The 57671-nt window shown below is 38.2% G+C and carries 49 protein-coding genes, 2 rRNA genes and 8 pseudogenes (2 of these 59 running past the window's edge); 31 read left to right on the forward strand and 28 right to left on the reverse strand.

From position 1 onward, the window contains the following. From QAP06_RS00530 to QAP06_RS00575, 10 genes and pseudogenes are all read right to left on the reverse strand, one after another. A pseudogene (locus tag QAP06_RS00530) lies at positions 1 to 638 on the reverse strand (VirB4 family type IV secretion/conjugal transfer ATPase) (it extends 1941 nt beyond the left edge of the window). Then, positions 638 to 874, reverse strand: a complete 237-nt coding sequence (locus QAP06_RS00535) for a hypothetical protein (RefSeq protein WP_001183709.1) — start codon at positions 872 to 874, stop codon at positions 638 to 640. The pseudogene QAP06_RS00530 and the gene QAP06_RS00535 overlap by 1 nt, the downstream one beginning before the upstream one ends. Before the next feature lie 10 nt (positions 875 to 884). Continuing rightward, positions 885 to 1148 carry a competence protein ComB gene (locus QAP06_RS00540; protein ID WP_286465791.1) on the reverse strand — a complete coding sequence of 88 codons (264 nt, stop codon included), beginning with the start codon at positions 1146 to 1148 and terminating at the stop codon, positions 885 to 887. Between the two features lie 10 nt (positions 1149 to 1158). Then, a complete protein-coding gene (locus tag QAP06_RS00545) occupies positions 1159 to 1443 on the reverse strand; it encodes a TrbC/VirB2 family protein (protein ID WP_000736478.1) in 285 nt (94 codons plus the stop codon). Beyond that, positions 1440 to 1919, reverse strand: a complete 480-nt coding sequence (locus QAP06_RS00550; protein ID WP_286465794.1) for a hypothetical protein — start codon at positions 1917 to 1919, stop codon at positions 1440 to 1442. The genes QAP06_RS00545 and QAP06_RS00550 overlap by 4 nt, the downstream gene beginning before the upstream one ends. A 103-nt stretch (positions 1920 to 2022) precedes the next feature. Continuing rightward, the gene (locus QAP06_RS00555) at positions 2023 to 2811 is read right to left on the reverse strand and encodes an integrase (RefSeq protein ID WP_286465795.1); all 789 of its coding nucleotides are present in this window, start codon (positions 2809 to 2811) and stop codon (positions 2023 to 2025) included. A gap of 194 nt (positions 2812 to 3005) precedes the next feature. Then, a complete protein-coding gene (locus tag QAP06_RS00560; RefSeq protein WP_286465797.1) occupies positions 3006 to 3461 on the reverse strand; it encodes a hypothetical protein in 456 nt (151 codons plus the stop codon). A gap of 31 nt (positions 3462 to 3492) precedes the next feature. Beyond that, positions 3493 to 3912, reverse strand: a complete 420-nt coding sequence (locus tag QAP06_RS00565; protein WP_286465798.1) for a hypothetical protein — start codon at positions 3910 to 3912, stop codon at positions 3493 to 3495. 8 nt (positions 3913 to 3920) lie between these two features. Further along, positions 3921 to 4583 (reverse strand): annotated as a pseudogene (locus tag QAP06_RS00570) (toll/interleukin-1 receptor domain-containing protein). 209 nt (positions 4584 to 4792) lie between these two features. After that, positions 4793 to 5041 (reverse strand): hypothetical protein, encoded by a 249-nt coding sequence (locus QAP06_RS00575; RefSeq protein ID WP_286465799.1) that lies wholly within the window; start codon positions 5039 to 5041, stop codon positions 4793 to 4795. Between the two features lie 70 nt (positions 5042 to 5111). On the opposite strand from QAP06_RS00575, the gene sppA reads away from it, so the two are divergent. The 3 genes and pseudogenes from sppA to QAP06_RS00590 all read left to right on the forward strand — a co-directional run. Further along, the gene (gene sppA / locus QAP06_RS00580) at positions 5112 to 5990 is read left to right on the forward strand and encodes a signal peptide peptidase SppA (protein WP_286465800.1); all 879 of its coding nucleotides are present in this window, start codon (positions 5112 to 5114) and stop codon (positions 5988 to 5990) included. Positions 5991 to 5992: 2 nt separating this feature from the next. Continuing rightward, positions 5993 to 6874 (forward strand): formyltetrahydrofolate deformylase, encoded by an 882-nt coding sequence (gene purU, locus QAP06_RS00585; protein ID WP_286465801.1) that lies wholly within the window; start codon positions 5993 to 5995, stop codon positions 6872 to 6874. A 75-nt stretch (positions 6875 to 6949) separates the two neighbouring features. After that, a pseudogene (locus QAP06_RS00590) lies at positions 6950 to 7963 on the forward strand (restriction endonuclease subunit S); the annotation flags it as partial. A 100-nt stretch (positions 7964 to 8063) separates the two neighbouring features. Here QAP06_RS00590 and aapA3 read toward each other — a convergent pair. Next, positions 8064 to 8156, reverse strand: a complete 93-nt coding sequence (gene aapA3, locus QAP06_RS07810; RefSeq protein WP_000681134.1) for a type I toxin-antitoxin system toxin AapA3 — start codon at positions 8154 to 8156, stop codon at positions 8064 to 8066. 324 nt (positions 8157 to 8480) lie between these two features. After that, positions 8481 to 8717: a nickel-binding protein HpnL gene (gene hpnL, locus QAP06_RS00595; protein ID WP_350317268.1), complete on the reverse strand. Its 237-nt coding sequence runs from the start codon at positions 8715 to 8717 to the stop codon at positions 8481 to 8483. Between the two features lie 253 nt (positions 8718 to 8970). Between hpnL and rsmA the strand changes: the two genes are divergently transcribed. The 7 genes and pseudogenes from rsmA (at position 8971) to QAP06_RS00625 (ending at position 15483) form a co-directional block, all read left to right on the forward strand. Further along, a complete protein-coding gene (gene rsmA / locus QAP06_RS00600) occupies positions 8971 to 9786 on the forward strand; it encodes a 16S rRNA (adenine(1518)-N(6)/adenine(1519)-N(6))-dimethyltransferase RsmA (protein WP_286465804.1) in 816 nt (271 codons plus the stop codon). Between the two features lie 37 nt (positions 9787 to 9823). Continuing rightward, on the forward strand, positions 9824 to 11908 hold the full coding sequence (locus QAP06_RS00605; RefSeq protein ID WP_286465806.1) for a ribonuclease J: 2085 nt from the start codon (positions 9824 to 9826) through the stop codon (positions 11906 to 11908). Further along, positions 11892 to 12881 (forward strand): KpsF/GutQ family sugar-phosphate isomerase, encoded by a 990-nt coding sequence (locus tag QAP06_RS00610; protein ID WP_286465808.1) that lies wholly within the window; start codon positions 11892 to 11894, stop codon positions 12879 to 12881. The genes QAP06_RS00605 and QAP06_RS00610 overlap by 17 nt, the downstream gene beginning before the upstream one ends. Beyond that, positions 12878 to 13951: a dual-specificity RNA methyltransferase RlmN gene (gene rlmN / locus QAP06_RS00615; protein WP_286465809.1), complete on the forward strand. Its 1074-nt coding sequence runs from the start codon at positions 12878 to 12880 to the stop codon at positions 13949 to 13951. The genes QAP06_RS00610 and rlmN overlap by 4 nt, the downstream gene beginning before the upstream one ends. Before the next feature lie 177 nt (positions 13952 to 14128). Next, positions 14129 to 14248, forward strand: a pseudogene (locus QAP06_RS07730) (hypothetical protein); the annotation flags it as partial. Continuing rightward, positions 14199 to 14396: a hypothetical protein gene (locus QAP06_RS00620; protein WP_286465810.1), complete on the forward strand. Its 198-nt coding sequence runs from the start codon at positions 14199 to 14201 to the stop codon at positions 14394 to 14396. The pseudogene QAP06_RS07730 and the gene QAP06_RS00620, both read left to right, overlap by 50 nt. A 242-nt stretch (positions 14397 to 14638) precedes the next feature. Further along, a pseudogene (locus QAP06_RS00625) lies at positions 14639 to 15483 on the forward strand (outer membrane beta-barrel protein). Positions 15484 to 15613: 130 nt separating this feature from the next. On the opposite strand, the gene QAP06_RS00630 reads toward QAP06_RS00625, so the two are convergent. After that, a complete protein-coding gene (locus QAP06_RS00630) occupies positions 15614 to 16234 on the reverse strand; it encodes a hypothetical protein (RefSeq protein ID WP_286465812.1) in 621 nt (206 codons plus the stop codon). A gap of 101 nt (positions 16235 to 16335) precedes the next feature. Here QAP06_RS00630 and QAP06_RS00635 point away from each other — a divergent pair, with 101 nt between their 5' ends. The 8 genes from QAP06_RS00635 to QAP06_RS00670 all read left to right on the forward strand — a co-directional run bounded on the left by QAP06_RS00635 (position 16336) and on the right by QAP06_RS00670 (position 24577). Then, positions 16336 to 16593, forward strand: a complete 258-nt coding sequence (locus tag QAP06_RS00635) for an RNA-binding S4 domain-containing protein (RefSeq protein WP_038418138.1) — start codon at positions 16336 to 16338, stop codon at positions 16591 to 16593. 23 nt (positions 16594 to 16616) lie between these two features. Next, positions 16617 to 19379: an isoleucine--tRNA ligase gene (gene ileS / locus QAP06_RS00640; RefSeq protein WP_286465813.1), complete on the forward strand. Its 2763-nt coding sequence runs from the start codon at positions 16617 to 16619 to the stop codon at positions 19377 to 19379. Between the two features lie 16 nt (positions 19380 to 19395). Then, positions 19396 to 20310: a CpaF/VirB11 family protein gene (locus QAP06_RS00645; protein WP_286465815.1), complete on the forward strand. Its 915-nt coding sequence runs from the start codon at positions 19396 to 19398 to the stop codon at positions 20308 to 20310. Continuing rightward, positions 20311 to 21615 (forward strand): flagellar protein export ATPase FliI, encoded by a 1305-nt coding sequence (gene fliI, locus QAP06_RS00650; protein ID WP_001128750.1) that lies wholly within the window; start codon positions 20311 to 20313, stop codon positions 21613 to 21615. A 10-nt stretch (positions 21616 to 21625) separates the two neighbouring features. Then, entirely contained in the window at positions 21626 to 21892 is a 267-nt protein-coding gene (fliQ, locus tag QAP06_RS00655) for a flagellar biosynthesis protein FliQ (protein ID WP_000445741.1), read from the forward strand. Between the two features lie 3 nt (positions 21893 to 21895). Continuing rightward, the gene (locus tag QAP06_RS00660) at positions 21896 to 22675 is read left to right on the forward strand and encodes a UDP-N-acetylmuramate dehydrogenase (RefSeq protein WP_286465817.1); all 780 of its coding nucleotides are present in this window, start codon (positions 21896 to 21898) and stop codon (positions 22673 to 22675) included. 371 nt (positions 22676 to 23046) lie between these two features. Then, positions 23047 to 23982 (forward strand): DNA cytosine methyltransferase, encoded by a 936-nt coding sequence (locus QAP06_RS00665; protein WP_180667149.1) that lies wholly within the window; start codon positions 23047 to 23049, stop codon positions 23980 to 23982. Further along, on the forward strand, positions 23963 to 24577 hold the full coding sequence (locus tag QAP06_RS00670; protein WP_286465822.1) for a ThaI family type II restriction endonuclease: 615 nt from the start codon (positions 23963 to 23965) through the stop codon (positions 24575 to 24577). Before QAP06_RS00665 ends, QAP06_RS00670 begins: the two co-directional genes overlap by 20 nt. A gap of 319 nt (positions 24578 to 24896) precedes the next feature. Here QAP06_RS00670 and QAP06_RS00675 read toward each other — a convergent pair whose 3' ends face one another. Genes QAP06_RS00675 through rsfS form a run of 3 tightly spaced genes read right to left on the reverse strand, consistent with a single transcriptional unit; the run spans position 24897 to position 27246 of the window. Then, positions 24897 to 26000, reverse strand: coding sequence for a glycosyltransferase family 8 protein (locus QAP06_RS00675; protein WP_286465823.1), 1104 nt, complete (start codon positions 25998 to 26000; stop codon positions 24897 to 24899). Beyond that, positions 26001 to 26897: a tRNA (adenosine(37)-N6)-dimethylallyltransferase MiaA gene (gene miaA, locus QAP06_RS00680; RefSeq protein ID WP_286467300.1), complete on the reverse strand. Its 897-nt coding sequence runs from the start codon at positions 26895 to 26897 to the stop codon at positions 26001 to 26003. 7 nt (positions 26898 to 26904) lie between these two features. Beyond that, entirely contained in the window at positions 26905 to 27246 is a 342-nt protein-coding gene (gene rsfS, locus QAP06_RS00685) for a ribosome silencing factor (protein ID WP_286465824.1), read from the reverse strand. Positions 27247 to 27305: 59 nt separating this feature from the next. On the opposite strand from rsfS, the gene queF reads away from it, so the two are divergent. After that, a complete protein-coding gene (queF, locus tag QAP06_RS00690) occupies positions 27306 to 27752 on the forward strand; it encodes a preQ(1) synthase (RefSeq protein WP_286465825.1) in 447 nt (148 codons plus the stop codon). 128 nt (positions 27753 to 27880) lie between these two features. Here queF and QAP06_RS00695 read toward each other — a convergent pair whose 3' ends face one another. The 3 genes from QAP06_RS00695 to QAP06_RS00705 form a co-directional block, all read right to left on the reverse strand. Next, on the reverse strand, positions 27881 to 28774 hold the full coding sequence (locus QAP06_RS00695; RefSeq protein ID WP_286465827.1) for a hypothetical protein: 894 nt from the start codon (positions 28772 to 28774) through the stop codon (positions 27881 to 27883). 140 nt (positions 28775 to 28914) lie between these two features. Beyond that, positions 28915 to 30744, reverse strand: a complete 1830-nt coding sequence (locus tag QAP06_RS00700; RefSeq protein ID WP_286465829.1) for a DUF262 domain-containing protein — start codon at positions 30742 to 30744, stop codon at positions 28915 to 28917. 40 nt (positions 30745 to 30784) lie between these two features. Continuing rightward, the gene (locus QAP06_RS00705) at positions 30785 to 31225 is read right to left on the reverse strand and encodes a hypothetical protein (protein WP_286467306.1); all 441 of its coding nucleotides are present in this window, start codon (positions 31223 to 31225) and stop codon (positions 30785 to 30787) included. Between the two features lie 977 nt (positions 31226 to 32202). On the opposite strand from QAP06_RS00705, the gene QAP06_RS00710 reads away from it, so the two are divergent. The 3 genes and pseudogenes from QAP06_RS00710 (at position 32203) to QAP06_RS00720 (ending at position 36135) form a co-directional block, all read left to right on the forward strand. Next, a 23S ribosomal RNA gene (locus QAP06_RS00710) occupies positions 32203 to 35089 on the forward strand. Between the two features lie 230 nt (positions 35090 to 35319). Then, positions 35320 to 35437: ribosomal RNA gene (gene rrf / locus QAP06_RS00715) — 5S ribosomal RNA — on the forward strand. A 198-nt stretch (positions 35438 to 35635) separates the two neighbouring features. Continuing rightward, a pseudogene (locus QAP06_RS00720) lies at positions 35636 to 36135 on the forward strand (pyruvate kinase). A 989-nt stretch (positions 36136 to 37124) separates the two neighbouring features. Here QAP06_RS00720 and QAP06_RS00725 read toward each other — a convergent pair. Then, a complete protein-coding gene (locus tag QAP06_RS00725; protein ID WP_286465831.1) occupies positions 37125 to 38003 on the reverse strand; it encodes a YihY/virulence factor BrkB family protein in 879 nt (292 codons plus the stop codon). Continuing rightward, on the reverse strand, positions 38003 to 38851 hold the full coding sequence (locus QAP06_RS00730; protein WP_048946081.1) for a biotin synthase: 849 nt from the start codon (positions 38849 to 38851) through the stop codon (positions 38003 to 38005). Before QAP06_RS00730 ends, QAP06_RS00725 begins: the two co-directional genes overlap by 1 nt. A gap of 205 nt (positions 38852 to 39056) precedes the next feature. On the opposite strand from QAP06_RS00730, the gene QAP06_RS00735 reads away from it, so the two are divergent. The 3 genes from QAP06_RS00735 to QAP06_RS00745 all read left to right on the forward strand — a co-directional run bounded on the left by QAP06_RS00735 (position 39057) and on the right by QAP06_RS00745 (position 44470). Further along, entirely contained in the window at positions 39057 to 41609 is a 2553-nt protein-coding gene (locus tag QAP06_RS00735; RefSeq protein ID WP_286465838.1) for a DEAD/DEAH box helicase family protein, read from the forward strand. Continuing rightward, positions 41603 to 43327, forward strand: a complete 1725-nt coding sequence (locus QAP06_RS00740) for a site-specific DNA-methyltransferase (RefSeq protein WP_286465839.1) — start codon at positions 41603 to 41605, stop codon at positions 43325 to 43327. Before QAP06_RS00735 ends, QAP06_RS00740 begins: the two co-directional genes overlap by 7 nt. 279 nt (positions 43328 to 43606) lie before the next feature. Beyond that, positions 43607 to 44470: a DNA/RNA non-specific endonuclease gene (locus tag QAP06_RS00745; RefSeq protein ID WP_286465841.1), complete on the forward strand. Its 864-nt coding sequence runs from the start codon at positions 43607 to 43609 to the stop codon at positions 44468 to 44470. A 205-nt stretch (positions 44471 to 44675) separates the two neighbouring features. Here QAP06_RS00745 and QAP06_RS00750 read toward each other — a convergent pair whose 3' ends face one another. The 4 genes from QAP06_RS00750 to QAP06_RS00765 are packed head-to-tail and all read right to left on the reverse strand — an operon-like array spanning position 44676 to position 48882. Further along, positions 44676 to 45503, reverse strand: coding sequence for a prephenate dehydrogenase (locus tag QAP06_RS00750; RefSeq protein WP_286465843.1), 828 nt, complete (start codon positions 45501 to 45503; stop codon positions 44676 to 44678). 8 nt (positions 45504 to 45511) lie between these two features. Continuing rightward, complete coding sequence (lon, locus tag QAP06_RS00755; RefSeq protein WP_286465845.1) at positions 45512 to 47992, reverse strand: endopeptidase La; 2481 nt, start codon at positions 47990 to 47992, stop codon at positions 45512 to 45514. Positions 47993 to 48032: 40 nt separating this feature from the next. Continuing rightward, positions 48033 to 48695: an outer membrane protein assembly factor BamD gene (locus tag QAP06_RS00760; RefSeq protein ID WP_286465847.1), complete on the reverse strand. Its 663-nt coding sequence runs from the start codon at positions 48693 to 48695 to the stop codon at positions 48033 to 48035. Between the two features lie 40 nt (positions 48696 to 48735). Then, entirely contained in the window at positions 48736 to 48882 is a 147-nt protein-coding gene (locus QAP06_RS00765; RefSeq protein ID WP_198514213.1) for a hypothetical protein, read from the reverse strand. A 216-nt stretch (positions 48883 to 49098) separates the two neighbouring features. Between QAP06_RS00765 and fliW the strand changes: the two genes are divergently transcribed. After that, positions 49099 to 49488 carry a flagellar assembly protein FliW gene (fliW, locus tag QAP06_RS00770; RefSeq protein WP_140479243.1) on the forward strand — a complete coding sequence of 130 codons (390 nt, stop codon included), beginning with the start codon at positions 49099 to 49101 and terminating at the stop codon, positions 49486 to 49488. Here fliW and QAP06_RS07735 read toward each other — a convergent pair. Beyond that, positions 49449 to 49621, reverse strand: a pseudogene (locus tag QAP06_RS07735) (flavoprotein oxidoreductase). The gene fliW and the pseudogene QAP06_RS07735 sit on opposite strands and share 40 nt — an antisense overlap. A 47-nt stretch (positions 49622 to 49668) precedes the next feature. Between QAP06_RS07735 and fabZ the strand changes: the two are divergent. Genes fabZ through mreC form a run of 5 tightly spaced genes read left to right on the forward strand, consistent with a single transcriptional unit; the run spans position 49669 to position 54148 of the window. Further along, the gene (fabZ, locus tag QAP06_RS00775) at positions 49669 to 50148 is read left to right on the forward strand and encodes a 3-hydroxyacyl-ACP dehydratase FabZ (RefSeq protein ID WP_127986011.1); all 480 of its coding nucleotides are present in this window, start codon (positions 49669 to 49671) and stop codon (positions 50146 to 50148) included. Positions 50149 to 50151: 3 nt separating this feature from the next. Further along, complete coding sequence (lpxA, locus tag QAP06_RS00780) at positions 50152 to 50964, forward strand: acyl-ACP--UDP-N-acetylglucosamine O-acyltransferase (protein WP_286465854.1); 813 nt, start codon at positions 50152 to 50154, stop codon at positions 50962 to 50964. A 1-nt stretch (position 50965) separates the two neighbouring features. Continuing rightward, entirely contained in the window at positions 50966 to 52312 is a 1347-nt protein-coding gene (gene clpX, locus QAP06_RS00785; RefSeq protein ID WP_286465857.1) for an ATP-dependent protease ATP-binding subunit ClpX, read from the forward strand. A 42-nt stretch (positions 52313 to 52354) separates the two neighbouring features. Further along, positions 52355 to 53398 carry a rod shape-determining protein gene (locus QAP06_RS00790; protein ID WP_000577744.1) on the forward strand — a complete coding sequence of 348 codons (1044 nt, stop codon included), beginning with the start codon at positions 52355 to 52357 and terminating at the stop codon, positions 53396 to 53398. A 3-nt stretch (positions 53399 to 53401) separates the two neighbouring features. Beyond that, the gene (mreC, locus tag QAP06_RS00795) at positions 53402 to 54148 is read left to right on the forward strand and encodes a rod shape-determining protein MreC (protein WP_286465859.1); all 747 of its coding nucleotides are present in this window, start codon (positions 53402 to 53404) and stop codon (positions 54146 to 54148) included. A 30-nt stretch (positions 54149 to 54178) separates the two neighbouring features. Here mreC and QAP06_RS00800 read toward each other — a convergent pair. Both QAP06_RS00800 and QAP06_RS00805 read right to left on the reverse strand, forming a co-directional pair. Then, a pseudogene (locus tag QAP06_RS00800) lies at positions 54179 to 57104 on the reverse strand (DEAD/DEAH box helicase family protein). A 9-nt stretch (positions 57105 to 57113) separates the two neighbouring features. Further along, positions 57114 to 57671, reverse strand: the final stretch of a protein-coding gene (locus QAP06_RS00805; RefSeq protein WP_286465861.1) for a site-specific DNA-methyltransferase. Its footprint extends 1695 nt past the window's final position; 558 of the gene's 2253 nt are visible here — the last part of the coding sequence; its start codon lies off the right edge, out of view; the stop codon is at positions 57114 to 57116.

Here is a 57671-nt window from a genome sequence, read left to right on the forward strand (position 1 = left end):
TTTTTCACTCTTTCTATGGTTTGAATGAGTAAGGCTCTTTTACTTGTGGCACTAAAGGTTGTCTTTTTTTTGAACTTGTTTTTCTTGTCTTTTTTAGAGCTTGTATTTGAATGGGTCTCATTGGAGCTATTTCCATTCTCTTGTTTATTCTCTTTAGAGCTTTCTTCTAATTCTTCATTGATTGAAGTAGTCATTTCTAATTTCTTTTTCTCAAAGAAAGATTTGACATTAGAAGTAATGCTCTCAAACACTAAAAAATACTCTGTTTTGTAGATTTCCTTGCTCTCAAATTGCGTGATAATGGCTTTTGCGTATGGGTTATCAATATTTGGGCTTTGGTTGATAAATTCTTTACGCCTTTTAGCGACAATCCTTAATTGAATGTCTTTACTAATGGTGTTTAAAACATTTTGCCTTGTATCAAAATAGCCCTCCAAATCTTTTTGCATTAAGTTTGAATAACTTAGTCCTTGTAAAGACATAATAGCGACTAAATTTTCTTGTTTAGTGATGATGAAAGTATCATCATACAAACCTAAAATATTGCATTCCTCTGTCATAGAATAGGTTTTTGGAACAAAACCTGTTAAAAGGTCTATGGCTTTTTCTTTACAATATTTAAGAGCGTTTTCAAACATTAAGAAGACTTTCTTTTTCTTTTAGGGGGCTTAGAATTATTGCTTACATGCAAAGTTACATCTTTATGAAATTCATCTACAATGCTTTTGATACCACAAACAAGGGCATAAGCATCATTATATTGCTCGTTTTTCTCTAATAAATCCACACTCTCTTTCAATTTAGAGATAGTTTGCTCTAAGTTGTAAGCAATAGTTATTTTATTAGGTTCTTCTACTACGATTTCTTGTTGCATATCCTTTCCTTTAAGCATAAAATGAATTAGTTTTGGTTTTAATCTTAGAATGGGCGATTAAAATGTCGCTTATATCTTCATCAAAGAACTCCGCTATGCTAAAAACCAATAAAAAGCACACATACAGCATTAAAGAATTTAAAAAATCTAGCCAAGGTATCATTACAAAAGGAATAAATCCTGCGATTAAAAAGCTCTTAGCATTGAGCCAAAGAAACTTTTCTTTAGAACTGATTTCTTTGAGATTAGAAACTGAAATGCCGACTAATTTCATTCATTTTCCTTTAAAAAATACTCATAAACCAATTAGCTAAGGCTGGGGCTTTAAAAAAGATTGCAGCGCCTATGGCAATAGCAAGGACTGTCATTAAGATTTCTTTCCATCTGTCTAAATTTTTCCATATAAAAATAGCAAGCCCTAAAAAAATGACCATCAAAATACCCTTAGCGGTGGGGCTAGTGAGTTGTTGTTCAATACTATTAAAAAAGGTAGTCATATCCGCTTGTAGTAAAAGTGGTGAAAAACCTAAAAAGGCGATGAGCTTTCTAAAATGACTTAATTTTTTCATGCGATATTTCTTTCTTTTTTAATCACACAGAACTTGGCTAATATTTTGTAAGATTGTTGCGTGAGCGTGAAATCTAGGTGGTAGACAACAAGTTCTTCATCTTTTTCTAAATTTTCTTCATTGACAACTTGTGCTAAATGAATGATTTGATTTTTTAAGGCTTGTGTCATTTCATAGGTAATAACCTTTAAAACACCGATTTGTTTGATTTGAGCTAAATTCAAAGGCTCTTTGTCTTTTAGTAGGGCAAACTCGCTCTCAAAGGTAAAATGACCTAAATTATTTTCTAAAAGTTGCTCTAACAACAAGAAGTCTTTGTCCCACAAATAGCTACAAGAAATTTCTGTTTCATTCTCTAAAGTTTGAGCGATTGTCTCTTGTTCTTTGTTTGAGTAAAACTTTTCTAAATGCTTTTTAATATCTAGAAATTCTTCATCAATTTGTATGGACTTCTTGTCTAGGATTAGTTCAATCATTGTCTTCCTTTTGTTTTGTGTTTTCATATCTATTTGCGAAAAGTCAATTTGCAAAGTGTCTTTCCAATAAAGCAAAAATCTAAAATTTCATATGGCGTCATTCTTAAGCACTCTCTTGAAAGTAGTTTGAAGCTTTGGGTGAGCTATTAATGGGTTCGCCCACACACTCTATGTCTTTTAATGCTTTTAAGAGATTTTTCTTCACAATAGCTGTTTGATAGAAACACAAATTGCTTGGAATGTCTTTGTTGGTTAAGTCTTTGTAAATTAAAGTGTAAGTGGTGTTAGGATTAGAAATAGGCGTGAATTTTAAAACGACATTATTAGTTTTTTGCATAAACTCTTGGCTAGGAATGTGCATAATACATTCTTTTTTGTTGATTGTTACTCTCTTAATTTCTTTAGCAAACTTTTCTAAGAAACGCATAATCTGTAAGAAAAAAGGCGATGGGATATTGTTCTTTTGATTAGCTTCTACGTAGTTATAGCCCTCTAATTCTCTGTAATCTTTAAGATACACATACAAGTATCTTTGTTTTCCTTTAATGACTTCAATAAAACCTTGCTCTTCTAATATATTGACATTCTTTCTTAGAGTTCTTGCTACAACTTGCAAAAACATTTTGGCGTAATGTCTATCTAGAGCAATCTTATTAGACTTAGCATTAAATGCGAGTTTGTAGAGCATATCTAGTAATCGTTTAGCCCCTTGTCCGCCCACAAAACTGATAAAGCTTTGTTCATGCATAATGCTAGGATTAAATATTTTGTAGTCTAAATCTTTTTTAGTTTTAAAAAAATGTTCGTGCGTATTTTTAGTATAAGCAAGATTTGCCCTATAGAGTGTGTTTAACTCATCTTTATCTAAATTTGGTTTTAAAGTTTTTGCCATGTTTTCCAAGTCCCTTTCTATGAGACTTAGAGAAAAAAACTAACATTCTAGTAAGTATTGATGTTTAAAGCCTTATTTTTAGAGTTTTAAGTTTTATTTTATAGTGAAACTCATAAGGAAATAGGAGGTTATTTTGCGATACTCTAAATCCTAAAACGCTCTAAAAGTTATCGTTTGATTGAAGTCAAGTTATTTTATAGCCAACACTTCATTAAAACAGAATTAAAAGCAAAACCATAGCCCACCAAGCAAAGACCTAACGCCCAATAAGGGAAAAGGCTAAACGAAAGCATGGCGCATAAGTGTAGTGCACACCGGCAAGTTTGATGAGCAGGAAAGACTTCAAACAACCTCTCATCGGTTTTGAGTCTGTTTTCTATCAGCCATTGGTATTGTTTCCTAAGCAACCTTTCTTGCGTGAGATAATAAGCGTCCAAAAGATAAAAGCATATTAACAACACCCCCAAAACACACAGCCCATAAAGATGAGAGATCGCCTCTATTTTGAGGGATAAAACACCCACAGCGAGCGCGAGAGTCCATTTTTTGCACTCCAAAGAATTTTGCGCCATTTTGTTGATAACGCCCTGCAAAATTTTAAGCTCTTCTATAAGGATTTTTGCTCTGTCTTTTGGGGTGCTATTGTCCATATTTGCCTGATTATCTGTTAAAGTTGAAAGTCTAGGAGCCTTTGTTGGTCTGTATTTCTGCTTCTATAATATCGCACCCTTGAGAAATACCCTCTATTTTTTCCCCAAATTTAAGGGTTTGAGGTTCCATCATCACACCTTTTTGCTTTAATTGAGAAATTCTATTTTCAGTTTCTCCCACTGGCATGTCAAGCATTTCCATAAAGGATTCCTCATTTTTGAGATCCTCTATAGACATTGCTCCTCCTTTAAATCTGACAACACAATTACCTCTATTAAGCTTCACGCCTTGAATAGTAACGCTATCTACTTTGGAGCTGATTTGAAACGCACCTTCGCTATTTGCAGTCATTTCAACCGGCGATTCACCGCCACCGCCACCCCCACAGCCCACTAAATACAGCGCCAAACAGCTCGCACCCAGTAATTTTTGATAAGTTTTAAAAAGCATGCTTGTTCCTATGGATTGATTATGTGTGATAGTTCGCTAAGGGTTATAGTTTCTAGATGTTCTAAAAATGGCGATATATCATGACTAGCTTGAAAGCTCTCCATCATTATAGTTAAGCGACTCTTGCCGTGCTGAATGAGTGGTTTGTGATAGCCCTTGATTAAGAGAAACGCTGTTGTTGCTTTCTAGGAACACGAAATAAGGGCATTTTTTGATCATGTCTTCTAGAGATTCTCTGAGAATGAGCGTGAAAGCGTCCTTAATCTTACTTATATCATCGTATTCTGCCAATTCGTTTAAGACACCGTCTTTATAATCCCAAAAAAGCGAATCTACAAACACTCTGTGATTTGTTTCGCTCTCCAGATAGTTTTTAACCTTTAAAGCCTTATTTTTATCCGCATGCGAATGCGATAGGAACACTTGAGCGTTTTTTAGTTGCGGTTTGAACGGGCTAAAAAAGGCTTCTTTGATTTCATTGCGTTTTAAAACGATGTTGTCGTTAGAATATGGGGCGTTTTTAATGAGTTCGTGAATCTTTTCAGCCGCTTCATTAATTTGATGGGCTTGGTTGTTAAAAGAGCGTGCAATGGGTTTTAACATAATTTGATTTTCACTGCTATCTAAATCAACCTTAAAAGCTTTTATGTTTTTTTAATGTTTTCACTCATTCTAAACCTTTATAAATACAATTTAAGTTCCCTTTAAAATCCTTTGATTATAGTAGACTTAGACTTAGCTTAAGAGTGCTTGAATTTTGGGGTGTTTGGGGTTGTTAGAATAGCTAAAAACCACCGCTAAAAAAAGCCTTTTTGCAAACAAAAAAGCGAAAAACTTACAAGTAGCATGACCCTAAAAGCGCAAAAACAACAAAAACAATCTAAAAAACCTCTTCGCATGCCTTTTTGTCTTTATGGAGTAAGCATTCTTTTTGCAACTCTATAAAACGCCTTTTCCTTTCTTCTTCGGTCATATTGTCAGGCTTTTCAATAGAGTGCGAAAGCTTTGAAGTGGGTGTATTGAATTTTGGCGCATACCCTAGTTTATTGACTGCATAAAAGCCTAAAGCAGCGATTAAAATAAAAATCCAATCTGTTTTTCTAATCTTAGGGCAAAATTTACACGCCATGATTTAATCCTTAAAACATTTGAAGTATAATACACTCTTATGGTCAAATTTTTAAGTCTAGGAAAACCGCATGTGGAGTTTCATTCAAAAAATCTTTAAGGCTTTAATCATCGCGCCTTTAGATTTTATCACGAAGTATTTCAAATCGTTTGTGCTGTTACTCATTGTATTAGTCTTTTTTAGCGCTAAAGAAAGCGCACCAAGCGCCCCGCCCAATCTCGCTAAACTCTATTTAAATGGGGCGATTTTTAGCACGGAGGATTTTGACAAAGAAGTGGATAAAATCTTAAAAACCCCTAGCATTAAGGGCATTTTACTTTTGATTGATTCTCCTGGTGGGGCGGTGTCAGCGAGCGTGGAATTGAGCGAAAAAATCGCTGATTTGAAGCAAAAAATGCCCGTTTTAGCGTATGCTAGGGGGGTTATGGCGAGCGGGAGTTATTATGCGGGCATGCAAGCGAGCGAAGTTTATGCCTCTAAAGCGAGTTTGATAGGATCCATTGGGGTGATTTTTTCGGGCGCGAATGTGGAAAATTTGCTCAATAAAGTCGGCGTAGCCACTCAAGGCGTGCATGCGGGCGAATATAAAGAAATAGGCACTTTTACTAGAGCATGGAAACCCAACGAAAAAGATTTTTTGCAAAATTTAGTCAATGAGCAATACCAAATGTTTGTGAATGATGTCGCAAAAGCCAGGAAATTAGACGCTAAGGATTATAAGGATTTTGCTGAAGGGAAGGTCTTTAGCGCTCAAAAGGCTCTAAAATTAAAACTCATTGATAAAATCAGCACGATTAAGCAAGCCCAAAATCGTTTAATGGAATTGAGTAAGGTTAAAAAAGCTTATTGGCTGGAAAAAAGCCCTATGGAGCGCTTCATTGAAAAAGCCACGCAATCAGCCACAAATATCATCACGCAAGCGTTTGGCTATCAATTATTAATGAGATAAAGATGTTAGAATTTATTTTAAAAATTCAAGCTAGAGACTCTAAAGGTTTGGTGAGTGCAATAAGCACCACGATCGCTAACAAGGGCTATAACATCGTCAAAAATGATGAATTTGTTGATCCCTTAAAACAGCGCTTTTTCATGCGGCTAAAAATCCAAAAAGAAATCAAGCCCTTGAATGTTGAAATTAAAGAGCAAGAAGAGCGATCCTTAAAAACCGCTCTTTTTAAAGCCTTAGAAAACTTTAGCGAGCTATTGATTGAAGTCATTTTAACGCATAAAAAAAACATCATCCTGCTCGCTACTAAAGAGAGTCATTGCTTAGGGGATTTGCTTTTAAGGGTGTATGGAGGGGAATTAAACGCTCAAATTTTAGGCGTTATTTCCAACCACGAGATTTTACGCCCTTTAGTGGAAAAATTTGACATCCCTTATTTTTACGCGCCTTGCGTTGATCAAGTTTTGCATGAAAAAGAAGTTTTAGCAATCATTAAAAGCCTGGAATTAAAACACAAAGTGAGTGCAGACTTGCTCGTTTTAGCCAAATACATGCGCATTTTAAGCTATGATTTTACGAAGCGCTATGAAAACCAGATTCTCAATATCCATCATAGTTTCTTGCCCGCATTCATCGGGGCTAACCCTTACCAGCAAGCGTTTGAAAGGGGAGTGAAAGTCATCGGGGCCACGGCGCATTTTGTGAATGAAAGCCTTGATGCTGGGCCAATTATTATACAAGACACTCTGCCCATTAACCACAATTACAGCGTGGAAAAAATGCGCCTAGCGGGTAAGGATATAGAAAAACTGGTTTTAGCTAGGGCTTTAAAACTGGTTTTAGAAGATCGGGTGTTTGTGCATGAAAACAAAACGGTGGTGTTTTGAATGCTTTTATTAGCATGCTTTAGGATTATTTGGTAGAACGCATGGACGCATTAATGCTGCCCTTATTCAAATGCGATTGAAAAAAAAGGTTTATATGGATATTCATCTTTTTTTATTATTAAAAATAAGAGCATAACAATAACATCTAGAGGAACAATAGGTGTTGCTTTTTTTAGAGACTATCCTTATGTCCCTATCGGTAGACTTTTAGTCTTACAGCCAAAAATTAGTAATATTGATTGTAGGTTTTATACGGAATATATCAATTCAAAAGTAAAATTTAACACCGAGCAAACTACTATTCCACAATTAACAATTCCAAAAGTTGCACTATGTGAAATCCCCCTACCCCCTCTAAACGAACAAATCGCTATCGCTAACATTTTAAGCGATGTGGATCGTTATCTTTATAATTTAGACGCCCTCATTCTTAAAAAAGAGAGCGTTAAAAAAGCTTTAAGCTTTGAACTATTGAGCCAAAGAAAACGCTTGAAAGGCTTCAATCAAGCTTGGCAACGAGTGAGACTTGGGGATATATGTGAATTTGGCAACGGAGGAGCTTATGAAACCCTAATAGTAGAAAATGGAGATTTTAAACTAATAAGCTTAAATAGTGTTGATATTGATGGCAATTTAAAAAATACAATGAAACGAGTTAATTTTTATGATAATTCATTAAAACAAGGTGATATAGTCATGGTTTTAAGCGATGTTGCTCATGGGGATTTTTTAGGACTTTGTGCAGTTATTCCTAGTAATGATTATGTGTTAAATCAACGCATGGGAAGACTTAGAATAAGGAATGATTGCATCAACATTTTATTTTTAAGATTGTATATTAATGCAAATCAAAAATATTTCAAAATGCAAGGTCAAGGTAGTTCGCAATTGAATTTATCCAAAAAAGCCATTGAAGATTTTGAAATCCTTTTACCCCCTCTAAACGAACAAATCGCTATCGCTAACATTTTAAGCGGTTTGGATAATGAGATCACAAGCCTTAAAAACAAAAAACGCCAATTTGACAACATCAAAAAAGCTTTAAACCACGATTTAATGAGCGCTAAAATCAGGGTTTTAAAAAAATAAGTTTTATAACAAAATGACCAACGCCCCAAAAGTCAAGGACAAACCCGCTTATAAAGGAAACCCCTAAGCTTTTAAACTTAGGGGAACGCTCTTGAAAAAATCAGCGTTTCACAGAAACGATCACTTTAAGCCCCAAAAAAGCAAACTCAAAGTATAATGTTTTCCAAGAGCGTTTGCCACTTTTGTGTTTCATGGCATGCTCCTTTTGACATAGGATTTGCCCCATATCGCAACTATGGGGCGTGATGAAATCCTACAATAAACCCCCTTAAAACACCCCTAGATCGCACCAAATACGCATGGCAAAGTTTCACGCCCCATTATGACCACTCAATTAATAAAGCTTATCTTTATTGGATAGAAACAGAGCCATTTGTCAAGCATCAAAAAGAGAGATTTTAAAAGTTTAAAATCTAATGGGGTTAAAAGGGTTAGCTTAAATGGATAGATTTACTGGATTAAAAGAAAGGGTTAAAAGCTAGGAGTAGCCATAAGGCCGCCCCCACAAACGCCCCAATCAATATTGTTGGTTTTGTTGTTGTGCTTTTTTTTGTTGTTGTTGGTGTGCTTGTTGTTGTTGCTGTTGTTGAGCTTGTTGCTCTGCTTGTTGTTCAGCGTGTTGTTGCGCGTTATGGTGGTGGTGTTCGCCGCCATAGTAATGGTGGTGGTGTGCATGGTGATGGTGGTGGTGTTGGCTGTTAGCCTGTTGTTGTTGCTGTTGTTGTGCTTGGTGTTGTTGTTCATGGTGTGCCATGATGACTCCTTTAATTGAAATTTAAATTCTAGCTCACTAGCTAGAATTTCATTTTATAATGCAAAATCTAACCAATTATTAACGAAAAAGATTTTAATACTAATTTTTAATACGAGCACCCATTTAAGCGCTTCTATTGTCAAAACTACCAACATCTTTGAATGAAAAAAGCTATAATAAAGAAGTTGCATTAAAAAGGAAAGACAAATCCCCTTTTTAAGGTATAATACGAGGAGTTTTAGAAGCGCTTCTTATGGTGGTAGCTAAAAAGTCTTTAGGACAGCATTTTTTAACGGATGAGTCGTTTTTAGACAGAATTGTTAATGCTTTGCCCCCCTTAAACCCACTCAAATTAATTGAAATCGGCGTGGGGCTAGGGGATTTGACTCTTAAGTTGTTGGATCGCTATCCTTTAAAGACTTATGAGATAGACAGCAGCTTGTGCGAGAAAATGCGATCCAAACTAAAGGCACAAAAAAAGCCTTTTGGATTAGAATTAGTGGAAAAAGACGCTCTTTTTTTAAAAGAAGAAGAGCCTTATTTTTTGATCTCTAATTTGCCTTATTATATCGCTACCAGGCTTGTTTTAAACGCACTCAAAGACCCTAAATGCAGGGGCTTATTGGTGATGACACAAAAGGAAGTGGCACTGAAATTTTGTGCTAAAGATTCACAGAACGCCTTAAGCGTTTTAACTCAAGCAATAGGGAACGCTACCCTTTTGTTTGATGTGCCGCCTAGTGCGTTTAGCCCGCCTCCAAAGGTGTTTTCTAGCGTGTTTGAAGTGATCAAAGAGCCGCTGAAAGAAAAGGCGTTAGCTTCATTGATCCAAGCACCATTTTTTGAAGAAGCCCTACAAAAAGGGTTTGAAACATTAGAAGATTTTTTGAAAGCTTGTTTCTCATCTCCTAGGAAGACGCTTTCAAACAATCTTAAAAAAAGCGTTTCTTATAGAGAAAAGCTTGATAAGGTGTTAGATTTTCTAGCATTAGAAAGCCAACCAACAAGCGTGAGGGCGTCTGAGATAAAAGATTATCTCAAGCTCTTAAATTACCTTTTAAAAGGCTAATGCCTTTTTAAAAAATTGAAATAAAGGAATAATCGTTATGACGGATAACAACCATTACGAAAATCATGAAAACCATGAAAACAGCAGTGAAAATTCAAAAGCTCATCATGAGGTGCGAGCCGGAGCGTTTGAGCGATTTGCTAACCGCAAAAAGCGTTTTAGAGAAAACGCGCAAAAAAACGCCGAGTCTTCAAACCATGAAGTGCCTTCACACCATAAAAAAGAGTGCCACCCCAACAAAAAACCAAACCACCACCACAAAGCCAAACACACCCCCCAAAAGACTAGAAATTACGCCCAAGAAGAATTGGATCACAATAAAGTAGAGGGCGTTACGGAAATTCTGCATGTGAATGAGAGAGGGACTTTAGGCTTTCATAAGGAGCTCAAAAAGGGCGTTGAAGCGAATAACAAGATCCAAGTGGAGCATTTAAACCCGCATTATAAGATGAATTTAAACTCTAAAGCGAGCGTTAAAATCACGCCTTTAGGGGGCTTGGGCGAGATTGGGGGGAACATGATGGTCATTGAAACCCCAAAAAGCGCGATCGTGATTGATGTGGGCATGAGCTTCCCTAAAGAGGGGCTTTTTGGCGTGGATATTTTAATCCCGGATTTTTCCTACTTGCACCAAATCAAGGACAAAATCGCTGGCATTATCATCACCCATGCCCATGAAGATCACATAGGGGCCACGCCTTATTTGTTTAAAGAGTTGCAATTCCCCCTTTATGGCACGCCTTTAAGTTTGGGACTGATTGGGAGCAAGTTTGATGAACATGGTTTGAAAAAATACCGCTCGTATTTTAAAATCGTAGAAAAGCGTTGCCCCATTAGCGTGGGCGAATTTATCATTGAATGGATCCACATCACGCATTCTATCATTGACAGCAGCGCTTTAGCGATCCAAACTAAAGCCGGAACGATCATCCACACCGGCGATTTTAAAATCGATCACACCCCAGTGGATAATCTGCCCACTGATTTGTATCGTTTGGCACACTATGGCGAAAAGGGGGTGATGCTTCTTTTAAGCGATTCCACTAACTCCCATAAATCCGGGACTACACCGAGTGAAAGCACCATAGCGCCGGCTTTTGATACCCTTTTTAAAGAAGCGCAAGGGAGGGTGATTATGAGCACATTCTCTAGCAATATCCACCGGGTGTATCAAGCCATACAATACGGCATTAAATACAACCGCAAGATCGCTGTGATCGGGCGCTCTATGGAAAAAAACCTAGACATCGCCAGAGAATTAGGCTATATCCATTTGCCTTATCAATCTTTTATTGAAGCCAACGAAGTCGCTAAATACCCGGACAATGAAGTCTTAATCGTAACGACCGGCTCACAAGGCGAAACCATGAGCGCGCTTTATCGCATGGCGACTGATGAACACCGCCACATTTCTATCAAACCCAACGATTTAGTCATCATCTCCGCTAAAGCCATTCCTGGCAATGAAGCGAGCGTTTCAGCGGTATTGAATTTTTTAATCAAAAAAGAAGCTAAAGTGGCTTATCAAGAATTTGACAATATCCATGTGAGCGGGCATGCCGCCCAAGAAGAGCAAAAGCTCATGTTAAGACTCATTAAACCCAAGTTTTTCTTACCCGTGCATGGGGAATACAACCATGTCGCGCGCCACAAGCAAACCGCTATTTCTTGCGGGGTGCCTGAAAAAAATATCTATTTAATGGAAGATGGCGATCAAGTGGAAGTTGGCCCTGCGTTCATCAAAAAAGTGGGCACCATTAAAAGCGGTAAAAGCTATGTGGATAACCAAAGCAATTTGAGTATTGATACAAGCATCGTGCAACAAAGAGAAGAAGTCGCTAGTGCTGGGGTGTTTGCCGCTACGATTTTTGTGAATAAAAACAAACAAGCGCTTTTAGAAAGCTCTCAATTTTCCAGTTTAGGGCTTGTGGGTTTTAAAGATGAAAAGCATTTGACTAAAGAAATTCAAGGGGGCTTAGAGGGGTTATTAAAATCCAGCAACGCCGAGATTTTGAATAACCCTAAAAAATTAGAAGATCACACCCGTAATTTCATCAGAAAAGCGCTCTTTAAAAAGTTTAGAAAATACCCGGCTATCATTTGTCATGTCCATGCCACTTGATTACAACGCTATTGCCGTGCAAGTCTTAAGAGATGAAGCGAGCGCGCTTTTAGAAAGCGTTAAGCAATTCCAAAAACCTAACGATTTAGAAGCGGTTGTCAAGCTCATTTTAAAAAGCCAAGAAAAAGGGGGTAAGCTTGTGATAGTGGGCGTGGGCAAGAGTGCTTTAGTGGCGCAAAAAATCGCTGCTTCTATGCTAAGCACCGGTAACAAAAGTGCGTTTTTACACCCTACAGAAGCCATGCATGGGGATTTGGGCATGGTGGAAAAAAACGATGTGGTTTTAATGATTAGCTATGGGGGCGAGTCTTTAGAATTGTTGAATCTGGTGAGCCATTTAAAACGCTTGAGCCATAAAATCATCACTTTCACTAAAAGCCCTAATAGTTCGCTCTCTAAACTCGGCGATTATTATTTGAGCTTGAAAATTAAAAAAGAAGCTTGCCCGATTAACACCGCTCCAACGACTTCTACCACCCTAACTCTAGCGTTAGGCGATGTTTTAATGGCATGCTTGATGCGAGCGAAAAACTTCAGCCAAGAAGATTTTGCCTCCTTTCATCCAGGCGGGCTTTTAGGCAAAAAACTTTTTGTCAAGGTTAAAGACTTACTGCAAACCACGAATCTCCCCCTAATCGCTCCTAATACAAGTTTTAAAGACGCGCTCATAGAAATGAGTGAAAAACGCTTGGGTAGCGCGATTTTAGTCAATGAGACTAACGAGCTTGTGGGGATTTTGAGCGATGGCGATGTCCGTAGGGCGTTATTAAAAGGGGTGAGTTTAAAGAGCGAAGTGAGGCATTTTGCCACTTTAAAACCTAAAAGCTTTAAGAATTTAGACGCTCTTCTTTTAGAAGCGTTAGAATTTTTAGAGCGCCATAAGATCCAGATTTTAGTGTGCGTAGATGATCATAATAAGGTTTTAGGGGTCTTGCACTTGCACCAACTTTTAGAATTAGGGCTTAAAGCATGAAAGCGAGCATTTATGATTTCACTCTAAAGGAATTGAGCCAGCTTTTAAAACCAAGCTTTAGGGCTAAACAGCTTTATTTGTGGCTCTATGCGAAGTATAAAACAAGCTTTAAAGAGATGCAAAATAATTTTTCAAAAGATTTTATCGCTTATTTGGAGCGAGAATTTACTTTGCGCACGATAGAAATCACGCATGTGAGGGAGAGCGTTGATGGCTCTAAAAAATACCTTTTTAAATCTTTAAGAGACAACCATACTTTTGAAGCGGTGTTGTTGAAAATGAAGGATAAAAAGATTGACGAAGAGACGAACGCTATTTTAGAGGGAGAAAAATACACCGTATGCGTGTCTTGTCAAATAGGCTGTCAAGTGGGTTGCTCGTTTTGTTTCACTCAAAAAGGCGGTTTTGTAAGGAATTTAAAAGCGAGCGAAATTATCCAGCAAGCCCTACTCATTAAAGAAGACAATAACCTCCCCCTTGAAAAAGCGCTCAACATTGTTTTTATGGGAATGGGCGAGCCTTTGAACAATTTAGATGAGGTGTGTAAAGCGATTGAGATTTTTCATACTGGCATGCAAATTTCACCTAAAAGAATCACCATTTCCACTAGCGGCGTAGCCGATAAAATCCCTGTTTTAGCGGGCAAAAACTTAGGCGTGCAATTAGCCATATCCTTACACGCCGTAGATGACAAAACGCGCTCGTCTTTAATGCCCTTGAATAAAAAATACAATATTGAATGCGTTTTGAATGAAGTGAGGAAATGGCCTTTAGAGCAGCGCAAAAGAGTGATGTTTGAATACCTTTTGATCAAAAATTTAAACGATAGCCTAGACTGCGCTAAAAAACTTTTAAAACTTTTAAACGGCATTAAATCCAAAGTGAATTTGATTTTATTCAACCCGCATGAAGGCTCTAAATTTGAGCGCCCCAGCTTAGAGAGCGCTAGAATGTTTGCGGATTTTTTAAACTCTAAAGGCTTATTATGCACCATTAGAGAGTCTAAAGCTTTGGATATTGAAGCGGCTTGCGGGCAATTGAGGGAGAAAAAACTCTCTCAACAAATTTAAAAACTCTTTTTTTGTGGCGTTTGTCTTTTTCTAATGGGGGGTGTTGGTTTGAATCAAGCGATAATTCAAAAAATTAGCGTTAAAATTTCTTCCATTAACAATTGATTAGATTTTATATTGTAGAATGAAATTCTAGCTAGTGAGCTAGAATTTAAATTTTTAATCAAAGGAGTCATCATGGCACACCATGAAGAACAACACGGCGGGCACCACCACCATCACCATCACACACACCACCACCACTATCATGGCGGTGAACACCACCATCACCACCACAGCTCTCATCATGAAGAAGGTTGTTGCAGCACTAGCGATAGTCATCATCAAGAAGAAGGTTGCTGCCACGGACATCACGAGTAATATCGGTGTGGCTAGGGGCAACTTGACTAGGGTTGTCTCTGGTTTTGACTTTAAAATACAATCATTCCATTCTAACCCATTCTGATCAAACCCGTTAAATCCAATCCAACCACCGCAACACGCTTGATTTTTATTTTTACAAACATTCATTAATGTTAAAAATACTCATCAATGCCTATAAAAAGTAATTTTTTATCCAATAATATTGTTAAGACTTTTGATTTAAGCTTCAATGTTTTACAATATTCAAAATATTAAAACAATTTTTCAATCAAGGAAAGGGTATGCAAGTTACCCCCCCATTTTTTAAAAACCAAATTTTTATTTTTGGCTCTGTATTCTGTGCTAGGGTTTAATCTTAGCCATGCTATAGATGAGAGCGGGCTTAATGAACTCGTTGGAAAGAAAGTTCAAGAAGCTTTAGCGAAAGAAAAAGCTAAGGCTAAACATCAAAGAGCGGATAAAAGCGCTTTTTTTGCCGGTCTTAGCTATAGCGGGATGTTTTCATGGAATTTAGCTTATAAGGATAGTTTTGTTTTACTACCTCACTCTCACTTCAATTTTGGTGGAAGACTCTTAGAAAGAAAAGATCCCAGCACAATCTTAAACGACTTTAATTTTAAAATGGGGTATCAGTATGCCGCTCCTGTTAAGATTAAAAAATGGGTTTTGGCGTTAGGGGAGGGTTCCAATATTCCTATAAAGCGGGCAATTACATGGAAAAAGATAAATACCAACAATACTTATTTGGAATGATACCCATAGACACAATAAGTCCTGTTTCTTTTTTTAATGGTGGTATGATAACAATGTCAACTTACAGCTTTTTTATGGATTTTTTACACAATGTGTATGAAAATGAGAAGTTTTTCATCGGTTATTTTATAGGGGCTGGGTTAGGGGGTGAGAGCGTAACAGCCAAGGTTCTTAAAGATTTTGGTAATGTATTAGCACAATTAGCGCAATTTCAGGGCTATGGCTCACTAGGGCTAAGAATGGGCGATAAGCGCCACACGCTAGAATTGAGCGCGAGCGTTCATGGCGACGCTCCTAGTTGTTCTTTAAAAAAGTTAAAGACTTGCGAAAGTGCTAGGGTTTTACAAGCAAAAATCCCTAGGGGCATTTTTGAAAGCTATGTTACTTGGAACACTGATTATGTTTATCGTTTTTAAAAGTTTTTAAAAAATTAATGGCTTTGTTCCAATTGAATAGGGGTAATAAAATCTAAAAAATGCTTAAAGCGTTTTTTACAATCTAATCATACATAAAGAGCTTACGAAAAGCGAGCGATCGCTTCATGCTTTATTGTTCCAACCCCCATGCGTCTTTAAAAGAAGCGTTTTTAAGCTTTAAATTCAAGCTCCCTTCAATCCATTGGGTATTAGCCCCCTTTTCGTTATTGTCAAACAAGAACACCCCCAAAAAGCCTCTAGGGGTTTTAATTAGACTCAATTCCACGCTAGGAAGAATGATTTTGCTGTCAGGTTTGACTTCAAAGGCTAGGAAAAAAGGGCGGTTGTTTTTGAAATCATAGCCATTTTTGGTGTATGAATAGCCAGGAGCGCTCTGCAAGATGCCTTTTTGAGTTTCCACGCTAAAAGAATCCAAGTAATAAAACCCAGGCTCTAGCTTGAACGATTGAACTTTGGCTAAAGCGTAGCGGTTTTTCCATAAAAGCATGAAGCGCTCACTCCCCAGCATGAACAAAGGCCCCCTAGGGTCTTTGAGCTTTGCTTTAGGGTTTTTCTTAAGCGTTTCATTGTGTTTGGCGACAACTTCTCTATCTATTTTGCGCCAATAAGTGCGCACGCTTTGGCCTTGGTGAGCGATATACATATTCACCAAACCAGAATGATGGCCTTTAGGGGGCAAGCAAGAGGCTAATAAAAGAGCGGCTAACAAACTCACGATTTGAAACTTCAAACAAATTCCTTAAAAAGAGTGGTGGCTGAATGCTAACATGCTAAAACTAAAACCCTTATAAGTTATGGATAAAAACTTAAAGAATAGGGTAAAATAAACGCATGCGAATAGACAAATTTTTACAATCAGTGGGTTTAGTGAAGCGGCGCGTTTTAGCGACAGATATGTGCAATGTAGGGGCGGTGTGGCTTAATGGGAGTTGTGCTAAGGCCAGTAAAGAAGTGAAAATAGGCGATGTGATTAGCTTGCACTATTTAAAAGGGATAGAAGAATACACGATCTTACAAATCCCCACTTTAAAAAATGTGCCGCGAAAAGACACGCACCTTTATATCGCTCCTAAAACAAAAGAATCATAAGATAAAAGACCAAGGATCAATCCGTGAAAGAATACAAAGACACCCTAAACTTAAACACAACCACCTTTTCTATGAAAGGGAATTTGAGTGTTAATGAGCCTAAAACTTACGCCAAATGGCAAGAGCAACAAGCGTTTAAACGCATGCAAGCTAGGAAAGATAACCATGGGGATTTCACTTTGCATGACGGGCCGCCTTATGCGAACGGGCATTTGCATTTGGGGCATGCCTTAAATAAAATTTTAAAAGACATTGTCGTTAAAAGAGAATATTTTAAGGGGAAGAAAATCTATTACACGCCCGGTTGGGATTGCCATGGTTTGCCCATTGAGCAGCAAATTTTAGAGCGATTAGAAAAAGAAAAAACAAGCCTAGAAAACCCCACGCTGTTTAGAGAAAAGTGCCGAGATCATGCGAAGAAATTTTTAGAAATCCAAAAGAATGAATTTTTGCAATTAGGCGTTTTGGGGGATTTTGAAGATCCTTATAAAACCATGGATTTTAAATTTGAAGCGAGCATTTATAGGGCTTTAGTGGAAGTGGCTAAAAAAGGGCTTTTGAAAGAGCGCCACAAACCTATTTATTGGAGTTATGCATGCGAGAGCGCTTTAGCGGAAGCTGAAGTGGAATACAAGATGAAAAAATCGCCCTCCATTTTCGTGGCGTTTGGTTTGAAAAAGGAGAGTTTAGAAAAATTAAAAGTCAAAAAAGCGAGCTTGGTGATTTGGACGACCACGCCTTGGACTTTGTATGCGAATGCGGCGATCGCTTTGAAAAAAGACGCTGTTTATGCGCTCACCCAAAAAGGCTACTTAGTCGCTAAAGCCTTGCATGAAAAATTAGCCGCTTTAGGGGTGGTGGATAGTGAGATTACGCATGAATTCAATGCCAATGATTTAGAATACTTGAAAGCGCTCAATCCTTTAAACCAAAGAGATTCCCTAATCACTCTAGGAGAGCATGTCGGTTTAGAAGATGGCACAGGAGCCGTGCATACTGCGCCAGGGCATGGTGAAGAGGACTATTATTTAGGCTTAAGATACAATTTAGAAGTGTTAATGTCTGTAGATGAAAAGGGTTGCTATGATGAGGGCATTATCCATAACCAATTGTTAGATGAAAGCTATCTGGGCGAGCATGTGTTTAAGGCTCAAAAACGCATTATAGAGCAATTGGGCGATTCCTTATTGCTAGAGCAAGAAATTGAGCATTCCTACCCGCATTGCTGGAGGACGCACAAGCCTGTGATTTACAGAGCGACCACGCAATGGTTTATTTTAATGGATGAGCCTTTCATTCAAAATGATGGCTCTCAAAAAACCTTAAGAGAAGTGGCTTTGAATGCGATTGAAAAGGTGGAATTTGTGCCAAGCAGCGGGAAAAACCGCCTAAAAACCATGATAGAAAACCGCCCTGATTGGTGCTTGAGCCGGCAAAGAAAATGGGGCGTGCCACTAGCCTTTTTCATAGATAAACGCACCGATAAGCCTTGTTTTGAAAGCGAAGTTTTAGAACATACCGCTAAGCTCTTTGAAGAGAGGGGTTGTGATGTGTGGTGGGAATATAGCGTGAAAGATCTATTACCCCCTAATTATCAAGATAACGCCACGCATTATGAAAAAGTCATGCACATTTTAGACGTGTGGTTTGATAGCGGTAGCACCTTTAAGGCGGTTTTAGAAGACTATCAAGGAGAAAAAGGGCAAAGCCCTAGCGATGTGATCTTAGAAGGGAGCGATCAGCATAGGGGGTGGTTTCAAAGCTCGCTTTTAATTGGTTGTATTTTAAACAATCAAGCCCCTTTTAAAAAGGTCATTACGCATGGCTTTATCGTAGATGAAAAGGGCGAGAAAATGAGCAAATCTAAGGGCAATGTGGTGTCTTTGGATAACTTACTTAAAAAGCATGGGAGCGATGTGGTGCGTTTGTGGGTAGCGTTTAATGACTATCAAAACGATTTGAGAGTCTCTCAAACCTTTTTCATTCAAACAGAACAGCATTATAAAAAATTCCGCAACACCCTGAAATTCTTACTCGCCAATTTTAGCGATATGGATCTTAAGAATTTAGAACGATCCCATGACTTTAGCCCTTTAGATCATTTTATATTAGAGGCTTTAGAAACCATAAGCGTTGGAGTCAATAGCGCGTTTGAAGAGCATGATTTGGTGAAGGGCTTGAATATTTTAATGGCGTTTGTTACCAATGAATTGAGCGGGATTTATTTAGACGCTTGTAAGGATAGTTTGTATTGCGATAGCAAAAATAATGAAAAACGCCAAGCCATTCAAATGGTCTTACTCGCTGTGGCTAGTCAATTGTGCTACTTTTTAGCCCCGATTTTAACGCACACGATTGAAGAAGTTTTAGAGCATAGCCAGGTGCTGTGCGCATTTTTACAAGCTAAAGATGTGTTTGATCTAAAAGGCATTAATATTTTAGAAAAACTCCACCTTAAAGAGTTTAAAAAACCAGAAAATTTTGAAGCCGTTTTAGCCTTGCGTTCTGCCTTTAATGAAGAGTTAGACCGATTGAAAAAAGAAGGCGTGGTTAAAAATTCGTTGGAATGTGCTATTGAAGTAAAAGAAAAAGCGTTGTGTGAAAATTTAGTGGAAGAATTACTGATGGTAAGCTTTGTGGGGATTGCAAAAGAAAAATTAAGCGAAACGCCAGCATTCACGCTCTTTAAAGCCCCCTTTTATAAATGCCCCAGGTGTTGGCGTTTTAAAAGCGAGCTAGAAAACACCCCTTGCAAGCGTTGTGAAGAGGTTTTAGAAGAGCGATGATAAAAGGATAGGGCTTTTGAAAACTTTACAAACCCATAGAGTTTTGCAAGCCCTAATCGGCCATTTTACCCCTTTTTTAGAAAGCGGGATCACCGAGCTAATCATCAATACCGAGCAGGAGCTTTGGCTTTATAAAATCAATAACACCCGAGAAAAAAGAGGGCATGCGCTTTTTGATAAGGCGTTTTTATTGAGGTTTTGCGAGCAATTGGCCAGTTTTAGGGGGTTGTTTTTTGATGAAGAACACCCCACTTTAAATTGCTCTATCCCTTTCACGCGCTATAGGGTGAGCGCGAATCACTTCAGCATCACTACCAATAATCAAATCACGCTCAATATCCGTGTGCCTAGGCTTAAGCCCTTAAGTTTAGACGATTTCACTTTCAAAGCAAGCGATCCAAAAAGTTTGAAAAATTTAGCGCTTAAAGGGCATAACATTCTCATTAGTGGGGAGACTTCAAGCGGTAAAACTAGCCTATTAAACGCTCTTTTAGATTGCGTCAATAAAGACGAAAGGGTGGTGAGCGTTGAAGACAGCCAAGAATTGGATTTAAAAGCGTTTAGTAATTGCGTGGGGCTTTTAGTGGGCAAGCAAGAAAACACGCGCTTTAATTATGAAGACGCTCTCAATATGGCCATGCGCTTAAACCCGGACAGGCTCATTGTGGGCGAGATTGACACCAGGAATGCAGCGCTTTTTTTGCGTTTAGGAAACACCGGGCATAAGGGCATGCTCTCAACCATTCACGCTAATAGCGCTCAAAACACTTTAGAAGCCCTTTCACTGAATTTAAGCATGCGCTATACGCATTCTTTAGATAAGGATTTAATGCGGGCGTATTTTAAAAGCGCGATTGATGTGATCGTGCATGTGAATAGGATCAATAATGAGCGCCAAATCGCTGAAGTCTTATGGACTAAAGAGCTTTAAATGCCCCTAAAATCCTTAAAAAACCGCTTGAATCAGCATTTTGATCTATCGCCTCGCTACGGGAGCGTGAAAAAAATCATGCCCAATATCGTTTATGCGGATGGTTTTAACCCATCCGTGGGCGATGTGGTGAAGATTGAAAAAAGCGATGGCACCGAATGCGTGGGAATGGTGGTGGTGGCAGAAAAAGAGCAGTTTGGTTTCACGCCCTTTAACTTTATAGAGGGGGCTAGGGCTGGCGATAAGGTGCTGTTTTTAAAAGAGGGGTTGAATTTCCCTGTGGGTCGTAATCTTTTAGGGAGGGTGCTTAACCCTTTAGGGCAAGTCATTGACAATAAGGGGGCGCTAGATTATGAGCGGTTAGCGCCTGTGATCACAACACCTATAGCCCCTTTAAAAAGAGGCTTGATTGATGAGGTTTTTAGCGTGGGGGTGAAGAGCATTGATGGGCTTTTGACTTGCGGTAAGGGGCAAAAACTGGGCATTTTTGCCGGCTCTGGTGTGGGTAAATCCACGCTAATGGGCATGATCACTAGGGGTTGCTTAGCACCCATTAAAGTGATCGCTTTGATTGGGGAAAGGGGCAGAGAAATCCCTGAATTTATAGAGAAAAACTTAAAAGGGGATTTAAGCTCTTGCGTGTTGGTGGTCGCTACGAGCGATGATAGCCCTTTAATGCGCAAATACGGGGCTTTTTGCGCGATGAGCGTGGCTGAGTATTTTAAAAACCAAGGGCTAGACGTGTTGTTTATCATGGATTCAGTGACTCGTTTCGCTATGGCTCAAAGAGAAATCGGTTTAGCCTTAGGCGAACCGCCCACTTCCAAAGGCTACCCCCCATCCGCGCTTTCTTTATTGCCTCAATTAATGGAGAGGGCGGGCAAGGAAGAAAATAAGGGGAGCATCACGGCTTTTTTTAGCGTGCTAGTAGAGGGCGATGATTTGAGCGATCCCATAGCCGATCAAGCTAGGAGTATTTTAGACGGGCATATTGTCTTAAGCAGGGAATTGACCGATTATGGGATCTACCCGCCTATTAATATTTTAAACTCCGCATCAAGGGTGGCTAAAGACATCATCAGCGAGTCTCAAAACCTTTGCGCGAGAAAATTCCGCCGTTTGTATGCGTTATTGAAAGAAAATGAAATGCTCATTCGCATCGGATCTTATCAAATGGGGAACGATAAAGAGCTTGATGAAGCGATTAAGAAAAAGGCTTTAATGGAGCAATTTTTAGCGCAAGATGAAAACGCTTTACAGCCTTTTGAACAAAGCTTTCAGCAATTAGAAGAAATCTTAAGATAAAAGGAATATAATGGAATCACAACTCATGAAACTCGCCATTGAGACTTATAAAATCACTTTGATGATTTCTTTACCGGTATTACTAGCGGGCTTAGTGGTGGGGCTATTAGTCAGTATTTTTCAAGCGACCACTCAAATCAATGAAATGACCTTGTCTTTTGTGCCTAAGATTTTAGCCGTGATTGGGGTGTTGATTTTAACCATGCCGTGGATGACTAACATGCTTTTAGATTACACTAAAACCTTAATCAAGCTCATTCCTAAAATCATAGGCTAGAAAATGCTAGAAACCACCATTGATTTTTCTCGTTACAGCAGCGTGAAAATCGGCACGCCTTTAAAAGTGAGCATTTTAGAAAACGATGATGAAATCTCTCAAGAACACCAAATTATCGGTTTAGCGAACAACCTTTTAATCGCTCCTAGCGCAAAAAATCTCGCCCTTTTAGGCCCAAACTACGATTATATTTGCGATAAGGGCGAATGCGTTGAAATAGGGGGAGCGGCCAACTCGTCTAAAATTTTTAATTATTTTAGGGCGAATGATTTAGGGGGTTTGGAGTTTTTAGGGCAATTGCCTGGCACTTTAGGGGCGTTAGTTAAAATGAATGCCGGCATGAAAGAATTTGAAATCAAAAATGTTTTAGAAAGCGCTTGCATTAATAATGAATGGCTAGGGAGTGGAGCGCTAGGATTAGATTATCGCAGCAGCAAATTCAATGGCGTTGTCTTAAGGGCGAGGTTTAAAAAAACGCATGGCTTTAGACAAGAAGTTTTAAAAGCGTGTCAAAGCATGCGCAAAAGCCACCCCAAATTGCCTAATTTTGGGAGCTGTTTCAAAAACCCGCCTAACGATTATGCGGGTAGGCTTTTAGAAGGCGTGGGCTTAAGGGGTTATTGTCTAAAAAGAGTGGGCTTTGCTAAAGAGCATGCGAATTTTTTGGTGAATTTGGGGGGTGCAGGATTTGAAGAAGCCCTGGATTTGATAGAACTCGCCAAAACCAGAGTGTTACAAGAATACGGCATTCATTTAGAAGAAGAAGTGAAAATTTTAAGGTAGGGCTGGAAAGCTTTATTTGAGATTTTATAACCAACACTCCATTAAAATAGAATTAAAAATAAAAACTATAACCCACTAAACAAAAGGCTAACGCTAGACTAGGAAAAGGGCTAACCGAAAACATGGTTTCTAAGATATATGGATTTAAGAGATTGTTTTCAGTAAGTCTTTTTTGAGTGTTTAGATAGTTTTTGATTCCACCTTTTAACTTTCTTAGCAATAGCGCTTGATAAAGCAATAGGCACAGCAACTTGCTCATTATCTTTGAGTGTGTGTCAAAATATATGGTTTTGAAATGAAGCTTTCGCACTCAATCAGATTAAAATAAACCCATGATAGAATATAGAGAAATTTTATACAAGGATTATTGATTGGAATTTACAATCACTTCTTTATTTAGTGGGTGCGGAGGATTGGATTTGGGATTTTGTGGAGGGTTTGACTTTTTAAATCGGTACTATGCTAAAAATCCTTTTAAGATAATTTATGCTAATGATTTGGATAAAAATGCTGTTTTAACCTATCAAAAGAACCTTAACGCACATATTGAATGCAAAGATGTTAAAGAGGTTGATTTTGATAAATTGATGCCCACTGATATTGTTTTGGGTGGTTTTCCTTGTCAAGATTTCAGTTTTGCCGGCAAAAGAAAGGGGTTAAAAAGTGAAAGGGGGCGACTTTATGAGAGCATGATTAGATGTGTAAAAGATTTAAAGCCTAAGATTTTTCTTGCTGAAAATGTAAAAGGTCTTTTAAATATTGACAATGGAAACACTTTTAAAAAGATTTTGGATAGCTTTAAAGACTTAGGCTATATGGTTAATTTTGCATGTTTGAAAGTAAGCGATTTTGGAGTATCGCAATTAAGAGAACGAGTCATTATGGTAGGCGTTAATGAAAGTTACTTTAAAGAGCCTTTTAGTTTTAAAATATTAAAGAAAAGTCATGCCCCTTTTGTGTATGAAATATTGAAAGATTTGGAAAACTTAACAGAAGGGGCTATGCCTAATCATTTTTATTCTAAGGCTAAACGCAATAAAGGACAAGGTAATAATGCTATTAACAAAGATACCTACGCTCCCACTATGCGAGCCGAACATCATGGCAATATTGAATACCACTATAATAATCATAGGCGTTTGAGTGCAAGAGAAGTTGCACGCATTCAAAGCTTCCCAGATAATTTTATTTTTTACCCTAGCACTTCATCAGCTTATAGGCAAATTGGCAACGCTGTGCCGCCTGTCTTTGCATGGCATTTAGCGCAAGGAATAAAGGAATTTTTATATGCAAACATTGTTCAATGATGAGAGAATGATATTAAAAATACAAGAAAAATTACCTTATTTATTTCAGCTTGTAGAAAGTGAAAACAGCAGGGATGGTAAATTAGGAATGGAGATTGGTTCGGCTAGAGAAAGGGTAATTATTGCCCTTATGCTTTATTATTTTGGTAAAGAGAATGTGCAAACTGATTTGGCTATCACACAAAAAGAGATAGATGTAATTGTTTTAAATAAGCCTTATTCCATTAAAATGGCTCAAACATTGAACGGCATTAAGCTAATATGGACTACTGATGCTTTAAAAATACAAGAATTTATAGAGAGTTACAAACCAAATACAGACATTTTATTTGTGCATGTTTTTTGGGGAAAAGAGGGAGGGTTTTACTATATTCCTAGTGCTACACAACAAGGAGTTTTAACAACTAAAAGTAAAGAATTTTATTTTAAACTTCCTAAAAGTGGGACAAATTCTAGGGGAGTGGAAATTTCAAAATTAGCCTTATTGGAATGTATCGCTCACAAAGACACGCTAAGAATTCCTATTTTTTGGGAACGCACAAATAACTTAAAACATTCTCCATATGATAAATATTTAGAGCTATGGCAATCCTAAAATCCTTATGTTATTCTTAATAAACTCTAATAATTTTTGAGGTATCAAGGGCTTTGGAACACTAAAAGATCATCGTAGGCATGAAAGCTTTTTATGAATCACTGATGCTATAAAAATAGGAAAGGCTTTGTTTTAATTGGGTGCTGATTACAAAAGAGCTTGATTTTAATTTTAATGGTGCGATAACTTTTTAAAAGCGTTCTTAGGGGGTTAGGGTATCGCAAAATACCCCCTATATCCTTATAAGTTTACATGATACTATAAAATAAAATGACGCTATTTGCAAAGAATTTTAAAAACTTCATCGTTTTTTTGTCCTTTAAGAGAGTTTGAAAACTTTTTTCAAAATATTTTTTACCCTAAAACCCAAATAATCCCTAATCGTTTTTGATCTGATGTGGGTTTTAAAAGATTGCATTTGTTGGTCTTTAGCCATTTCAAGGCGTTCTTTAAAAAAATCGTTTTTAAAAGGGGTGCAAAAAAGGTTTGCAAGCCAAAAACCCGCTTCAGCTTCATAGCAAATCAAACGCTCGTTCAAAGAACTCACAGAACGCCAGGGCTTGTATTTGATGAAATGGAGCATGATGATGTTTTTAGGGTAGTGCTCTTTGAAAAAGTCAGAATAGCAATTATAATGAATAGGCAATTCTAAAACGCGCTCCCAAAACACCATATTGATTAAACACTGCTCAGGGTAAAAAAGGTCTTTCCCTCTAGTTTTTAAAAACTCTAAAGCGATTTTTTCAAACCCATTTTCGCGCCACAAATCTAAATTCGCTACCAAAAAGCCCATGTTAAAGCCCTGATGGATGCGTTTTAACTCGTTTTGGCTAAAGCGTGAAAAATCAATCTTAAAATTCTTACAAGTGCGCTCAATAAAATCACAAAAGGCTTCAAAAGGAAGGTGAGAAAATGTGTCTCTCACCATGCCAAGCAATTTAGTGGGTTCATTATCCAGTGCAAAATAAGCGCTTGCAACATCGCCTAAAAACACCGTATCCATATCTATGGAAATGATTTTAGAATAATTAGGGAAGAGCGAAGCGAGCAAGAGCCGGCATAAAACAAGAAGCCCGCCATAACGCTTGGAGCAAGACTCATTGAGATAGCTTTCTATGGAATGATCGAGCGAATTGATGTCTATAAACTCTAATGAAGCGAATTTTTTAAAAGGCTCAAGGGTTTTTAAAAGCTTGTTTTGCTGCTCTAAAGTAACCCCTTTAACCAAACAATGGATTTTATACACGATGCTAGCACCTAAAAGTTGGTTGCTTTGATTTAGGGGGCTAAAATCTATCATGCTTGTGTGCCTGCTCGCATGTGAGAGTAAGGAATAAAGGCAAACTCCTGCCCCTAGCGCGTAATTCTTATCAAAACTCATAAAAATAGGGATAATTTGATCGGGTAAGTTTTGCGTATCCATTTATCGCTCCCTTGTATCGCTTTTTGAGTGTTTTAAAATCGCATGCCTAACTTCTTTAGCACTCCCCACATAAAGGTTATTGAATTGGGTTTTATTGAAAGTGTTTTGGCGCTTGGCTAATTTGATGGTGTTAGAGGTAATCGTTTCTTCTAGCTCCTTTAAAGTGAGTTGTTTTTCTAAAAAAAGAATGCTTTCTTTAACGCCTATGGCTTTAAAAGGCTGCGAATCTTTAGGGTATTGAGTATAGAGGGCTTTGATTTCTTCAATAAGCCCTGAATGGAGCATGTTCTTAGTGCGCTGTTTGATATTGTTATGAAGCGCGTTTTTTTCAACAGACAGAGCGAATAAGGAGATAGCATGCTCAAAGGGTTTTTTAGGGTTAGCCTTAAAATACTCGCTTGGGGGCGTGTGGGTGGCATAAAAGATTTCTAAAGCCTTATGGATGCGGTAAGTGTCGTTTGGATGGATTTTAAAAGCCATGTTAGGGTCAATGGATTTTAAAAATATATAAGGGTTAGAAAGAGTGGCAATTTCTCGCTCTATTCTTACAACCTCTTCACCGCTAAGTTTTGGCATGCTGCTCAAACCTTCTAAAATGGATTTGAGGTAAAAACTGCTCCCCCCTACAATGAGTAAAATCTCTTTAGAAGACACCCTCATAGCGTCCTCTAAAAGGGTTTTAAAAAGGAGGGCGTTATTTTTTTCATCAATATTGAGGTGATCTAGGGCGTAATGCTTGATGTTTTTTCGCTCTTTTAGGCTGGGTTTTGCCGAAGCGATATTGATGTCTTTATAAATACTCAAAGAATCCAAAGAAAAGATTTCAGCGTCCAATTCTTGGGCTAATTCAACAGAAAGAGCACTTTTCCCGCTCCCGCTAGGCCCTAAAAGCGCGATGAGTTTCTTAGGAGTTTTGATAAGGAATCTCCCTTTTATAAGCGTTCAAAAACCCTTCCAAGTCAAATTTTTTACGGCATTCTTCGGTGAAAAGATGGATCATCAAATCCCCTAAATCCAAAATGATCCACTCTTCATTAGACTCATCTATCTGGTAAAAGACTTCCCCTAAAGGCTTAAGGGTGTTTTTAAGCGCATCTAATAAAGAAAGGGCATGCTTATTCGCTAGCGTGGTGGCGATAATGACATCTTCTACCAAATAGGGGGTTTTAGACAAATCAATATGCGTAATATCAAAAGCCTTTTTTTCATCTAATAAAGCCGTAATCGTTTCTATGCGTTTGTTCATGAGTTTCCTAAAAAATGGGTTAAAATAGCCTTATTATAACTTAAATCAAGGAAAGATTAATGACCCCTGAATCAAACCTCAAATCCTTAGGCACTAAAACGCCCTATATTTTTGAATACAACAGCCAGTTATTAGAAGCTTTCCCTAACCCAAACCCCAATTTAGACCCTTTAATCACGCTAGAATGCAAGGAATTTACAAGCCTTTGCCCGATCACTTCCCAGCCGGATTTTGGCGTGATTTTTATCCGCTACATCCCTAAAGATAAAATGGTAGAAAGCAAGTCTTTAAAACTCTATTTATTCAGTTACAGAAACCATGGAAGTTTTCATGAGAGCTGCATCAATACGATCTTATTAGATTTAGTCCAATTGCTAAAGCCAAAGTATTTGGAAGTGTATGGGGATTTTGCCTCTAGGGGTGGGATTGCGATCAAACCCTTTGTGAATTATGCGATCAAAGAATACCAGGAATTTAAAGAAAAACGCCTTTTGAATGCGAAATAATGTGCAAAGATAGGGTTTTAAGATTAAGCCCTTCAAAATTAAATGGACAGGTTAGGGGGAGAATGAAAAAAGAAAAAATAAAAGAATAAAAGAGAGATTAAAAAAAAGAGACCCCACAGGGGGGGGGGTTATTCTTTTAACTCTGCCTCCTCTTTATCTAAATTAGCGAGATGCTCATCAACCTCTTTAGTAGTTGCTAGTCCAATATTGTTAAAAATGTCTTTTAGCAAGTTTTTAGTAAGACCCGCACAGCTTAAACCATACTTATTGATACCGCCATCGCATAAGAGTTGCGCCACAAACATCGCCTCATTTTTGTTTTTAGGTAAAGTCGTAGCCCAAAAACCATCAGGAGAAAAGTCGTTAAGTTCTTTTTCAAACTCCTTATTACCCTCCGCATATCCTTTAATCACGCCACAGAATAAAGTCGTTGCAACTCTATCCAAGTTGTCAAATGTCGTAAGGTCGCATTTTTCCACATCTCGGCTTTCAATCATAGCACTCCACTCCGCGTCGCTATGCTTATTTAAACCCTCCGCATAATAAAGAGCGGTAAGAATGATAGCGACCGCTTGATTACCACTACCCTCAAAAAACATAGGAGAGAATAACGCCCCAAGCCTACTTTTTCTCTCGCTTAAAGTATAATCCTCCGCAATAATCTCAAAGCTAGTCTTATCATCAGTAGTCTTAAATCCAAAAGCGAGTTTAAACCTATCCTCTTTAGGAGTAGTAGTCCTTTCTTTAACACTCGGACCGCTCGTAACGATTTTAATCCCTTTTAACAAATCCTCTCCGCTTGTTTCAGCGTGATTATTCGCAACTTCATTCAAAGGCACTTCCTTAAACCATTTTAAGAATTTTTCGCTATTGAAAGCGTAAGTGGCTTCGTTGCCTTTTTGGCTCCTTAAGGTTACACGATTAAACCCAATATTAATGACTTTAGCCTCCACCACTTTGCCGTTGATTGTGGCTTTGACCGACGCTCCTACTTTTAACTGATTTTCGTTTTGAAAACCCATTTTTTGCTCCTTGCAATTTTAAATTTTTAAAATCCGCTACAATCACCCATTTAGGGTTCTTTATCTTTTCAGCATGGTTTGTTCCTCCTTGTTGTGGGTTGAAGCGCTAAAAACAGACCCTTTATTTTTGAGTGATCGCATCATTTAATGTCCTTTAAAAGAGCGTTTTTAAAAGCTTTAATGGCGCTTTCACCCACTAATTCAGCGATACGATAACGCGCGATTAAAAAGTCTAATAATTTTTCGCTCCTTTCTTGAATCTCTACAATCCCAAAAGAAGCGTTTTTAGCCACTTCTTTTTCACTATAAGAGCCTTTGAGGTATTCCTTTCTTTTTTCATCAAAAGGTTTGTTGCTTAAAGAGCTGTTAGCGTTTTTAGAAATTAAGAGCAAGTTCCCTAAAGCATGCACGATATGGGGATTTTTAGCCCAATTTTTTTCTTTAGCGCTATAGCCTTGATTGGGTTTTTGGGGCAAGATATGCTCAATACTTTCTATACTGCCATCAAAATTCAAGGTCGTTTCAGGGTTGTGGTGCAACTCGTATTCATAAAGCAAGTAATTCAATGCCTTGCCCCACTGATACCATTTCTCAGTATTCTTTTTAGAATGGATAGTCTCTTCAAGCAATTCCAAGCCGCTATGCTCTCCCTTGAAAAAATTCTTTTCTAGCGTTGGAAGATCTTCAATAACGATATTTCCTTCCCCATATCTATACGCTCTGAACGCTTTAAAAGCCAATTCAATCCATTCATTTTTAGCCGTATTCTTGCCAGCAACCCCATAGATTAAAAACCCGAAACGCTCCAAATACTCTAATAAGCTCTCTAATTCTTTGGTGGTATAAGGCTGTTCATTAGCGCTTCTTCCAACAAGCTGTATGGTTAAAAGAGAGAGCAATAAGGGCAGAAAAGCGTTATCGCTCAAAGCGTTTAAACGCCGCATTTTGTCTAACAAGCCGCGCATTTTAGGCGTGATTTCAATCTCAAGTTTTTTATCGTCATCAAAAATAAGGGCGATAGATTTTTCATCAAGCGTGTGTAAGAAATTCCAAACCTTAGAAGAATAAGAAAGATAAAATAACAAATGATCTATTCTTTCATATTCATCATCAAAGTTGGTGTTGTCGGTATACCTTTTATGAGCGTTAAACTCCATCTCCAATAACCTCTTCTTAAAATCCCCTTTCTCGCCATAATAATACGCCACAAAATGCTTTAAAAAACCCTCTAAATGATCGTCTTTAAATTGCCTCAAATCGTAATAAATGATCGTGTAGGTGTCATTGATTTCGTTTTGAAGATTTTCTAATTTTTTGCCATCACAAATCTTGTGCACCACAAAATGCAAGCGGTTTTTAAACAATTCTAGAGTGGATAGATCCTTACCACGATTGTTAATCGTTTCAAAAGAGCTGAACGGATCGATTCGGTTATCGTTCAATTCCACCACGCTAAAAAGCATTTTTGTTATAAGGGCATCAAACATTCTTTCAAGCGTTTCAATGGGCGTATCGCTGATTTTTTCTTTAAAAAATGCGTAAGCGTTAATAAGATTTTTAGCGTAAAAAGAAGTTTTGAACGCTTCCAAATCTTTTTCTTCTTCAGTGATCGCTCTAAAAGCTTCGCTCAAACCATAATACTTATAGGATAAAATGGGTTCAAGGTTGATTGAAGAATACTTTTTATCTTTGTTTTGGGTAATCTTGGCTAAAAGGCCCAGTAAAATCAGGCTTGTAGCCAATCGTTGCTGGCCGTCTATGATTTCAAACGCGCTGCTTTCAAACTCATTTTCAGACTTTCTTAAGGTTAAGCTATGCATGTAATGGAATTTATCTCCCAGCTTGGACACATGCTCTAAATCGTTCCAAAAATCCTTTAATTGCTTTATTTGCCATGCATACCCCCTTTGATAGCTGGGGATTTCAAACACGCCTTTTTCAATCACTCCGTTTAAATCCAATAGTTTCATTAAAATCCTTTCTCGTTACGGGCTGACAATCAACGATCGTTCAACTTTTTCGCTCAATCAATTTTGGTTTTCCAAGTCGGGTGCTGTGCGTGAAATGCCAAGTGTTTTTATTGACTAATTCTTCATATTCTTGGCTCCCTTTTTGAGCGCAAACGCCCTCAACCTTTAGTGCTCCCTCTTCATCAACCCCAATAGTGTCATGGTCAATCTTTAGGGCAAAAACGCTCCGTTGGACTTCAGCCCCTCTAGTCGTTGAATCCTCATTCACAATACCAATCACATAATCCGCTTTACGCATGAGTTCAAAATGTTCGTATTGAGCCACTTCGCCCATTCTTGGACGAAAACCTGTCAAAGTGCATTCATCGCACCACTCTTTAAAATCCTCATTCCCTGGGATGGTTCCTTTATACGCGCCTGAAACCATGCACAACAACAAATTGTATTTTTCATGCGCTTTTAAATCTTCTAACTGAGCCATCATCTCTCCTTTGAATTTAACTCTGTAAGCCCCACTGATTTAAAAATGGGGCTTATGGAATCAAATGGTTTAAAAAGATTGCGGTGTGGGTTAATGAAAAGGTTAATAGTAGAGGGAATAATAAAGAGTAAAAGATTTTTAAATAGGTTTTGGTAAAAGTGATAAAAGTTATGGTAGCGTTGCTTGAATGATTGAATGATTGAATGATTGAATGATTGAATGATTGAATGATTGAATGATTGAATGATTGAATGCCATTTCTACCCCTTTTTTGAAAAAAAGATAACTCATAGTATTGTATCTAGCGGTATTCAATCAATGGTTAATGGTGCGTATTTATTTTTTAATGATGATGCGTTTTTATCTTATTTTAAATGGTGATGCGTTTGTTTTTATTTAATGATGTGTTTAATTTAATGATGCGTTTTTATTTGATGATGCGTTTATCCTAATATTAAAGCTTTATTCTCTACCCCCATATCCAATCGCTCCCCCATCATTTCCAATAACTTTTATCCATTCCTTTCCAACTCTAAAATTTCTTTCAAACTCTAAAATTTCTTTCAAATCCCAAAAACTTTAAGCAAACTTTAAGCATTGCATGTCTATAATTACATTTCGTTTTTAAAGACAAGCTTTAAAAAGTTCTTTAATTTTAACTCAAACAAGTCATAAAAGCTAAAAAGCTTTAAAGCATAAAAAGCTTACCAGCTGATAAAACTTGGTCATTAAATAAAGATTAGGGATCAAGCATTTTTAGTCTTCTTTAAAGGGTTTAACAGAACGATTATAGCAGGTTTTTAAAGAAAAACGAAGTTATTTGATTTAACATTGTTAATAGCCTATGTAAAAGTAAAGTTAAAACTACAATAACTCTGTCTTATATTCATTAAGGCAGTGGTAGCGCTGAAGAATATTCGTGCAATTGTCGTTATTCATTATAAAAGGGCGGGTTTTAAAGGATATTTTAAAATTTAAAACAAGCTTTTAAGAGCAGATGGCGGATGCCTTGCCAAAGAGAGGCGATGAAGGACGTACTAGACTGCGATAAGCTATGCGGAGCTGTCAAGGAGCTTTGATGCGTAGATGTCCGAATGGGGCAACCCAACTAATAGAGATATTAGTTACTCTAATTTAGAGAGCGAACCTAGTGAAGTGAAACATCTCAGTAACTAGAGGAAAAGAAATCAACGAGATTCCCTAAGTAGTGGCGAGCGAACGGGGAAAAGGGCAAACCGAGTGCTTGCATTCGGGGTTGAGGACTGCAACATCCAAGAAAACGCTTTAGCAGAGTTACCTGGAAAGGTAAGCCATAGAAAGTGATAGCCTTGTATGCGACAAGGCGTTTTCAGGTAGCAGTATCCAGAGTAGGCCAGGACACGAGGAATCCAGGTTGAAGCCGGGGAGACCACTCTCCAACCCTAAATACTACTCTTTGAGCGATAGCGAACAAGTACCGTGAGGGAAAGGTGAAAAGAACCGCAGTGAGCGGAGTGAAATAGAACCTGAAACCATCTGCTTACAATCATTCAGAGCCCTATGATTTATCAGGGTGATGGACTGCCTTTTGCATAATGATCCTGCGAGTTGTGGTATCTGGCAAGGTTAAGCGAATGCGAAGCCGTAGCGAAAGCGAGTCTTAATAGGGCGAACAAGTCAGATGCTGCAGACCCGAAGCTAAGTGATCTATCCATGGCCAAGTTGAAACGCGTGTAATAGCGCGTGGAGGACTGAACTCGTACCCATTGAAACGGGTTGGGATGAGCTGTGGATAGGGGTGAAAGGCCAAACAAACTTAGTGATAGCTGGTTCTCTTCGAAATATATTTAGGTATAGCCTCAAGTGATAATAAAAGGGGGTAGAGCGCTGATTGGGCTAGGGCTGCTCGCCGCGGTACCAAACCCTATCAAACTTCGAATACCTTTTATCGTATCTTGGGAGTCAGGCGGTGGGTGATAAAATCAATCGTCAAAAGGGGAACAACCCAGACTACCAAATAAGGTCCCTAAGTTCTATTCTGAGTGGAAAAAGATGTGTGGCTACTCAAACAACCAGGAGGTTGGCTTAGAAGCAGCCATCCTTTAAAGAAAGCGTAACAGCTCACTGGTCTAGTGGTCATGCGCTGAAAATATAACGGGGCTAAGATAGACACCGAATTTGTAGATTGTGTTAAACACAGTGGTAGAAGAGCGTTCATACCAGCGTTGAAGGTATACCGGTAAGGAGTGCTGGAGCGGTATGAAGTGAGCATGCAGGAATGAGTAACGATAAGATATATGAGAATTGTATCCGCCGTAAATCTAAGGTTTCCTACGCGATGGTCGTCATCGTAGGGTTAGTCGGGTCCTAAGCCGAGTCCGAAAGGGGTAGGTGATGGCAAATTGGTTAATATTCCAATACCGACTATGGAGCGTGATGGGGGGACGCATAGGGTTAAGCGAGCTAGCTGATGGAAGCGCTAGTCTAAGGGCGTAGATTGGAGGGAAGGCAAATCCACCTCTGTATTTGAAACCCAAACAGGCTCTTTGAGTCCTTTCAGGACAAAGGGAGAATCGCTGATACCGTCGTGCCAAGAAAAGCCTCTAAGCATATCCATAGTCGTCCGTACCGCAAACCGACACAGGTAGATGAGATGAGTATTCTAAGGCGCGTGAAAGAACTCTGGTTAAGGAACTCTGCAAACTAGCACCGTAAGTTCGCGATAAGGTGTGCCGCAGCAATGCGGTCTCAGCAAAGAGTCCCTCCCGACTGTTTACCAAAAACACAGCACTTTGCCAACTCGTAAGAGGAAGTATAAGGTGTGACGCCTGCCCGGTGCTCGAAGGTTAAGAGGATGCGTCAGTCGCAAGATGAAGCGTTGAATTGAAGCCCGAGTAAACGGCGGCCGTAACTATAACGGTCCTAAGGTAGCGAAATTCCTTGTCGGTTAAATACCGACCTGCATGAATGGCGTAACGAGATGGGAGCTGTCTCAACCAGAGATTCAGTGAAATTGTAGTGGAGGTGAAAATTCCTCCTACCCGCGGCAAGACGGAAAGACCCCGTGGACCTTTACTACAACTTAGCACTGCTAACGGGAATATCATGCGCAGGATAGGTGGGAGGCTTTGAAGTAAGGGCTTTGGCTCTTATGGAGCCATCCTTGAGATACCACCCTTGATGTTTCTGTTAGCTAACTGGCCTGTGTTATCCACAGGCAGGACAATGCTTGGTGGGTAGTTTGACTGGGGCGGTCGCCTCCTAAAAAGTAACGGAGGCTTGCAAAGGTTGGCTCATTGCGGTTGGAAATCGCAAGTTGAGTGTAATGGCACAAGCCAGCCTGACTGTAAGACATACAAGTCAAGCAGAGACGAAAGTCGGTCATAGTGATCCGGTGGTTCTGTGTGGAAGGGCCATCGCTCAAAGGATAAAAGGTACCCCGGGGATAACAGGCTGATCTCCCCCAAGAGCTCACATCGACGGGGAGGTTTGGCACCTCGATGTCGGCTCATCGCATCCTGGGGCTGGAGCAGGTCCCAAGGGTATGGCTGTTCGCCATTTAAAGCGGTACGCGAGCTGGGTTCAGAACGTCGTGAGACAGTTCGGTCCCTATCTGCCGTGGGCGTAGGAAAGTTGAGGAGAGCTGTCCCTAGTACGAGAGGACCGGGATGGACGTGTCACTGGTGCACCAGTTGTTCTGCCAAGAGCATCGCTGGGTAGCTACACACGGATGTGATAACTGCTGAAAGCATCTAAGCAGGAAGCCAACTCCAAGATAAACTTTCCCTGAAGCTCGCACAAAGACTATGTGCTTGATAGGGTAGATGTGTAAGCGCAGTAATGCGTTTAGCTGACTACTACTAATAGAGCGTTTGGCTTGTTTTTTGCTTTTTGATAAGATAACGGCAATAGAGCATGGATAAGTTACCACTGCCTTACTGAGTGTAAGAGAGTTGGAGTTTTATAAAGACTTTTATACGATTAAACTTTAATGAGAAACAAGATAAAATCTAACTTGTTTTAATTAAAGAGCTATTAACTACCTTCTAAAAACAGCTCCTTATAAAGAGAAAGGGGAGTTAAGGGTAAATGCGTTTTATCTTTAGCTCCCTTTTCCTTGTGCCTTTAGAGAAGAGGAACTACCCAGTTAACCATTCCGAACCTGGAAGTCAAGCTCTTCATCGCTGATAATACTGCTCTTTTCAAGAGTGGGAATGTAGGTCGGTGCAGGGATAGGGAAATGTTTTTTAGTCTTGCTTTTTGTCTTTTTCTTAATCTTATTTTTAATGTTTAAGTTTGGCTTCAATGTTGTTGTTTGTTTTTGGGGTTGTGTTTTTTACGCTAAAGTTTCTCAGTTTCTCAGTTTCTGGAGATGAGAGGTATGGGCAATTAAGAAAATGGGTAGAGAATACCAACAATTAGGAGGTTTTTATGGTCGTAGATGTTTCAAGCATTCCTTTTCAAGAATTTTGGCACATGCAAATCCATCAGCAACATCTGCAAGTAAGATGGGATGTGCATGATGTGCACCAAATTTTAGAAGAATACCACTTCATTGGTTTAGCGGATTGGGAAGAGAGCAAAGGACAAATTAGAGATTTTTTAGAAGTGATGCGGGTGAATGACATTGTGCCATCAAGCATGGACAACAACTTGTAGCGCTCGCACAAGTCATCGGCGGGGCGTATAACATTCACAAAGATCGGGCATTATGTGTTAGCGAAGAAGACCCTTTAGTGGATTGGATACATTACAGGCGACCCGTTAAGATTTTAGATTGGGCAAAAGAGGGGCAGACGATCCCACAGGGTAGAGGCACTTTAAATAAGTGCGTAAGTCCGGGGACAGAAACCTCGCAAATCATTATGGGGTGGTATGAAAAGGTGCAAGAAGCCTTAAAAGCCAAAGGTGAAAGAGTTGTCTTAGTTTAAAAATCTCACATGTTACCCTTTGCAAGGGTGGGAAAGTAGGGTGGTGCGGGGATAGGGAAATGTTTTTTAGTCTTGCTTTTTATTTAATTTTATTATTGACTCATTGTTTTGTTTGTTTGGTGGTTTATTGGGGTTTGGTTGTTTATTCTTTATGTTTTATTCAAAGTCTTTTAGAGATTTAAGAAAGCGAGTTTGAAAACAAAATAAAATCTAAAATCATAAAATACAATCTAACGCAATAAAATAAAATTTAAAATCCAATTTTTTAGAAAGTTTTATCCCAACAGCACGAAAAACTCTGTCCTTTAGGTCAGAGGTGTAAGTGCATATCCGTTAGGCTATATTTAAAGCTAAAATAGGTTAAAATATCTCCAGTCTTTTTGGGGTAGGAAAAATATCCATGCAGACTTTAAAGAACAAAGCCTTTCGTGTTAGTATTCAATGGAATGCTTTAGTTAGGAAGCTCCTTGCTTTAGCAAGGGGCGGTTTCACTCTTTGAGAATGTAATTATTTATAGAACTCTTATCTAAGCTTCTTTTAAAAGGAAGTAGTTTATGAAGTTTTTTAAAATCCCTAAACTGCACTAATTCTAAAGAGTGATAAGAAATGTTTTTAGAAAGTTTTATTCTTTAAAAAGTTATCGCTTTATAACCAAGCTCTTTAGTTTGATTGTAAAAAACGCTTTTAGCGTTTTAGATTTTTATTTTTTATTCTTTATTCTTTATTCTTTATTCTTTATTCTTTATTCTTTATTCTTTATTCTTTATTCTTTATTCTTTATTCTTTATTCTTTATTCTTTATTCTTTATTCTTTATTCTTTATTCTTTATTCTTTATTCTTTATTCTTTATTCTTCCGCTGGTGGTTTTTTTATTGCTTTTGTTCTTTTGTTTTTAACTTTTTTAGTTGGGGTTGTTATGGGGTTTGTGTTTGAATGGTTTTATGTGTTTTTAGATTTTTAGAACCGATCTAAAAGAAAACTTTTTTCATCAAGTTTCTTTTTTAAAAAAGCCCAAAAATTTCTTAAACACTTCTTTAGGATCGAAAGTGTCGCACACCTTGCACCCATACATGCCAATTAAAATCACAAGCCAGCTCACATACACCCAGCTCATCAAAAACCACAAAATAGAAACGCTCCCATAAAGCTCATGGTAAGTGCGGTTATACAACACATAATAAGTGAAAGCCCATTTCAGCACATGCCAAGAAACGCTCGTAAAAAACACCCATAAAAACACCCAAAAATAATGTTTAAATACCTTATTCGTAGGAATGGTAAAAAGGATCAAAAAAAACGCATAAGTGCCTATCCATCTTAAAACATGCAACAAACTTGAATCTTTATCTTCAAAAAACACTTGGATCTTAATATCAAAAAACACCACCAAAGGCAGAGCGAATAAAAACACTAAAGTCGTGCCAAAACCCCAAAATAAAAAGATTTCTTTACCCTTAAAATGCGCGTAATCTCTGGGTTTTGCTTGAAAAATTTTTGACGCGATGGAGCGGTAATTTTCACAAAAAAGCACCAACGCCACCACAATAGACACCTCTTCAAGCGTGCCTAAGGTCATGTCTGTTTTTTTAAAATTTTCTAAAAAATCCTTAATTGCGCCAATGAGTTTAGGGGCGTTGGGGAAAATCAAGGCTTCCATTTCACCGCTGTGCACTTGCAAATAATGAGACACAAAAAGGCTAAACACAAACAACAAAATAGGCGATAAAGACAAAATCGTATAAAAACTCAAGCTAGAAGCGTAGTAAAACAATTCGCTCAAGCCCAAAAAGGCGTTTTTCAGACGCTTGGGGAAAATCATTCTAAGAAGGCGCAAAAACCCTCTAACGCTTTTAACAAGTTCTCTCATTAATGACAGCTTGTCGCCATTGTCAAGCCATAAGAGAGCAGTTTTTCTATATCTTTTTTAGGGGCTTTACCTTTGGTGGTTAAATAATCCCCCAACACCACCGCATTGATGCCGTATTCAAAAAGCTTGGCTTCCTTTTTATCGTTATCTTTAAACACCACTTCACGCCCTCCAGCCACCATAAGCCTAGCGTTAGGCAAAAACTCTTTAGCTAAAAGCACGCATTCTAGGGCTTCATCTGCGCTTAAAGTCTCTGCATCAATGGGCAATACCGGGTTTTTAATGAAAAAATTAATGGGTGTGGTGTGCGGGGAGAGCGAAGCTAGCGCCCTGAGCATTTCAATCCTGTCTTCCCAGCTCTCATTAAGCCCAAAAATCCCCCCACTGCACAAGCCTAACCCCGCCCTTAAAGCGTTTTCGCATGTGATAAACCTTTCTTCCCATGTGTGCGTGGAACAAATTTTAGGGAAGAAATTTTGCGAAGTTTCTAAATTATGGTTATAGCTATGAATACCCGCATCTCTTAAAAACTCTAATCGCTCCAAATCCGCGCGCCCGCAGCATGCGATTAAATGCAAGCCTAATTCTTCTTGATTGATGGCTTTAGCTAATTTAGCGATATATTCGCATTTTTCATCGTCTAATTCGCGCCCTGAAGTAACCAGACAAAACCCTAAAGCCCCTAATTCCCTTAACGCTCTAGCCTCTTGTAAAACCACTTTTTCATCTTTAAATTTATAGCGTTTAATCGCTCCTTGATGGTGTGAGCTTTGCGTGCAATAAGCGCAATCTTCCTTGCAATCCCCACTGCGCACATTGGAAATAGAACATAAAAAAATCTCTTGCATAATCGTTCCTTTGTTTTAAAAAAGTTGGTTTTTTTGGATTGATTATAGCAAAGAAAAAGAAGCGCTTTTGATTTTAGGGGCTTTATTCCATTAAATATTAAAACTAAAACTTTATTTGATTTTAATTTAATTGTTCGCTAGCGCCTTTAAAACCAAACTCAAAACTTTACGCTATAATTTCTTCACTTTTTCATTAAGGGATTTCATGCAAGATTCATTCAAGGTTACCCCCCCCCCCCCCCAATCAGCCAAAAAATCTCACACGCTAAGTAAAGCACCCAATCATGGAGGAATAGAGCTACCCACCCACATCACAAGCCATTTAAAAAAAGAGCTTAGAGATTATCAAAAACAAGCGATACACCATTATTTAGAAAAACGACAATCCAACCCAACTCAAAAGCATTTCATGTTTGAAATGGCAACCGGTAGCGGTAAAACCTTAGTAATGGCGGGTTTGATTTTAGAATGCTACAAGCAAGGCTATCAAAACTTTATCTTTTTTGTGAACAGCACCAGCATTTTAGAAAAAACGAAACTGAATTTTACAGACAGCGTCTCATCAAAATACCTTTTTAGCGAGAATATCAATATCAATGATGAAAACACAGAAATTAAAAGCATCAATAATTTAAACGAGAGTCACAAAAACGCTATCAACATTTATTTCAGCACCATTCAAGGCTTGTTTTCCTTATTCACTAAAGCTAAAGAAAACGCTATCACCCTAGAGGATTTAAAAGATCAAAAATTGGTTTTTTTAGCGGATGAAGCACACCATTTAAACACAGAGACTAAAAAGAAATTAAGCGGCGCGGAATTTAGTGAAAAACGCAACTGGGAAAGCGTTGTGAAATTAGCCCTAGAACAAAATAAAGACAATTTATTGTTAGAATTTAGCGCCACTATCCCTAATGAAAAAAGCGTTAAAGACAAATATGAAAAATTAAAGGTGATCACTTACACCTTAAAAGAATTTAGCGAGGATAAATTTTGCAAAAACATCTACTCCCTTTCTTATGAAAATAAAGAATTAGAAACGCGCTTTTTAGGGGCATGCGTTTCAAGTTTGTATAAAGAATTATTAGCCCAACACCATAATATTGAAAACTTTAAACCATGCATTTTGTTTAAAAGCGAGAGGATTGAAGATAGCAAACAAAATCAAGAGCGCTTCAACGCTTTTTTAGACAATTTAAGCCCTTCAGATTTAGAAAATTTTTTCAATCACAGCCGCAACGCTTTTTTTAAAGACGCTAAAAACTTTTTTGACAAGCAAAATTACACCCCCAACCTTGCCGCATTCTTGCAAACGAAATTCAAAAAAAGCGTTCAGATTAACACCAATAACGAGAAAGAATTAGAAAAGGGCATGCTTTTGTTGAACTCCCTAGAAGACAGAGACAACCCTAAAAGAGTGGTTTTTAGCGTGGACAAGCTCAATGAAGGCTGGGATGTGTTAAATTTGTTTGACATTGTCAGGCTTAAAAATAAAGCCAATCAAAAAGACACCACTAAAGAGGCCCAGCTCATAGGGCGAGGAGCGAGATACTACCCCTTTAGCTATAACGATTTCAAGCCAAACCGCATAGAGTTTTACCAACGCAAGTTTGAACTTTTTAACCCCTTAAGCACGCTAGAGAGGTTGGACTACCATGCCGTTTATGACAGCGAGTTTATCGCTCAATTAAAAAAAGATGTGGAAGAATTAGGATTAGGGTTTATAGATGAAAATAAAGAAAAACAGACTATCCCTTTAACACCCACCAAGCGTTTCAAATGCTACTATGCGAGCAACACAAAAGACAAAAACAAAAACCTATTCAATAAAGACTATACAGACCCTGTTGGTGTGAAACTCCAGAGTTTGCATGTCCCCTTATTTGGCTTTATTGTGCATGAAAAGAAAGTGGATTTTAAAGAAGACAATAAAGGCGATAAAATTTATTATAAGCCCGATACCTTAGGTAAGATCCCCCTAAACTATTTTTTAAAAGCCCTTAATTTAAAAAACCTGGATTTCAAAACGCTTAAAAAAGCCTTTAAAAAACATGCCTTTAACAATAAAGTGGGATTTATAGAGAGCTATATTTCTCCATTAAAAACAAACTTTCATAAAAACCAAAAGTTTGACGATAATAAAACGCTTTTAGAACTCGCTGTTCATATCATTGAAAACTTAAAAAACACGCTTTTAAAAGAGCAAGATAAATACGAGGTGAGCGAATTAGAATTAAAAGAATTTGAAACGCATAATAAAAGCCTTAGCGCTAGCGAATTGGAAAAAGACATTCCCTCTTATGAATGGCTGCTTTTTAAAGACATGAGAAAACTAGACAGCGAGTTAGAAAGGGCTTTTTTAAATTTCATCAACGACAATAAAGAGATTTTAGACAAGAAATTCAAAGAATGGTGCGTTTTAAGGAATGACCATTTCACGGAATTAAAAGTTTTTTGCAATATAAAAGACAGCCCTTATTACGCACAAGGTTTTGAGCCGGATTTTATCCTTTTTGCCCAAACGCATAGCGATGAATTTTTAGGCTTCACTTGTTATATGGAAGCTAAAGGCGAACATTTAGAGCCTTCTAACGCTTGGAAAAAAGAATTTTTAGAAATGCTAGAAAACGCCGTGCTTAAAAGCCATAACAAAAAATTAGATTTAAAGGGCTTGCCGTTTTTCACGCTCAAAAATAGCGTAGTAAATGAAAAATTTACAACCGCTTTCAATCAAATCTTTAAGGATCAAGAATGTTAAACAACCCAATAAAAACCCTACTAGATGATTTAATCAATCGTTTCACTAAAGAACGCTTAGAAACTTTAATCATACAGAATGATGAAACGCTTTTAACTTTCATGCTTGAAAACCAAAACGCCAACGACTACAAAAACGCTTTTTTTAAAACGATCGCTAATGTGCTTGTATTCAACCAAGAAGCGTTATTAGAATGTTTGACGAAAGAATTAGTAGAAAACTCTTTCACACGATTTGCCAATAAAATAGGCTTATATTCACAAGGGCGTCCTAAAGATCATCCTATCAAATCCAGCGAACTAGTCGTTTTGAATTTCCCTTTTAAAGACAATGTTTTACTGGGCAACGCTAAAGATAACAGCTCCAAAACTAACGAGTGTTTTTACCATGAAATACTGCATAAAAAAGAAATTGATGCGCTTTTTAAACAAAAAGCGTTGTGCCGTTTTGAAATGCATGGAGAAGGCGATTTAGAAAGCGCTTTAAAAGACAAGAACACAAACTACCTTATCAAAGGCAATAACTTGATCGCTCTTCATTCTTTAAAAAAGAAATTCGCTAAGCAAGTGAAATGCATCTACATTGATCCTCCTTATAATACCGGTAATGACAGCTTTAATTACAACGATAATTTCAACCACAGCTCTTGGCTAGTGTTTATGAAAAACAGGCTTGAAGCGGCTAGGGAATTTTTAAGCGATGATGGGAGTATTTATATTAATTTAGATTATAATGAAGTGCATTATTGTAAGGTATTAATGGATGAAATTTTTAAACGAGAAAATTTCAGAAGTGAAATTATATGGAGAATGGGGTTTTTATCGGGCTACAAAACGGCTGCAAAAAAATATATAAGAAACCACGATACAATTTTGTTTTATTCTAAAAGTGATAATTATCTTTTTAATAAGACTTATATAGAAAATAAAGATTTTTTACCGCTATTAACAAAAAATGAAGTGCAAAATGCTTTTAAAAAATTTTCTTTTCCACAAGAAAAAGTAGATGATTTTTTAACTTTTATAAATCATGAAAATAGAGGTGAAAAATATCCATTAGAAGATACATGGAATAGTAATAAGTGGGATAAATTAAATTCAATTGCTATTGATAGTTCAGTTTCAAGAGTTGATGAAACTATAGCAATTGATGATGAAAATTTTAAAGGTCAAAAACCAGAAAGTTTAATTCAAAGAATTTTAGAGGTTTCTACTAACGAAAACGACCTCGTGTTAGATTTTTTTGCCGGGAGCGGGACGACTTGCGCGGTGGCGCACAAAATGAAACGCCGCTACATTGGAATCGAGCAAATGGACTATATAGAAACGATCACCAAAGAAAGGTTGAAAAAAGTCATAGAGGGCGAGCAAGGGGGCATTTCTAAAAAATGCGGTTTTAAAGGGGGCGGGAGTTTTGTCTATGCTGAATTGAAAGAAGTGAATTTAGAAATTAAAAAACAAATCCTTAACGCTAACAGCAAGAGCGAATGCCTAAAAATCTTTAACGATCTTAATGAGCGTTTTTTAAAACGCACCGATTGCAAGATTGATGAAATCCATAGCGAAGAGTTCCACAATTTAGATTTAAACGAGCAAAAAAGGATTTATTGCGCTTGTTTAGACTCTAACGAAGACTATTTAAACTTGGGCGATATTGACGAAGACGCATGGGAGATAGATGATAGCACTAAAAAATACAATGAAATTTTTTATTCTTAAGTTTGATCGTTCAATGCACTCCGCTTAACGCATCAAAACGCTACGCCTATTTAGTGGGCAAAAATAAACAATATAGAATAAACAATGTCGTTTAAAAGCTAGAGGAATTTAAAACGCTTGGGCTAAAAAATTTTTAGCTCTGCTTGACATAAGGATAACTAATCCGCTAGCAGTAAGCATCCGCTCGCTATAAACTCGCTATAAAATAAAAAAGATCATTAAAAATAAACGATTAAAAATATTGTTGTAGTATTCAAGCCAACCAACAAGGAGCAAAACATGAAAACCTTTAAAAACCTGCTCTGTTTTAGCTTGATCGCTATGAGTTGGCTCCAAGCGGACATGCTGGATAATTTCACTAAGGCCATTAACAGCTACACCGCTAAAAAGCTTAATGAAATCAAGGATCAAGTCAATAGCGCTAACCCCGCTAAAAATCACAATCCCATTCATAACGCTAATGGCATGATCATTAACATTGATTGTAAAGTCTTAAAAAATAACTTTTATTCGGTGTGTTATTCTAGCGAGTTAAAAAACCCTATTTATGGCGTAAGTGTGTTGTTTGGGGATTTAGTGGATAAAAATAATATTGAGAAACGCTATGAGTTTAGAACGGACACACGATTATCCCAATACCAACAAGCCACGACACAAGATTACACCAGAAGCGGTTTTGATAGGGGGCATTTTGTGGCGAATGACGCTTCTTTTGATTTTGCGTCTAACCCTTTAAGAGAGACTTACAGAATGACTAATATCACCCCTGAAGCCAAAAACACCAACAGGCATTCTGTTTTATTAGTGGAAAAAGAGGGCCGTAATTTGGCTAGGAAATACCATCAAGTTTTAGTAGAAGAACTCACCATCATCAAACAAGGTTATAGGACTTTTAGCTCTAAAAATATCGCTATTCCTAGCGGATTTTGGTACCACTATGATGTAAGTCTAACGGATAGCTATGAAAACGCTAAAAGCGAATGTTTTTATATCCCTAATGACAACCAAAAATATCCCTTACAAGAAATGAGAAGAGATTGTAAAGAATATGAGCGCATTGAAAAGCAAGTGGTTTTTAAGAACAATAAAAACACTGAGTTGAATGAATTGCCTAAGTATTTTAACAACGCTAAGAAATATTAAAACCGCCAATGCCCGTAAAAACACCGGTGTTTTTGATAAAAAAGTTTAAGAAATCAAATTCCTAAATGGCTAAAATTGGTTTTTTGTTGGAAGCAATAAGGGTTTCATGGTGTTGGAGAAATGGGATAAAAATGATTATTACCTGCTTCTCGCAACTCTAAAAACAACAATATGCAAATTTTAAATTATTCTACATCATTTTACTTTACATGAACTCCTGGAGTTTGTTCGCTTGCGCCATCCATTCTGCAAGGCTTTCATAATCGTTGTTTTCTATCCAAGCCTTAGCTTGCGCGATTTCTTTTTCGCATTTTTTAATCGCTTCTAAGACATTGTCTCGGTTTTGTTTGAAAATATCTTTCCACATTAAAGGCGAGCTTTTAGACAAACGGCTCATATCCCTAAAACCCCCACCCGCTAAAGACAGAATCATCTCTGGGTCATTTTGCTTTAAAACGCTATTGGCTAGAGCGTAGCTCAAAACATGGGGTAAATGGCTGATATAAGCCACATGGGTGTCATGCTCGCTAGATTTCATTTTAATCAAGCGCGCTTTAACGCCTAAAAAGATTTCTTTAGCGATCTCTACTTGCTCAGCCCCTGAATCTTCTAAATCGCACAATATCACCAGAGCGTTTTCATACAGCCCCTTAACGCTCGCTTTAGGGCCATAAAACTCTGTCCCGCACATGGGGTGCGCGGCGATGAAATTCTTACGAATACTTTTAGGGATATTATGAATGATTTGCGCTTTAGTGCCCCCTAAATCAATGATCGTTGCGCTTTTTTTAACGGAAGTCATTTTTTTCAAACATTCAATGATGCCCTCAACCGGAATGGCCAGAAAAATCACATCGCATTCTAAAATCTTTTCAAATTCCACGCATTCATCTACAAGCCCCAAAGTCAAAGCCAATTTAGCATGCAAAGCGTTATGATCATAGCCTATAACGCTTTTAAAACGCCCCCATTCTTGTAAGGCCAACCCTAAACTCCCCCCCATAAGCCCTAAACCAATAATGCCTGCTTTCATGCCAAATTTTAAAGCAAAGTTCTTTCCAACACTTCAGCGATGTTTTTCACCGCAACGATGTTTAAATTCTCCCGCACTTCAGCAGGGATTTCATCTAAATCCCTTTCGTAATTTTTGACAGGAACAAGAGCGGTTTTAATGCCGGCTTTAAAAGCAGCGATCAATTTTTCTTTCAACCCCCCTATGGGTAAAACTTCCCCGCTCAAAGTCAATTCGCCCGTCATTGCCACTTCGCTCCTTGTAGCCCTGTCGCACAAAATGCTCGCCATCACGCTCGCCATAGCGATCCCAGCGCTCGGGCCGTCTTTAGGCGTAGCCCCCTCAGGGACATGCAAATGCAGATCATAAGCGTTATAAACTTTCAGCGCTTTTTTCTTTTTCTTACCCTCCGTATCTTTAGGGGTTTCGCTAGGGATTTTAGGCGCTTTTAAGGTTTCGTTATCCAACAAGACTTTGACAACAGAAAAGGCAATAATGGCGGATTCTTTCATCACATCGCCTAAGCTCCCAGTGAGTTTCAATTCCCCCTTGCCTCTAATCTTAAGCGCTTCAATTTTAAGCACATCACCGCCTACTGGAGTCCATGCCAAACCATTGACGATACCGATTTTATTTTCTTCATCTATGGGGTCAATTTCAAACACCATGCGTTCTAAATACTCTTTAAGGTTGTTAGGCGTGATAGAGACGCAGAAATCTTTGTTTCCACCTCTCTTTTCGCTTTTTTGATCCTCGCCTTTTTTGGTTCGCCCTTTTTTGTGCGGGTTATCTTCTAGGCATTTTAAAGCCACTTTACGCATAATCGTTGCGATTTGTCTTCGTAAATCCCTAACGCCCGCTTCTCTGGTGTATTTTTCAATAATGAGTTTCAAACACTCATGGCTAATATCCACTTCGCTAGGCTTTAAGGCGTGCTTTTCTAATTCCTGGGGGATGAGATAGTTTTTAGCGATTTCTTCTTTTTCATTAGGCGTGTAGCTGGACACGCTGATAAATTCCATTCTGTCTCTTAAAGGGGCTGGGATCCTGTCAATATTGTTAGCGGTAGCGATAAAAATCACTTGCGATAAATCAATGCTAAAATTCGCGTAATGATCCCTAAAAGCGCTATTTTGCTCAGGGTCTAAAATCTCTAATAAAGCGCTTGCTGGATCGCCCCTAACGCTCCTATCCACCTTATCAATTTCATCTAAAACCATGACCGGATTCATCTTTTTGGCTTCAATAAGCCCTTGGACAATGCGCCCGGGCATTGAGCCTATATAAGTGCGTCTGTGCCCTCTTAATTCATTCACATCTTCTAAGCCCCCCAAAGCGATCCGAACTAAAGGGCGCTCTATCGCTTTAGCAATGGAATTAGCCAAGCTTGTTTTACCCACGCCAGGAGGCCCATAAAAGCATAAAATCGTGCCCTTAGTTTTGTCTTTTTTTTCTGGCTTTTTCTTGCGGCGCATTTCTAAAAGCTGCATGGTGGCAAAGTATTCTACAATACGCTCTTTAGGCCTTTTTAAGGAATAATGATCCTTGTCTAGTTGTTCTCTCACATGCTTGATGTCAAGCGCTTTTTTCCCGTATTGCCCAAAAGGCACATCCAGCATGGTTTCAATATAATTTTGCAAAGTCGCGCTATCAGAGCTGTCCGCATGGGTTCGGCTCAGTCGGTCAATTTGCTTTTTAATCTCCTTAAACGCTTCTTCTTTTAAAAAAGGCTTGATGCTTTCTAGTTTTTGGTAGTATTGGTTTAAATCTTCATCTCGCTGTTTGTCTGTGCCAAGCTCTTTTTGGATTTGTTTGAGCTGCTCTTTTAAGAAATATTCCTTATTGGTTTGCTCCATTTTTTGATGGACTTTGGATTTGATTTCTTTTTGGAGTTTTTGGGTTTTAGTTTCTTCTATCACAATATCAATCAAATCCAACAAGCGCTGTTCGGTGTTGTTGTTGGCAAAAAGAGAATACGCTTGATCTCTTTTTAAATGCAAGGCCGCTGCGATTAAATCAGCGATGCGGTTAGGATCGTCATTGTCTTCTAAAGCCTTGATCAAATCCGGAGGAAAGAGTGAGCTGACATTGGCTAGAGTGATCACTTTTTCTTTTAAGACTTCCACGATAGCTTGAATGTTTTCTTTATCGTATTCTAAATATTCAATAGGGCTTATTTGAGCTTCTAAAAAGCCTTGCTCGTTTTCTTTAGCAGGCTCTAAAATACGCCCCTTAGCGATGCCATTAAAGAGCAATTTCACGCGCCCATTAGGCATGTTGGCTTCACGCATAATAGATCCAATCACCCCCACATCATAATAAGGGGATTCATTATCATTCAATTTGTCTTTTTGGCATGCAATAAAGACTAATGATTTATTGTTTTTAGCGTAAGCTACCGCCTTAATGCTCGCATTATTTTGCAAAAAAATAGGGGCTATCATAAAGGGGTATAAAAAAGTGTCTTCTTCTACCAATAAAGGCAGAATTTTAGGAAAATCTTCAGTCATTTTTCATCTCTCTGTTATAATTTGCATGGTTTGAAATATCCTACCAATCAAAGATTAACACATACCAAGGCATGTGCGATGGTTTGGGTTTAGTCTCTTTCTCTAAAGTCTCATCTATTCTTTCTAAATAGCGTTTCACGCCCTCAGGCTTGTGGCGTTTTTTATAGACATTTGCGATCGCGCGATTGAGCTCGTTTTGCCCTAAAATGAATTTGATTTGCATGTATTCTACATAGGGGCGGTAACGGCTGTTGGGGTATTTTTCTATAAATTCGCCTAAACTCACAATAGCATTAGAGATAAATTCCTGGTCTTTAGAATGGTTTTTGAAAGCGTAATAATGCGATTGCAATTTTAAAAAGGTCAAATAATCCACATTGTCTTTCGTCCCAAAGCGTTTGATGTATTCATCAAAGTAAAAAGACGCCAAAACATACTCTTTCTTTTTCATGTGCGCTTGCCCTAAAGCTAGCATCGCTTCTGGGACAAGGGGGGAATTGATGTGTTCGCTCTGTAAAGAAGAATAGTAATTGTCCGCTGTTTCTAAATTGGCAAAAAGGATTTCTCTCAAAATCCCTTGATACCAAAAGATCGCCGGTCTGTTGTATTCGTCTTTTTTTTTCTTTTTGTTCGCGCAACCGGTGCCTATAACAATGATTGCCATTGTGATAAAAAGGAAAGTTTTAAAATGTTTTAAACGCATGCCACCTGTCTTATAAAATTGAATTTTTGAATAATCATGGTTATTTTTTCTTATCTTTCTTATTCCCACCGAATAATGTCAGCACCATTTCCCCAATCATGCACACCGCACCAAAAACATTCCACCCAACACCATAATTAGATTTACTGGAATTATTTTTCTTGATTTGTGGTTTTATTTTACTCATTTCTCACTCCTTGTTATATTTTATAATTGTTCCGTTAAACTTCCATCATGGTTAATTTATTGGGATTATACCCAAAACTAGCAAAAATTGATTTTACCAAAATTGTTTGATATAATACAGAGTTTAGTTTAGAAATCATTGAGCGCTGGTTTTAAGGCGGTCTTTTATTCTTTAAGGAGAAGATTTTGTGCTTTTTTAAAGGGAATGCAATCGCCTATGATTTTTGATGTGAAAGCGCCTATCTTAGGGTTTGAAACCATTCATAAAATGCGTTTGCAAAAGATTGATGAAATCTTTTTGCGTTTGAATAGCACAGAAAATAATTCCGTGGTGTCTTTCACGCTGGTCAATCCCTTTGCTTTAAGAAAATACGAATTTGAAGTGCCTACCCCCTTAAAAATCCTTTTAGAATTAGAGGGAGCAAAGAGCGTTCTGGTCGCTAATATCATGGTCGTTCAAACCCCCATTGAGCTTTCCACCGTGAATTATTTAGCCCCTTTAATTTTCAATTTGGACAAGCAGCTCATGGGGCAAGTGGTTTTGGATTCTAACAAATACCCACACTATCATTTAAGAGAGAATATTCTGAGCCACACGCATGAATGATGCATAAGCGGTGCAGAATGGCGTCTATGCAAAGCGTTTCTTTAAGTTTATGGCGTAATGCATTGGTGTTTTTGCAAATACAAGCGAGCGGTTTTCTTATGGTATAATAGCGGTTATTTTTTAGAATAACCAACGCTAAAAATAGCGCTTTAATTGAATCCAAAACAAGGAGTTTATTTTATGGAACAAAGCCATCAAAACTTACAATCCCAATTTTTTATAGAGCATATCTTACAGATTTTACCTCACCGCTATCCCATGCTCTTAGTGGATAGAATTATAGAGTTACAAGCTAATCAAAAAATTGCCGCTTATAAGAATATCACTTTTAATGAAGATGTGTTTAACGGGCATTTCCCTAATAAGCCCATTTTCCCGGGCGTTTTAATTGTAGAGGGCATGGCGCAAACGGGAGGGTTTTTAGCTTTCACTAGCTTGTGGGGGTTTGACCCTGAAATAGCCAAAACAAAAATCGTGTATTTCATGACGATTGATAAGGTTAAATTCCGCATTCCTGTAACCCCAGGCGACAGATTAGAATACCATTTAGAAGTCTTAAAACATAAAGGCATGATCTGGCAAGTGGGCGGCACGGCTCAAGTGGATGGCAAAGTGGTCGCTGAAGCCGAATTAAAAGCCATGATCGCAGAGAGAGATTAAAAAATGAGTAAAATTGCAAAAACAGCCATTATCTCTCCTAAAGCAGAGATTGGCAAGGGCGTAGAGATTGGGGAATTTTGCGTTATTGAGGATCATATCAAGCTTAATGATGGCGTGAAACTCCATAACAATGTAACCTTACAAGGGCATACTTTCATTGGAAAAAACACCGAAATTTTTCCTTTTGCCGTGCTAGGCACACAGCCTCAAGATTTAAAATATAAGGGCGAATACAGCGAACTGATTATTGGAGAAGACAACCTTATTCGGGAATTTTGCATGATAAATCCCGGCACTGAAGGGGGGATTAAAAAAACCATTATTGGGGATAAAAACCTGCTCATGGCTTATGTGCATGTCGCTCATGATTGCGTGATTGGCAGCCATTGTATTTTGGCTAATGGCGTAACTTTAGCAGGGCATATTGAAATAGGCGATTATGTCAATATTGGCGGTCTTACAGCGATCCATCAGTTTGTGCGTATCGCTAAAGGGTGCATGATAGCCGGTAAGAGCGCTTTAGGCAAAGATGTGCCACCTTATTGCACCGTAGAGGGCAATCGCGCTTTTATTAGGGGGTTAAACCGCCACAGGATGCGCCAATTACTAGAGAGTAAGGATATTGATTTTATCCATGCGCTTTATAAGAGGTTGTTCCGCCCTGTCCTCTCCTTGCGAGAGAGCGCTAAATTAGAGTTAGAAGAGCATGCCAATAACCCTTTTGTGAAAGAGATTTGCTCTTTTATTTTAGAGAGTTCTAGGGGCGTGGCGTATAAGTCAAGCGAATATTCTAGCGAAGAAAAACAAGAGGAATAACATGAACGAAACGCTTTATTGCAGTTTTTGCAAAAAACCAGAATCAAGAGATCCCAAAAAACGCCGCATTATTTTTGCGAGCAACTTGAATAAAGATGTGTGCGTGTGCGAATATTGTATAGATGTGATGCATGGGGAATTGCACAAATACGACAGAATGGATTCTTTATTAGCGCTCAAAAGAGACCGATTAAGAAGAATGGAATCCAGCGTTCATGAAGAAGAGTTTTTGCTCTCTCACATTCCAGCCCCTAAAGAGCTTAAAGCGGTTTTAGATAATTATGTGATAGGGCAAGAGCAGGCTAAAAAGGTTTTTTCTGTAGCCGTGTATAACCATTACAAACGCTTATCTTTTAAAGAAAAACTCAAAAAACAAGACAGCCAAGACAGCGATTTAGAGTTAGAGCATTTAGAAGAAGTGGAGTTGAGCAAGTCTAATATTTTATTGATCGGCCCTACAGGATCAGGCAAAACTTTAATGGCGCAAACTCTAGCCAAGCATTTGGATATTCCTATCGCCATTAGCGATGCGACCAGCTTGACTGAAGCGGGTTATGTGGGCGAAGATGTGGAAAATATCCTTACAAGATTGTTGCAAGCGAGCGATTGGAATGTTCAAAAAGCCCAAAAAGGCATTGTGTTTATTGATGAGATTGATAAAATCAGCCGTTTGTCAGAAAACCGCTCTATCACTAGAGATGTTTCTGGCGAGGGCGTTCAGCAAGCGTTATTGAAAATCGTTGAAGGCTCTTTAGTGAATATCCCCCCCAAAGGCGGCAGAAAGCACCCTGAGGGCAATTTCATTCAAATTGACACGAGCGATATTTTATTCATTTGCGCCGGAGCGTTTGATGGGCTAGCGGAAATCATTAAAAAACGCACCACGCAAAATGTGTTGGGTTTCACTCAAGAAAAAATGAGCAAAAAAGAGCAAGAAGCGATTTTGCATTTAGTCCAAACCCATGACTTGGTTACTTATGGGCTTATCCCTGAGCTTATTGGCCGTTTGCCGGTTTTAAGCACGCTAGATAGCATCAGTTTAGAAGCGATGGTGGATATTTTACAAAAGCCTAAAAACGCCCTAATCAAGCAATACCAGCAACTTTTCAAAATGGATGAGGTGGATTTGATCTTTGAAGAAGAAGCCATTAAAGAAATCGCTAAACTCGCATTAGAAAGAAAAACCGGGGCTAGGGGCTTAAGGGCGATCATTGAAGATTTCTGTTTGGACATTATGTTTGATTTACCCAAGCTTAAAGGATCGGAAGTGCGTATCACCAAAGATTGTGTTTTAAAACAAGCTGAACCTTTGATCATTGCTAAAACGCATTCTAAAATGCTTCCTTAAAAAATACGCTTATAAATTTAATGATAAAGGATTGGAAAGGGCATGATTTTTAGCAAATTAATCGGTTTGTTTTCGCATGATATTGCCATAGATTTAGGCACGGCTAACACGATCGTGTTAGTCAAAGGGCAGGGCATTATTATCAATGAGCCTTCTATTGTGGCGGTGCGCATGGGGTTGTTTGATTCTAAAGCTTATGATATTTTGGCAGTGGGGAGCGAGGCTAAAGAAATGCTAGGCAAAACCCCTAACAGCATCAGAGCGATTCGCCCCATGAAAGATGGCGTGATTGCCGATTATGACATTACCGCTAAAATGATTCGCTACTTTATTGAAAAAGCGCACAAACGAAAGACATGGATTCGCCCGCGCATCATGGTGTGCGTGCCTTATGGATTGACAAGTGTGGAAAGGAATGCGGTTAAAGAGAGCGCTTTAAGCGCGGGGGCTAGAGAAGTCTTTTTGATTGAAGAGCCTATGGCAGCCGCGATCGGAGCAGGCTTGCCAGTCAAAGAGCCTCAAGGGAGTTTGATCGTGGATATTGGCGGCGGCACGACTGAAATTGGCGTGATCAGCCTAGGGGGGTTAGTCATTTCTAAAAGCATTAGAGTGGCTGGGGATAAATTGGATCAAAGCATCGTGGAATATATCCGCAAGAAATTCAATCTGTTGATAGGGGAGCGCACCGGCGAAGAGATTAAGATTGAAATCGGTTGCGCGATCAAATTGGATCCGCCTCTTACCATGGAAGTGTCAGGGAGGGATCAAGTGAGCGGGCTGTTACACACGATTGAATTGAGCTCTGATGATGTGTTTGAAGCCATTAAAGATCAGGTGAGAGAAATCTCTAGCGCTTTAAGGAGCGTGCTTGAAGAAGTGAAGCCGGATCTAGCTAAAGACATTGTGCAAAATGGAGTGGTGCTTACTGGCGGTGGGGCTTTGATTAAGGGCTTAGACAAGTATTTAAGCGATATGGTTAAACTCCCTGTGTATGTGGGCGATGAGCCTTTATTGGCCGTAGCCAAAGGCACAGGGGAAGCCATACAAGATTTGGATTTACTCAGCCGTGTGGGTTTTAGTGAATAATGCATGCGTTTTTATTTTAAATTCCTTTGGCTTTTAGGGATTTTTCTTATTTTTTATTTTTTAGACATTAAAGGCAGCTCTTCTTATATCAGCGATAGGGTTAAAAACGCCTTGATGAGTGCGAAAAACAGCTTATTAGACAACGTTCAAGCGTATTTTTTTCAAGCCCAAAACATTAAGGAGTTTCAAAAAGAACGCTTGATTTTAGAAGCTTTAAAACTAGAAAACGCCGATTTGAAAGAGCGTTTGAATAGTATTTATCCTTTAGAAAATCCAAAAATGACTTATACCCCTACTTTTATGACTTCATTCATCAGTTTAGAAGACACGCGCAGCGTTTCTCTCCACCCTATTGTAAATTTAGAAGAAAATAAGATTTATGGCCTTGTCTCTCACAACCAAGCCATAGGCATTGCGGTGCTAGAAAAAGGGCGCTTGAACGGGTTTTTGAACGCTCACAAGCGGTGCGCTTATAGCGTGATGGTAGGCAAAAATCAAGTGCTAGGCTTTATAGGATCTAATTTCAAGCAAGAATTAATCGTGGATTTTATTGTCCCTAGCGCTGAAATCAATATAGGCGATCAAGTGCTAACGAGCGGGCTGGATGGGATTTTTGGAGCGGGGGTGTTTGTGGGCGAAGTTTCAAGCATTGAAGATCATTACACTTATAAAAGCGCGGTGTTGAAAAACGCTTTTTTAAGCGAAGCCAAACTTTTAAGGCATGTGTTTTTAAGCGATGTGAAAAACTAGCGCTTTATTCAAGGCTAATAAGCGGATCTTTTAACCCCTTTCAATAAATTTAGGCCATAAGGTTAGAAAAAAATCTTTTAATTTATCTTTTTGGATCCAATCATCTTTATATTTATCCCCCACATCATCCTTATTTCCATAAAATTTTAAAACCACTTGGATTTTGAAATGGGGTTTGTCTTTTGGAGTGAAAACCTTACCTTTAAAAAGTTTATACGCATCTGCTTTATGTTCGTAATCAGTGTGTTTACTCCCTTTAGGATCAATGAAACAAATGATCTGCGTGCCGCCCTTTTGCAGCCAAAAAATGAAATCAGGGAAAAATTTCCTTTCTGCAGCGTTGTCTATATAAGGGATAAACAAATTGTCTAAATGCTCATCAATCTTGCTGAACGCCCAAAAATCATAGTTTTCTTGCAGCGTTTTTATAGTTTCGGTTTCTTGTAACTCTTTTAAAAAATCAATTTCGCTTTCCACTTTAACCACATGCTTAAGCCAATCGCAGTTTTTGGCTTTAATTAAAGGGGTGTAGTAATGCTCTTTGAGTTTCAACAGCTCGGCACCATCAACTTCAAAGGTTTTGTCTTGTTTGTGTTTTTCTGTATCATAAGGATCGATCTCGCCTTGTGCGATTTTTTTTCTTTCTTTATCCAAAGGCGCATACTCTTTTACTTCTTGGATTTTTTTAACCAGTTCTTCTTTTTTGCTCGCCTTAACTTTAATCCTTTTAAAATGCACGATTTTCTCATTATCTAGGGCGTTAAACTCGTCTTTAGGCACTTTTTGATTAGGGTATAGCTTGCCTTTAATTTCAGAAATCATGTAATCTAAATCTTTATAATGCCAAGTTGATACCTTTTTAAAATGCGCTTGTTGTATCATGTCTTTTAACATCGTGTAATCTTTAGGGTCATAAATTTCATGCTTTAAAATAAAATGCTTTTCACTCATCAAATTAAAATACTCTTTTAAATCCTTAAAATTTTTTCCGCTCATTTTAAACGAAGCGTTTTCAGGAAGTTCAAGAATGCTTGTTGGTTCTTTCCGGTAACAAGGCACGAATAATGCGTGTTTTATGGGCGTTTTTTCTAATTTGATTTCACGCCAAGAACCTCTATTCTCACCCCCATTTTCGCTCTCTTTTTGGAACTTTAAAATCGCTTCAAGGCTTGCATGGTTGGTGGGTATCACAAAAAGCGTTTCTAACATCGCAGCGTTTGGTTTCAAGTCTTTTTTAACGGCTTCATCTATGTCTAAATACGCTAACCTTTGGCGTTGGTTTTTGACGCTTTCAATCCTTACGCCCCTGCCAAAAGATTGTTTCACAAACTTTTTAGCGTCATCATCAAGCCCTATATTTAAAAATAAAATCACGCTAGGCCTTGTGCTATCCCACCCGGTTTCAAAAGTGCGAGACCCCACTAAGATCATTGATACTGCTTCTATCAATCTGGCTGAAATAGCTCTCTTCTTTAAAGCTCAAATTCTTGCTCACCACCTTCACGCTCTTTAATTTTTCACAAATCCATTCGGTAATATCGCCTATTCTAATCAAGCAAAAGACTTTATCGCTAGTGTTGAGCTTGAAAGCGATTTCTTGGTTGTTTTTAGGGTTAATAATCACTTCAATATGCCCGTTACTGGCATAAAAAACTTCTTCTTTTAAGCCTTTAAAATCCATGCTCTTTAAGCTCTCTTTAAAAACCTTAACCTTATAGCCTTTATCTTTGTCATCGCTAAAAAGAAATTCTGGGGCTTTCAATTCCTCTAATAAATCCTCTTTAGCCTTTAAAAAATCGCTTCCATCGTCATTTTCAATCACGCGCGCTAAAGTTTTAAAAAAGATTTCCGCATCGCTGTTTTTAACATTCACAGAATGCGTGAACACGAGCATTAAAGGGTCGTAAAAATAGCCTTCTGTTTGATAGCGTTTTTGCATGCCTAAAAGCAATAACGCTTTTAAAAGAGCGATTTCTTTTTCCCTATCGTTTAAATCTTTTAATTCCTTAAAAGCGTTTAAATTGTTTTTCTTCAATAAAACAGACTCTTTACCATAGCCAAGCTTCACCCACTCGCCCACGCTCAAATTATACACCGCAGTGATGAGATCGCTTTCTTCGGTGAAAGTGGCGCTGAAATTGAATAAAAACCCCTTTAAAGACAGCAGGCTAAAAATCGCTTGTCTTTTGCTTTCAGACTTGTTCCCCTTATGCGCTTCATCTAAAATCACATAATTTTCCCCATTATCCCAATAATCCTTATAATTTAAAAGGTTTTCCTTGCTTTCTTTATCATCCATTAAATCCGCACGGTAATAAAAAAGAGTGATTTTTTCCATTAAAAAATCTTTTGGAGCGTGATGAAAATCTTTATGGGTAACGCTTTTAAGGCTTTTGAAATCAATTTGTTTGGAATAGTCCTTACCCCGGTTGTATTTTTCAATTTCTTTTTCAAATTGCTTGATCAAATGCTCGTTCGCGCTAAAAAACATGATATTTTTCTTAGGGATTAAACCCATTCTTATAGCCATGCTTAAAAGCTCTACAAGCTTAATAATGACAATCGTTTTACCGCTCCCTGTGGCCATGTAAAAGGCCAAGCGGTTGATAAAATTTTCAAAACTCACGCAATGATTTTCCACCTTAAAATGGCTCTTTAACAAAGGATTAAGTTTCTTGTTAGCGAAATCGCAATTGGCGAATGAATAACGCTCTTGATAAAATGCGTAAAATTCTTTTTTATTTTCTTTGAAATCTCTAAAATAAGCGACAAGCATTCTAAAAGCGTTAATCAAAGCTTGCTGTTGGTAATCTAAAAGCTCTTTATTGCTATCAAAGCTTTTAAAGTCTAGCCTTTCTAACGGCTCGTTAATCTCGTTAGTGTTCAATTCATCTTCAGCGAGTTTTTGCGCGACAAAAATTTCATTATAACTTGTTAAATCTTTTTTCTTTGCCATCATGACTCCTTACCAAATGAGCGCTTCTTTTAAGGCTTTTAAAATCTCTACTTCTTTATCATTCCCTTTAAATTTCACGACCTTTTCATTAAAAAACTCCACTTTCAACCCCCATAAATTTTCCAAAGTCTCTTTAATATCCACGCCCATTTTTTCTAGCGCGTTTAAATTGAGCGTGTAAGATTCGTTTTTGCATTCCACTAAATCGCTGTATTGTTCATCATAAGCTAAGGGTTTGTCATTGTCTTCATACTTGATTTTTCTTAAAATCTCTTCATAGCTTTCCAATGCATAAACTTTCACTACCCCACCTCCATTAAATTCTTTAGCCGCACCGCTTTTAAAACCGCCTATAACCTTTTTAAGGCGAGGCAAAATCACGCTCTCAAAATGCTCCCCCATTTCAATACCGATATACTTTCTCTTAAGCTTGTGCGCCACTGTGCAAGTCGTTCCGCTCCCGGCGAAAAAATCTAAAATGATAGAATTTTCATCACTGCTCACTTGGATTATCCTTTCTAGCAATTTTTCCGGTTTTTGGGTTAGATTTTCATTGTTTTTTACTCT

The organism is Helicobacter pylori, assembly GCF_030323545.1.
GTDB classification, from domain to species: Bacteria; Campylobacterota; Campylobacteria; order Campylobacterales; family Helicobacteraceae; genus Helicobacter; species Helicobacter pylori_CO.

What these genes read in the sequence shown, in the direction of transcription:
- QAP06_RS00535 (WP_001183709.1), bottom strand. Translation starts at nt 874, where the DNA reads ATGCAACAAGAAATCGTAGTAGAAGAACCTAATAAAATAACTATTGCT.
- QAP06_RS00540 (WP_286465791.1), bottom strand. Translation starts at nt 1,148, where the DNA reads ATGAAATTAGTCGGCATTTCAGTTTCTAATCTCAAAGAAATCAGTTCT.
- QAP06_RS00545 (WP_000736478.1), bottom strand. Translation starts at nt 1,443, where the DNA reads ATGAAAAAATTAAGTCATTTTAGAAAGCTCATCGCCTTTTTAGGTTTT.
- QAP06_RS00550 (WP_286465794.1), bottom strand. Translation starts at nt 1,919, where the DNA reads ATGATTGAACTAATCCTAGACAAGAAGTCCATACAAATTGATGAAGAA.
- QAP06_RS00555 (WP_286465795.1), bottom strand. Translation starts at nt 2,811, where the DNA reads ATGGCAAAAACTTTAAAACCAAATTTAGATAAAGATGAGTTAAACACA.
- QAP06_RS00560 (WP_286465797.1), bottom strand. Translation starts at nt 3,461, where the DNA reads ATGGACAATAGCACCCCAAAAGACAGAGCAAAAATCCTTATAGAAGAG.
- QAP06_RS00565 (WP_286465798.1), bottom strand. Translation starts at nt 3,912, where the DNA reads ATGCTTTTTAAAACTTATCAAAAATTACTGGGTGCGAGCTGTTTGGCG.
- QAP06_RS00575 (WP_286465799.1), bottom strand. Translation starts at nt 5,041, where the DNA reads ATGGCGTGTAAATTTTGCCCTAAGATTAGAAAAACAGATTGGATTTTT.
- sppA (WP_286465800.1), top strand. Translation starts at nt 5,112, where the DNA reads ATGTGGAGTTTCATTCAAAAAATCTTTAAGGCTTTAATCATCGCGCCT.
- purU (WP_286465801.1), top strand. Translation starts at nt 5,993, where the DNA reads ATGTTAGAATTTATTTTAAAAATTCAAGCTAGAGACTCTAAAGGTTTG.
- aapA3 (WP_000681134.1), bottom strand. Translation starts at nt 8,156, where the DNA reads ATGAAACACAAAAGTGGCAAACGCTCTTGGAAAACATTATACTTTGAG.
- hpnL (WP_350317268.1), bottom strand. Translation starts at nt 8,717, where the DNA reads ATGGCACACCATGAACAACAACACCAAGCACAACAACAGCAACAACAA.
- rsmA (WP_286465804.1), top strand. Translation starts at nt 8,971, where the DNA reads ATGGTGGTAGCTAAAAAGTCTTTAGGACAGCATTTTTTAACGGATGAG.
- QAP06_RS00605 (WP_286465806.1), top strand. Translation starts at nt 9,824, where the DNA reads ATGACGGATAACAACCATTACGAAAATCATGAAAACCATGAAAACAGC.
- QAP06_RS00610 (WP_286465808.1), top strand. Translation starts at nt 11,892, where the DNA reads ATGTCCATGCCACTTGATTACAACGCTATTGCCGTGCAAGTCTTAAGA.
- rlmN (WP_286465809.1), top strand. Translation starts at nt 12,878, where the DNA reads ATGAAAGCGAGCATTTATGATTTCACTCTAAAGGAATTGAGCCAGCTT.
- QAP06_RS00620 (WP_286465810.1), top strand. Translation starts at nt 14,199, where the DNA reads ATGGCGGTGAACACCACCATCACCACCACAGCTCTCATCATGAAGAAG.
- QAP06_RS00635 (WP_038418138.1), top strand. Translation starts at nt 16,336, where the DNA reads ATGCGAATAGACAAATTTTTACAATCAGTGGGTTTAGTGAAGCGGCGC.
- fliI (WP_001128750.1), top strand. Translation starts at nt 20,311, where the DNA reads ATGCCCCTAAAATCCTTAAAAAACCGCTTGAATCAGCATTTTGATCTA.
- fliQ (WP_000445741.1), top strand. Translation starts at nt 21,626, where the DNA reads ATGGAATCACAACTCATGAAACTCGCCATTGAGACTTATAAAATCACT.
- QAP06_RS00660 (WP_286465817.1), top strand. Translation starts at nt 21,896, where the DNA reads ATGCTAGAAACCACCATTGATTTTTCTCGTTACAGCAGCGTGAAAATC.
- QAP06_RS00670 (WP_286465822.1), top strand. Translation starts at nt 23,963, where the DNA reads ATGCAAACATTGTTCAATGATGAGAGAATGATATTAAAAATACAAGAA.
- QAP06_RS00675 (WP_286465823.1), bottom strand. Translation starts at nt 26,000, where the DNA reads ATGGATACGCAAAACTTACCCGATCAAATTATCCCTATTTTTATGAGT.
- rsfS (WP_286465824.1), bottom strand. Translation starts at nt 27,246, where the DNA reads ATGAACAAACGCATAGAAACGATTACGGCTTTATTAGATGAAAAAAAG.
- queF (WP_286465825.1), top strand. Translation starts at nt 27,306, where the DNA reads ATGACCCCTGAATCAAACCTCAAATCCTTAGGCACTAAAACGCCCTAT.
- QAP06_RS00695 (WP_286465827.1), bottom strand. Translation starts at nt 28,774, where the DNA reads ATGGGTTTTCAAAACGAAAATCAGTTAAAAGTAGGAGCGTCGGTCAAA.
- QAP06_RS00700 (WP_286465829.1), bottom strand. Translation starts at nt 30,744, where the DNA reads ATGAAACTATTGGATTTAAACGGAGTGATTGAAAAAGGCGTGTTTGAA.
- QAP06_RS00705 (WP_286467306.1), bottom strand. Translation starts at nt 31,225, where the DNA reads ATGGCTCAGTTAGAAGATTTAAAAGCGCATGAAAAATACAATTTGTTG.
- QAP06_RS00725 (WP_286465831.1), bottom strand. Translation starts at nt 38,003, where the DNA reads ATGAGAGAACTTGTTAAAAGCGTTAGAGGGTTTTTGCGCCTTCTTAGA.
- QAP06_RS00730 (WP_048946081.1), bottom strand. Translation starts at nt 38,851, where the DNA reads ATGCAAGAGATTTTTTTATGTTCTATTTCCAATGTGCGCAGTGGGGAT.
- QAP06_RS00735 (WP_286465838.1), top strand. Translation starts at nt 39,057, where the DNA reads ATGCAAGATTCATTCAAGGTTACCCCCCCCCCCCCCCAATCAGCCAAA.
- QAP06_RS00740 (WP_286465839.1), top strand. Translation starts at nt 41,603, where the DNA reads ATGTTAAACAACCCAATAAAAACCCTACTAGATGATTTAATCAATCGT.
- QAP06_RS00745 (WP_286465841.1), top strand. Translation starts at nt 43,607, where the DNA reads ATGAAAACCTTTAAAAACCTGCTCTGTTTTAGCTTGATCGCTATGAGT.
- QAP06_RS00750 (WP_286465843.1), bottom strand. Translation starts at nt 45,503, where the DNA reads ATGAAAGCAGGCATTATTGGTTTAGGGCTTATGGGGGGGAGTTTAGGG.
- lon (WP_286465845.1), bottom strand. Translation starts at nt 47,992, where the DNA reads ATGACTGAAGATTTTCCTAAAATTCTGCCTTTATTGGTAGAAGAAGAC.
- QAP06_RS00760 (WP_286465847.1), bottom strand. Translation starts at nt 48,695, where the DNA reads ATGCGTTTAAAACATTTTAAAACTTTCCTTTTTATCACAATGGCAATC.
- QAP06_RS00765 (WP_198514213.1), bottom strand. Translation starts at nt 48,882, where the DNA reads ATGAGTAAAATAAAACCACAAATCAAGAAAAATAATTCCAGTAAATCT.
- fliW (WP_140479243.1), top strand. Translation starts at nt 49,099, where the DNA reads ATGATTTTTGATGTGAAAGCGCCTATCTTAGGGTTTGAAACCATTCAT.
- fabZ (WP_127986011.1), top strand. Translation starts at nt 49,669, where the DNA reads ATGGAACAAAGCCATCAAAACTTACAATCCCAATTTTTTATAGAGCAT.
- lpxA (WP_286465854.1), top strand. Translation starts at nt 50,152, where the DNA reads ATGAGTAAAATTGCAAAAACAGCCATTATCTCTCCTAAAGCAGAGATT.
- clpX (WP_286465857.1), top strand. Translation starts at nt 50,966, where the DNA reads ATGAACGAAACGCTTTATTGCAGTTTTTGCAAAAAACCAGAATCAAGA.
- QAP06_RS00790 (WP_000577744.1), top strand. Translation starts at nt 52,355, where the DNA reads ATGATTTTTAGCAAATTAATCGGTTTGTTTTCGCATGATATTGCCATA.
- mreC (WP_286465859.1), top strand. Translation starts at nt 53,402, where the DNA reads ATGCGTTTTTATTTTAAATTCCTTTGGCTTTTAGGGATTTTTCTTATT.